The organism is Paracoccus isoporae, assembly GCF_900101865.1.
Taxonomy (GTDB): domain Bacteria; phylum Pseudomonadota; class Alphaproteobacteria; order Rhodobacterales; family Rhodobacteraceae; genus Paracoccus; species Paracoccus isoporae.
The window spans coordinates 111,022-166,783 of the sequence record NZ_FNAH01000001.1 but is presented as its reverse complement, the minus strand read 5'-3'; the positions used below and the strand labels follow the sequence as shown (position 1 = coordinate 166,783).

Annotated in this window: 60 protein-coding genes (2 of these 60 running past the window's edge); 50 read left to right on the top strand and 10 right to left on the bottom strand. The window is 65.7% G+C overall.

Features of this window, described 5'->3' with window-relative positions:
- The 4 genes in view from BLT73_RS00850 to BLT73_RS00835 are tightly spaced (at most 55 nt apart) and all read left to right on the top strand, a layout consistent with a single transcriptional unit that may run on beyond the window.
- Positions 1–166: the 3' portion of an ABC transporter permease gene (locus BLT73_RS00850; protein ID WP_090520015.1), read on the top strand. 776 nt of this gene lie to the left of the window's left edge; the window shows 166 of its 942 coding nt (coding positions 777–942); the start codon falls outside the window, past its left edge; the stop codon is at positions 164–166.
- The gene (locus BLT73_RS00845) at positions 163–978 is read left to right on the top strand and encodes an ABC transporter permease (RefSeq protein WP_090520014.1); all 816 of its coding nucleotides are present in this window, start codon (positions 163–165) and stop codon (positions 976–978) included. Before BLT73_RS00850 ends, BLT73_RS00845 begins: the two co-directional genes overlap by 4 nt.
- A complete protein-coding gene (locus tag BLT73_RS00840) occupies positions 975–2,558 on the top strand; it encodes an ABC transporter ATP-binding protein (protein ID WP_090520012.1) in 1,584 nt (527 codons plus the stop codon). Before BLT73_RS00845 ends, BLT73_RS00840 begins: the two co-directional genes overlap by 4 nt.
- Before the next feature lie 55 nt (positions 2,559–2,613).
- The gene (locus BLT73_RS00835) at positions 2,614–4,143 is read left to right on the top strand and encodes an ATP-dependent DNA helicase (protein WP_090520011.1); all 1,530 of its coding nucleotides are present in this window, start codon (positions 2,614–2,616) and stop codon (positions 4,141–4,143) included.
- A 4-nt stretch (positions 4,144–4,147) separates the two neighbouring features.
- On the opposite strand, the gene BLT73_RS00830 is transcribed toward BLT73_RS00835, so the two are convergent.
- Both BLT73_RS00830 and BLT73_RS00825 read right to left on the bottom strand, forming a co-directional pair.
- Complete coding sequence (locus tag BLT73_RS00830) at positions 4,148–4,945, bottom strand: EcsC family protein (RefSeq protein ID WP_090520010.1); 798 nt, start codon at positions 4,943–4,945, stop codon at positions 4,148–4,150.
- Positions 4,946–4,999: 54 nt separating this feature from the next.
- Positions 5,000–5,497: a GNAT family N-acetyltransferase gene (locus BLT73_RS00825; RefSeq protein ID WP_281246286.1), complete on the bottom strand. Its 498-nt coding sequence runs from the start codon at positions 5,495–5,497 to the stop codon at positions 5,000–5,002.
- 125 nt (positions 5,498–5,622) lie between these two features.
- Between BLT73_RS00825 and BLT73_RS00820 the strand changes: the two genes are divergently transcribed.
- Positions 5,623–6,222, top strand: coding sequence for a flavin reductase family protein (locus tag BLT73_RS00820; RefSeq protein ID WP_090520887.1), 600 nt, complete (start codon positions 5,623–5,625; stop codon positions 6,220–6,222).
- Positions 6,219–6,755, top strand: a complete 537-nt coding sequence (locus BLT73_RS00815) for an adenine phosphoribosyltransferase (RefSeq protein WP_090520008.1) — start codon at positions 6,219–6,221, stop codon at positions 6,753–6,755. Before BLT73_RS00820 ends, BLT73_RS00815 begins: the two co-directional genes overlap by 4 nt.
- Before the next feature lie 5 nt (positions 6,756–6,760).
- Here BLT73_RS00815 and BLT73_RS00810 read toward each other — a convergent pair whose 3' ends face one another.
- The 3 genes from BLT73_RS00810 to BLT73_RS00800 form a co-directional block, all read right to left on the bottom strand.
- Positions 6,761–7,078: an HNH endonuclease gene (locus BLT73_RS00810; protein ID WP_090520006.1), complete on the bottom strand. Its 318-nt coding sequence runs from the start codon at positions 7,076–7,078 to the stop codon at positions 6,761–6,763.
- A 1-nt stretch (position 7,079) separates the two neighbouring features.
- Positions 7,080–8,708, bottom strand: a complete 1,629-nt coding sequence (locus BLT73_RS00805; RefSeq protein WP_090520005.1) for an MFS transporter — start codon at positions 8,706–8,708, stop codon at positions 7,080–7,082.
- Positions 8,709–8,821: 113 nt separating this feature from the next.
- The gene (locus BLT73_RS00800; protein WP_090520003.1) at positions 8,822–9,073 is read right to left on the bottom strand and encodes a GlsB/YeaQ/YmgE family stress response membrane protein; all 252 of its coding nucleotides are present in this window, start codon (positions 9,071–9,073) and stop codon (positions 8,822–8,824) included.
- Positions 9,074–9,470: 397 nt separating this feature from the next.
- On the opposite strand from BLT73_RS00800, the gene BLT73_RS00795 reads away from it, so the two are divergent.
- From BLT73_RS00795 to BLT73_RS00650, 31 genes are all read left to right on the top strand, one after another.
- Positions 9,471–9,836, top strand: a complete 366-nt coding sequence (locus tag BLT73_RS00795) for an NADH-quinone oxidoreductase subunit A (RefSeq protein ID WP_090520002.1) — start codon at positions 9,471–9,473, stop codon at positions 9,834–9,836.
- Positions 9,827–10,360: a NuoB/complex I 20 kDa subunit family protein gene (locus tag BLT73_RS00790; protein WP_090520000.1), complete on the top strand. Its 534-nt coding sequence runs from the start codon at positions 9,827–9,829 to the stop codon at positions 10,358–10,360. The genes BLT73_RS00795 and BLT73_RS00790 overlap by 10 nt, the downstream gene beginning before the upstream one ends.
- A gap of 3 nt (positions 10,361–10,363) precedes the next feature.
- Positions 10,364–10,990 carry an NADH-quinone oxidoreductase subunit C gene (locus tag BLT73_RS00785; protein WP_090519998.1) on the top strand — a complete coding sequence of 209 codons (627 nt, stop codon included), beginning with the start codon at positions 10,364–10,366 and terminating at the stop codon, positions 10,988–10,990.
- A gap of 59 nt (positions 10,991–11,049) precedes the next feature.
- On the top strand, positions 11,050–12,285 hold the full coding sequence (locus tag BLT73_RS00780) for an NADH-quinone oxidoreductase subunit D (protein ID WP_090519996.1): 1,236 nt from the start codon (positions 11,050–11,052) through the stop codon (positions 12,283–12,285).
- Positions 12,282–12,548: a hypothetical protein gene (locus BLT73_RS00775; protein WP_143025601.1), complete on the top strand. Its 267-nt coding sequence runs from the start codon at positions 12,282–12,284 to the stop codon at positions 12,546–12,548. Before BLT73_RS00780 ends, BLT73_RS00775 begins: the two co-directional genes overlap by 4 nt.
- Positions 12,549–12,590: 42 nt before the next feature.
- Positions 12,591–13,730, top strand: coding sequence for an NADH-quinone oxidoreductase subunit E (locus tag BLT73_RS00770; protein ID WP_090519994.1), 1,140 nt, complete (start codon positions 12,591–12,593; stop codon positions 13,728–13,730).
- A 26-nt stretch (positions 13,731–13,756) separates the two neighbouring features.
- Positions 13,757–14,992, top strand: a complete 1,236-nt coding sequence (locus BLT73_RS00765; protein ID WP_090519992.1) for a hypothetical protein — start codon at positions 13,757–13,759, stop codon at positions 14,990–14,992.
- Positions 14,992–15,219 carry a DUF5337 family protein gene (locus tag BLT73_RS00760; protein ID WP_090519990.1) on the top strand — a complete coding sequence of 76 codons (228 nt, stop codon included), beginning with the start codon at positions 14,992–14,994 and terminating at the stop codon, positions 15,217–15,219. The genes BLT73_RS00765 and BLT73_RS00760 overlap by 1 nt, the downstream gene beginning before the upstream one ends.
- Positions 15,220–15,226: 7 nt before the next feature.
- Positions 15,227–16,522, top strand: coding sequence for an NADH-quinone oxidoreductase subunit NuoF (gene nuoF, locus BLT73_RS00755; protein ID WP_090519989.1), 1,296 nt, complete (start codon positions 15,227–15,229; stop codon positions 16,520–16,522).
- Positions 16,523–16,524: 2 nt separating this feature from the next.
- Positions 16,525–17,334 (top strand): class I SAM-dependent methyltransferase, encoded by an 810-nt coding sequence (locus BLT73_RS00750; RefSeq protein ID WP_090519988.1) that lies wholly within the window; start codon positions 16,525–16,527, stop codon positions 17,332–17,334.
- Positions 17,335–17,589: 255 nt separating this feature from the next.
- Positions 17,590–17,997, top strand: coding sequence for a DUF5333 domain-containing protein (locus tag BLT73_RS00745; protein ID WP_090519986.1), 408 nt, complete (start codon positions 17,590–17,592; stop codon positions 17,995–17,997).
- 10 nt (positions 17,998–18,007) lie between these two features.
- Positions 18,008–20,032, top strand: coding sequence for an NADH-quinone oxidoreductase subunit NuoG (gene nuoG, locus BLT73_RS00740; RefSeq protein ID WP_090519985.1), 2,025 nt, complete (start codon positions 18,008–18,010; stop codon positions 20,030–20,032).
- Between the two features lie 6 nt (positions 20,033–20,038).
- Positions 20,039–20,833 (top strand): hypothetical protein, encoded by a 795-nt coding sequence (locus BLT73_RS00735; RefSeq protein WP_090519984.1) that lies wholly within the window; start codon positions 20,039–20,041, stop codon positions 20,831–20,833.
- Positions 20,826–21,887 (top strand): NADH-quinone oxidoreductase subunit NuoH, encoded by a 1,062-nt coding sequence (gene nuoH, locus BLT73_RS00730; RefSeq protein WP_090519982.1) that lies wholly within the window; start codon positions 20,826–20,828, stop codon positions 21,885–21,887. The genes BLT73_RS00735 and nuoH overlap by 8 nt, the downstream gene beginning before the upstream one ends.
- A gap of 5 nt (positions 21,888–21,892) precedes the next feature.
- Positions 21,893–22,063, top strand: a complete 171-nt coding sequence (locus tag BLT73_RS17195) for a hypothetical protein (protein ID WP_176804830.1) — start codon at positions 21,893–21,895, stop codon at positions 22,061–22,063.
- Positions 22,064–22,066: 3 nt separating this feature from the next.
- Positions 22,067–22,558, top strand: a complete 492-nt coding sequence (gene nuoI, locus BLT73_RS00725) for an NADH-quinone oxidoreductase subunit NuoI (RefSeq protein ID WP_090519981.1) — start codon at positions 22,067–22,069, stop codon at positions 22,556–22,558.
- Positions 22,555–22,959 carry a carboxymuconolactone decarboxylase family protein gene (locus BLT73_RS00720; protein WP_090519980.1) on the top strand — a complete coding sequence of 135 codons (405 nt, stop codon included), beginning with the start codon at positions 22,555–22,557 and terminating at the stop codon, positions 22,957–22,959. The genes nuoI and BLT73_RS00720 overlap by 4 nt, the downstream gene beginning before the upstream one ends.
- On the top strand, positions 22,956–23,558 hold the full coding sequence (locus tag BLT73_RS00715) for an NADH-quinone oxidoreductase subunit J (RefSeq protein WP_090519979.1): 603 nt from the start codon (positions 22,956–22,958) through the stop codon (positions 23,556–23,558). Before BLT73_RS00720 ends, BLT73_RS00715 begins: the two co-directional genes overlap by 4 nt.
- 99 nt (positions 23,559–23,657) lie before the next feature.
- A complete protein-coding gene (gene nuoK, locus BLT73_RS00710) occupies positions 23,658–23,963 on the top strand; it encodes an NADH-quinone oxidoreductase subunit NuoK (protein ID WP_090519977.1) in 306 nt (101 codons plus the stop codon).
- A 3-nt stretch (positions 23,964–23,966) separates the two neighbouring features.
- Positions 23,967–26,096 carry an NADH-quinone oxidoreductase subunit L gene (gene nuoL, locus BLT73_RS00705; RefSeq protein WP_090519976.1) on the top strand — a complete coding sequence of 710 codons (2,130 nt, stop codon included), beginning with the start codon at positions 23,967–23,969 and terminating at the stop codon, positions 26,094–26,096.
- Between the two features lies 1 nt (position 26,097).
- Complete coding sequence (locus BLT73_RS00700) at positions 26,098–27,681, top strand: NADH-quinone oxidoreductase subunit M (RefSeq protein WP_090519974.1); 1,584 nt, start codon at positions 26,098–26,100, stop codon at positions 27,679–27,681.
- An 11-nt stretch (positions 27,682–27,692) separates the two neighbouring features.
- Positions 27,693–29,186, top strand: coding sequence for an NADH-quinone oxidoreductase subunit NuoN (gene nuoN / locus BLT73_RS00695; RefSeq protein ID WP_090519971.1), 1,494 nt, complete (start codon positions 27,693–27,695; stop codon positions 29,184–29,186).
- Positions 29,140–29,931 carry a biotin--[acetyl-CoA-carboxylase] ligase gene (locus BLT73_RS00690; protein WP_090520886.1) on the top strand — a complete coding sequence of 264 codons (792 nt, stop codon included), beginning with the start codon at positions 29,140–29,142 and terminating at the stop codon, positions 29,929–29,931. Before nuoN ends, BLT73_RS00690 begins: the two co-directional genes overlap by 47 nt.
- Positions 29,931–30,728, top strand: a complete 798-nt coding sequence (locus tag BLT73_RS00685; RefSeq protein ID WP_090519969.1) for a type III pantothenate kinase — start codon at positions 29,931–29,933, stop codon at positions 30,726–30,728. The genes BLT73_RS00690 and BLT73_RS00685 overlap by 1 nt, the downstream gene beginning before the upstream one ends.
- Positions 30,721–32,394, top strand: coding sequence for a ribonuclease J (locus BLT73_RS00680; RefSeq protein WP_090519968.1), 1,674 nt, complete (start codon positions 30,721–30,723; stop codon positions 32,392–32,394). The genes BLT73_RS00685 and BLT73_RS00680 overlap by 8 nt, the downstream gene beginning before the upstream one ends.
- A gap of 60 nt (positions 32,395–32,454) precedes the next feature.
- Complete coding sequence (locus BLT73_RS00675) at positions 32,455–33,228, top strand: bile acid:sodium symporter family protein (RefSeq protein WP_090519967.1); 774 nt, start codon at positions 32,455–32,457, stop codon at positions 33,226–33,228.
- 42 nt (positions 33,229–33,270) lie between these two features.
- The gene (trmB, locus tag BLT73_RS00670; protein WP_090520884.1) at positions 33,271–33,975 is read left to right on the top strand and encodes a tRNA (guanine(46)-N(7))-methyltransferase TrmB; all 705 of its coding nucleotides are present in this window, start codon (positions 33,271–33,273) and stop codon (positions 33,973–33,975) included.
- Between the two features lie 152 nt (positions 33,976–34,127).
- Positions 34,128–35,705 carry an alkaline phosphatase gene (locus BLT73_RS00665; RefSeq protein WP_245726886.1) on the top strand — a complete coding sequence of 526 codons (1,578 nt, stop codon included), beginning with the start codon at positions 34,128–34,130 and terminating at the stop codon, positions 35,703–35,705.
- A 79-nt stretch (positions 35,706–35,784) separates the two neighbouring features.
- Positions 35,785–36,225 carry a hypothetical protein gene (locus BLT73_RS00660; protein WP_090519964.1) on the top strand — a complete coding sequence of 147 codons (441 nt, stop codon included), beginning with the start codon at positions 35,785–35,787 and terminating at the stop codon, positions 36,223–36,225.
- Complete coding sequence (locus BLT73_RS00655; RefSeq protein ID WP_090519963.1) at positions 36,222–36,881, top strand: ABC transporter ATP-binding protein; 660 nt, start codon at positions 36,222–36,224, stop codon at positions 36,879–36,881. Before BLT73_RS00660 ends, BLT73_RS00655 begins: the two co-directional genes overlap by 4 nt.
- On the top strand, positions 36,881–38,194 hold the full coding sequence (locus BLT73_RS00650; protein ID WP_090519962.1) for an ABC transporter permease: 1,314 nt from the start codon (positions 36,881–36,883) through the stop codon (positions 38,192–38,194). Before BLT73_RS00655 ends, BLT73_RS00650 begins: the two co-directional genes overlap by 1 nt.
- Before the next feature lie 639 nt (positions 38,195–38,833).
- Here the strand turns inward: BLT73_RS00650 and BLT73_RS00645 are convergent.
- Complete coding sequence (locus BLT73_RS00645) at positions 38,834–40,267, bottom strand: helix-turn-helix domain-containing protein (protein WP_090519960.1); 1,434 nt, start codon at positions 40,265–40,267, stop codon at positions 38,834–38,836.
- A gap of 155 nt (positions 40,268–40,422) precedes the next feature.
- Between BLT73_RS00645 and BLT73_RS00640 the strand changes: the two genes are divergently transcribed.
- Together BLT73_RS00640 and BLT73_RS00635 are read left to right on the top strand one after the other, a co-directional pair.
- Positions 40,423–42,033 carry an isocitrate lyase gene (locus BLT73_RS00640; protein ID WP_090519959.1) on the top strand — a complete coding sequence of 537 codons (1,611 nt, stop codon included), beginning with the start codon at positions 40,423–40,425 and terminating at the stop codon, positions 42,031–42,033.
- 112 nt (positions 42,034–42,145) lie between these two features.
- Positions 42,146–42,394, top strand: a complete 249-nt coding sequence (locus tag BLT73_RS00635; RefSeq protein WP_090519958.1) for a hypothetical protein — start codon at positions 42,146–42,148, stop codon at positions 42,392–42,394.
- A 64-nt stretch (positions 42,395–42,458) separates the two neighbouring features.
- Here the strand turns inward: BLT73_RS00635 and arsH are convergent, their stop codons facing one another.
- Complete coding sequence (gene arsH / locus BLT73_RS00630; protein WP_090519957.1) at positions 42,459–43,178, bottom strand: arsenical resistance protein ArsH; 720 nt, start codon at positions 43,176–43,178, stop codon at positions 42,459–42,461.
- 172 nt (positions 43,179–43,350) lie between these two features.
- On the opposite strand from arsH, the gene BLT73_RS00625 reads away from it, so the two are divergent.
- On the top strand, positions 43,351–44,022 hold the full coding sequence (locus BLT73_RS00625; RefSeq protein ID WP_090519955.1) for an epoxyqueuosine reductase QueH: 672 nt from the start codon (positions 43,351–43,353) through the stop codon (positions 44,020–44,022).
- Here the strand turns inward: BLT73_RS00625 and BLT73_RS00620 are convergent.
- Positions 43,989–45,395: a short-chain fatty acyl-CoA regulator family protein gene (locus tag BLT73_RS00620; protein WP_090519954.1), complete on the bottom strand. Its 1,407-nt coding sequence runs from the start codon at positions 45,393–45,395 to the stop codon at positions 43,989–43,991. The genes BLT73_RS00625 and BLT73_RS00620 overlap by 34 nt on opposite strands.
- Before the next feature lie 122 nt (positions 45,396–45,517).
- Between BLT73_RS00620 and BLT73_RS00615 the strand changes: the two genes are divergently transcribed.
- From BLT73_RS00615 to prpB, 4 genes are all read left to right on the top strand, one after another.
- Positions 45,518–45,910, top strand: a complete 393-nt coding sequence (locus tag BLT73_RS00615; protein ID WP_218132489.1) for an acyl-CoA thioesterase — start codon at positions 45,518–45,520, stop codon at positions 45,908–45,910.
- Positions 45,907–47,421: an MmgE/PrpD family protein gene (locus BLT73_RS00610; protein ID WP_090519952.1), complete on the top strand. Its 1,515-nt coding sequence runs from the start codon at positions 45,907–45,909 to the stop codon at positions 47,419–47,421. The genes BLT73_RS00615 and BLT73_RS00610 overlap by 4 nt, the downstream gene beginning before the upstream one ends.
- Positions 47,422–47,432: 11 nt before the next feature.
- Positions 47,433–48,569, top strand: coding sequence for a bifunctional 2-methylcitrate synthase/citrate synthase (prpC, locus tag BLT73_RS00605; RefSeq protein WP_090519951.1), 1,137 nt, complete (start codon positions 47,433–47,435; stop codon positions 48,567–48,569).
- 155 nt (positions 48,570–48,724) lie between these two features.
- Positions 48,725–49,639, top strand: coding sequence for a methylisocitrate lyase (prpB, locus tag BLT73_RS00600; RefSeq protein ID WP_090519949.1), 915 nt, complete (start codon positions 48,725–48,727; stop codon positions 49,637–49,639).
- Positions 49,640–49,788: 149 nt separating this feature from the next.
- On the opposite strand, the gene BLT73_RS00595 is transcribed toward prpB, so the two are convergent.
- The gene (locus tag BLT73_RS00595; RefSeq protein ID WP_090519948.1) at positions 49,789–50,613 is read right to left on the bottom strand and encodes a lysozyme family protein; all 825 of its coding nucleotides are present in this window, start codon (positions 50,611–50,613) and stop codon (positions 49,789–49,791) included.
- A 145-nt stretch (positions 50,614–50,758) separates the two neighbouring features.
- Here BLT73_RS00595 and BLT73_RS00590 point away from each other — a divergent pair, with 145 nt between their 5' ends.
- From BLT73_RS00590 to aroA, 4 genes are all read left to right on the top strand, one after another.
- The gene (locus tag BLT73_RS00590) at positions 50,759–51,484 is read left to right on the top strand and encodes a sulfotransferase (RefSeq protein WP_090519947.1); all 726 of its coding nucleotides are present in this window, start codon (positions 50,759–50,761) and stop codon (positions 51,482–51,484) included.
- 71 nt (positions 51,485–51,555) lie between these two features.
- Positions 51,556–52,587 (top strand): tRNA dihydrouridine(20/20a) synthase DusA, encoded by a 1,032-nt coding sequence (dusA, locus tag BLT73_RS00585; protein ID WP_090519945.1) that lies wholly within the window; start codon positions 51,556–51,558, stop codon positions 52,585–52,587.
- Complete coding sequence (locus BLT73_RS00580) at positions 52,584–53,390, top strand: sulfite exporter TauE/SafE family protein (protein ID WP_090519944.1); 807 nt, start codon at positions 52,584–52,586, stop codon at positions 53,388–53,390. The genes dusA and BLT73_RS00580 overlap by 4 nt, the downstream gene beginning before the upstream one ends.
- 10 nt (positions 53,391–53,400) lie before the next feature.
- On the top strand, positions 53,401–54,732 hold the full coding sequence (gene aroA / locus BLT73_RS00575; RefSeq protein ID WP_090519942.1) for a 3-phosphoshikimate 1-carboxyvinyltransferase: 1,332 nt from the start codon (positions 53,401–53,403) through the stop codon (positions 54,730–54,732).
- On the opposite strand, the gene BLT73_RS00570 is transcribed toward aroA, so the two are convergent.
- Positions 54,729–55,145, bottom strand: coding sequence for a VOC family protein (locus tag BLT73_RS00570; protein ID WP_090519941.1), 417 nt, complete (start codon positions 55,143–55,145; stop codon positions 54,729–54,731). The two genes, aroA and BLT73_RS00570, sit on opposite strands and share 4 nt — an antisense overlap.
- A 117-nt stretch (positions 55,146–55,262) precedes the next feature.
- Here BLT73_RS00570 and BLT73_RS00565 point away from each other — a divergent pair, with 117 nt between their 5' ends.
- Complete coding sequence (locus tag BLT73_RS00565; RefSeq protein ID WP_090519939.1) at positions 55,263–55,640, top strand: NADH:ubiquinone oxidoreductase subunit NDUFA12; 378 nt, start codon at positions 55,263–55,265, stop codon at positions 55,638–55,640.
- A 115-nt stretch (positions 55,641–55,755) separates the two neighbouring features.
- Positions 55,756–55,762: the beginning of a DUF2155 domain-containing protein gene (locus tag BLT73_RS00560; protein ID WP_090519938.1), read on the top strand. 380 nt of this gene lie beyond the right edge of the window; 7 of the gene's 387 nt are visible here — the first part of the coding sequence; its start codon is at positions 55,756–55,758; its stop codon lies beyond the right edge, outside the window.

Sequence of the window (55,762 nt, the reverse complement as noted above, 5' to 3'; positions counted from 1 at the left end):
GTTCTATCTGCCCGGTCTGGGGCGGATGATCTTTCAGGCAATCAACCAGCGTGACCTGATCGTCGTGCAATCGGCGGTGCTGGTGCTGGTGGCGGCGGTGATCGCCGTGACCTTCCTGGTCGATCTGGCCTATGCCGCGGTCGATCCGAGGCTGCGCACGCGATGAGGTGGACCCTGATCCTTGGCGGCATCCTGGCCGGTCTGGCGATGCTGGCGGCGGCGCTGTCCTTCCTGTGGACCCCGCATGACGTGGGTCAGATGGCGGTGGCCAGCAAGCTGCAGCCGCTATCCGGCACGTATTGGCTGGGCACGGATCATTTCGGCCGCGACATCCTGTCGATGGTGATGGTCGGGGCCCGGACCTCCATCGCGGTGGCGGTGGTGGCGGTGGGCATCGGCATGGGGTTCGGCGTGCCGCTGGGCCTGCTGGCCGCGGCGGGGCGCGGCGGCTGGGTGGACGAGGTCATCATGCGCGGCAATGACCTGATCTTCGCCTTCCCGTCGCTGGTCATCGCGATCCTCATCACTGCCGCCTTCGGGCCGAGTGCTGTCAACGCCATCATCGCCATCGGCATCTTCAACATCCCCGTCTTCGCCCGCGTCACCCGCGGGGCGGCGATGCCGATCTGGACGCTGGATTACATCCGCGCCGCTCAGGTGGCGGGCAAGGGTCGGCTGCGGATCAGCCTGGAGCATATCCTGCCCAACACGCTGAACCTGCTGATCGTGCAGGGTACCATCCAGTTCAGCCTGGGCATTCTGGCCGAGGCCGGGCTGTCCTATGTGGGACTCGGCGCGCAGCCGCCCACGCCAAGCTGGGGCCGGATGCTGGCCGAGGCGCAGACCTTCGTCACCATCGCCCCGCATGTCGCCATCATCCCGGGTCTGTGCATCTTCGCCACCGTGCTGGGGCTGAACCTGCTGGGCGACGGGCTGCGCGACGCGCTCGACCCGCGGCTGAAGGTGATGCAGGCGTGATCGCGCTGGAGAATCTCTCGGTCGCGATCCGCGGCACGCCGATCCTGCGCAATGTGGATCTGACGCTCGCGCCGGGACAGATCACCGGGCTGGTGGGCGAGTCCGGTTCGGGCAAGTCGATGACGGCGCTGGCGATCATGGGGCTGTTGCCACGCGGCGCAGTGGCCGGGGGCGCGGTTCGTCTGGACGGGCAGAACCTGCTGACCACGCCGGAATCCGCGCTGTGCCGGATCCGCGGCAACCGGATCGGCATGATCTTCCAGGAGCCGATGACCGCGCTGAACCCGCTTATGACCATCGGCGACCAGGTGGCGGAGGTGCTGCGCATCCATCACCGCATGTCGCGCGAGGCGGCGCGCGCGCGGGCCCGCGACCGGCTGGACCGGGTCGGGCTGCCGGGGCCGCGCTTTCCGCTGACGCTCTATCCGCATGAGCTGTCGGGCGGGCAGCGGCAGCGCGTGGCAATCGCGCTCGCCATTGCCGAGGCACCGGATCTGCTGATCGCGGATGAGCCGACCACCGCGCTCGACGTCACGACGCAGGCGCAGATCCTCGATCTCTTGCGCGATCTGGTGCGAGAGGCGGGGATGTCGCTGCTGCTCATCACCCATGATCTGGCGGTCGTGGCCGGCATAGCCGATCAGGTGGCGGTGATGCGCGAGGGCGAACTGGTCGAGAATGGCGAGACCGAGGCGCTGTTCCGCAACCAGCAGCATCCCTATACCCGCGCTCTGTTTGCCGCCTCGCGACATGTCCCCGCCCGCGTGACGGCGCAGGCCGATGACACGCCGATCCTGTCGGTGCGCGACGCGGTGCGGGAATATGTCCTGGCGCGCCGGACGACATTCGGGCCGCATGAGGTGCTGAGGGCGGTCGATGGGGTCAGTTTCGACATTCAGGACGGCGAATCGGTCGGGCTGGTGGGCGAATCCGGCTGCGGGAAATCGACCCTGACCCGCGCCATCCTCGGGCTGGACCCGTTGCAGGGCGGCGAGATCCGGCTGGACGGAGAGGCGGTCGGGCCGGGTGGGGCGATGCCGGCCGCGCTGCGCGCGAAAGTCCAGGTCGTGTTCCAGGATCCGTTCGGCAGTTTCGATCCCCGCTGGCGCGTGGACAGGTTGCTGGCCGAGCCGTTTCACCTGACCGGAAGGCCCCGAAACTGGCGAGAACGGGTCGCAGAGGCGCTGTCGGAGGTCGGGATCGATCCCTCCGCCGCGCGCCGGCATATCCATGAATTCTCGGGCGGCCAGCGGCAGCGTCTGGCGATTGCCCGCGCGCTGATCATCCGGCCGCGGCTGATCGTGCTGGACGAGGCGGTGAGCGCGCTCGATGTGCAGGTGCGCGCGCAGGTGCTCGACCTGCTGGCCGATCTGCGCCGCAGCCACGGCATGGCCTATCTGTTCATCAGCCATGATCTGGGCGTGGTGCGCGGTGTCACCGACCGGGTGCTGGTGATGGATCGCGGCGGGATCGTCGAGCAGGGGCCGACCGAACGGGTGATGGGCCAGCCCGCCCATGCCACGACACGGCGGCTGATGGCGGCGATGCCGGAAATCCCCGCCGATTGGAGTGTCGTCTGAGCCGCGCCGGGTGTGCGGGCTTCCCTTCGCGTGCGGCGCGCGCTACCCCCGGCACATGACCCTTCCCGTCTTCTCTCCCGATCAGGCCGAGGCCTGGGACACGCTGTCCGAGGTGCTGGCCACGGCCGGGGTCGATCTGGTGGCCGAAGAAATCCTGCCGCCCCAGCCCGGCAAGGCGCGGGTGCTGGCGGTGATCGGCAAGGCGGGGTCGGGCAAGACCATGATCCTGGCCGCGCTGACCAAGGCGTTGCGCGCGGCCGGGGTGGATCTCATCAGCGGCGATTACGAGGGCCGAAAGCGCAAGGACCGTCGCACCGTGGCGGTGCTGGCCCCGACCAACAAGGCGGCCTTCGTGCTGCGGATGCGCGGGGTTCCGGCCACGACCATTCACCGCATTCTCTATACCCCGGTCTATGACCCCGAATACGAAAAGATCGCCGATTGGCTGACCGGCACGGGCGAGCGCCCGGTGATCGAGGGGTTGACGGATCAGGCGCTCGACCGGGCGCGGGCGTTCTACGATCAGCATGCCTCCATCCCCGGCGCATTGGCGGCGGCCGGGCTGCGCGGATCGGACTTCATCAAGGGCTGGAAGCGGCGCGAGGACGGGCTGGATATCGGGCTGATCGACGAATCCTCGATGCTGGACGAACGGCAATTCGAGGATCTGCGCGAGATTTTCCCGGTGCTGGTGCTGTTCGGCGATCCGGCCCAGCTTGCGCCGGTCGGACAGTCGGGCGAGATGGTGTTCGACCGTCTGGCCGCGCGGCAGAAGCTGGTGCTGAACCGCATCCACCGGCAGGCCGGCGACAGCCCGATCCTCGACCTCGCCCATGCGCTCGGCGATCCGGAGGTCGATTTCGCCGGGTTCGAGCGGCTGGTGCGCGACGCCGCCGCCAGCGATCCGCGCGTGATCTGGGCCGAGCGGGTGGAATCCGATCTGATGGCGCGCAGCCCGGTGCTGGTCTGGCGCAACGCCACGCGCATCCGGCTGATTACCGCGTTCCGGGCCGCCTACGGTGCACCGGGCGACGCGCTGCTGCCAGGAGAGCCGCTGATCTGCGACGGGCTGGAGCTGCCGCTGAAACATCGCAAGAAACGGATCGACCTGGAGGCGCGGGGGCTGATCAAGGGCGCGCAGGTGGTCTATCTCGGTCCCGGCAAGAAGCCCGGCTTCTCACGGCTGCATGTGATCGGGGCGGAAGAGCCACGCCTGTCGGCGGCCTCGATCGTGAAGATCGAGATGCCGGAGGAGGACGAGCCGTTCATTCCCTTCGCGGCGCGGATGGGGGCCAGCTTCTTGCACGGCGCGGCGGTGACGATCCACAAGGCGCAGGGCAGCCAGTGGCCCGATGTGCAGGTGTTCGGGCCGGATATTTCGGCCGCCGCATGGTCGGGCCGCAGCGAGGCCGGGATCCCGCTGTGGAAGCGGCTGACCTATGTCGCGATCACTCGGGCGCAGCAACGCCTGTTCTGGGTGACGCGGGCACGGCTGGCGCGGCCGACCGCAGGGCTGGGGACCGAGGATCTGGCGGCGCCGGTCTCGACGCTGGAACTGGAGCGGATCGACCGCGAGGCGGGCTGACGGATCAGGCGCGGCGCGCGGGCGGCGGACCCGATTCCAGCGCCTCGATCCGGGTTTGCAGCCGTTCGATCAGCGCCTCGCGCGGCAGGCCGGTCTCATGCGACAGGCGCAGCAGGCCGAAATGCACACGCGCCATCTCCTGATAGTAGCGGGCGAAGGCATAGTTTATCGAGGCGCCGGCGACGGCACCCAGCACCGGCACGGCCTGCGCACCCACCTTGGCCAGCAGCCGGGTGGCGATCTGCGGGGCGAGGCTGGTGATCAGCGTCTGCAAGGTGCGCCCGCTGACGGTCAGCCGCGCGGCCAGAAGCCCGGTATCGGTGCCGTCATCCTCGGACAGCGGCCCGCCGGAGGCGAAGACGCGCAGCGCCTCGGCCTGGACGGCGTCGCTGCGCGTGTCCAGACCGTGCTCATCGGCGATTTCCAGGATCGCGCGCAGCAGGATCGTCACCGTGACCGGCAGCTCGACCACCGCGCCGGTCAGACCGGCGGCCCCGCCGACCGCGCCCGCCGCTGTCGTGCCCATCCGGTTGAACCAGTCGCCGCGGTCGCGCAGCACACCGCGCGAGGCGGAAGCGACCCGAAACGTACGGCGCAGCGCGGCCTCGACGCCGCGGTCGAGGCGCTTGCGCATGAAACCCGGCATGCGCTTCATCAGCGCCTCGCCTCCCCCGCCGACGCGGTCAATCAGGTCCATCGCCAGGCCGCGCGCTTCGAGATAGCGGCGGGCCAGCCGGTCGATCTCGGCCAGAACGCTGGGATCGCTGATCGGGGGCAGGACGAGCGGTGGACGTTCTGGCATGGGCTGTATCCCTTCAGTCTGGACCGGATCCGCCGGCCGGTTGCACCCGCCCGCTCAACCGGCCGGGGCGGGGCCGATGGCGCGCGAGACCGGACCCGTGATGTCAACCCATGCCCCGTCGCGGAGTTCCAGCCCCAGCACCCGATCGGGATTGGTGGGGGGCGGCATCTCGACCCCGTCCAGCCGGGCGAAACCGAAGCGGGAATAATAGGGTGCATCGCCCACCAGCATGACCCGCTCCCAGCCTGCGTCGCGTGCACGCGACAGGCTTTCCTGCATCAGCCAGCCGCCCAGCCCCTCGCCCTGGGCAGTGGGGTGAACGGCGATGGGGCCAAGCAGCAGCACAAGGTGATCCGCCACGCGGACCGGCCAATAGCGGATCGCGGCGCGCAGCACGCCGCTCTCGCGCAGCACCAGGCACAGATCGCGCACCGGCGCCACGTCCTCGCGCAGCCGATAGGAGGAGAGCGCCGTCCGGCCCGGGGCGAAGCACAGATCCATCAGCAGCTCGACCTCGTGCCAGTCCTCCGGTTGTTCAGTGCTGACGTCCACCTGGCCTCCCCCGCCGCGCTGCGCGCGATGTGCGGGGATGCCTAAGCATGACCGGCGGAATTTGCAAGAATCGGGTGGACGGCCGGGCGGGGCGCGGGCAGGATGCGGCCTCCGAAGGAGGCGCCATGTTCTACCAACCTGAAAACGGTCACGGCCTGCCGCATAACCCGTTCAACGCCATCGTCGCGCCGCGTCCCATCGGCTGGATCTCGACCCGCGGGACGGATGGCGACAACCTGGCGCCCTACAGCTTTTTCAACGCCGTGGCCTATACGCCGCCGCAGGTGATGTTCGCCTCGACCAACACCAAGCCCGACCGTCAGACCACCAAGGACAGCGTGGCCCAGATCGCGGAAAGCGGGGTGTTCTGCGTCAATATCGCCTCGGCCGCGATGAAGGATCAGATGAATGCATCGAGCGCGCCCCTGCCCGCCGGGCAGAGCGAGTTCGAGGCGGCGGGGATCGAGGCCGCGCCCTGCCGGACCATCGACTGCGCGCGCGTGGCCTCGGCCCCGGCCAGCCTGGAATGCCGCATGACCCGGATCGTCCGGCTGGCGGGAGAGGCGAACTGGCTGGTGCTGGGTGTCGTCACGGGCGTGCATCTGCGCGACGACTGCGTCCGGGACGGAAGGTTCGATCTGCGCGGCGACGGCTGGCTGACCCGGATGGGCTACAAGGATTACGCCGCCATCCATGAGCTGTTCGAGATGGAGCGTCCGCAATGAACCCGAAAACCGTGAAGGACTATATCCGCAGCATCCATGATTTCCCGCATGAGGGGATCATCTTCCGCGATGTGACCACGCTGTTTGCCGACGCGCGCGGGTTCCGCATGGCGGTCGATCAGTTGCTGCACGGCTTTGCCGGCGCCCGCATCGACAAGGTGGCGGGGCTGGAGGCGCGGGGATTCATCCTGGGCGGGGCGGTGGCGCATCAGCTCTCCACCGGTTTCGTGCCGATCCGCAAGAAGGGCAAGCTGCCCGGCGCGGTGATCTCCGAGGCCTATGAGCTGGAATATGGCGAGGCGGTGATGGAAATCCATGACGACGCGCTGCAACCGGGCGAGCGGGTGCTGATCGTCGATGACCTGCTGGCCACGGGCGGCACGGCCGAGGCCGGGATCAAGCTGTGCACCCGGCTGGGCGCCGAGGTGATCGGCTGTGCCTTCGTGATCGACCTGCCGGAGCTTGGCGGGCGCAAGCGGCTGGAAGAGATGGGCATGCCGATCCACACGCTGACCCAGTTCGAGGGGCTATAGCGGCCTCACCGCGTGCGACCGTTCCAGCCGGGCGGCCGCTTCGCCACCCAGCCATAGAAGCGCGCCAGTTCGGGATGGGCGCGCAGCGCCGCCACGCTGTTGAAATGGCGGGCCAGCTCGGTTTCGCTCAGCGTCTTGTGGATGACCTTGTGACAGACATGATGCAGCAGCACCGTGGGGCCGCCCTTGCCGCCGCGCAGTTTCGGGACCAGGTGATGCCGGCTTTGCGGCACATCCGGCGGGATCGGCCGGTCGCAGAGCGGGCAGACCGGCGTGTCGTCCGGTGACTGCCGGGCGCCATCGGCCGGATCGTGCCGCGCCATGTCACGGCACCTCGATCTTGCCGCGCAGCGGCACATCGGCGTGGGATGCCACGTCGTGCCGTTCGATCAGGCGGTGGATCTGCGGGCCGCCCTCGTCGCGGTGCAGCGCGCGCAGCGCCGTCGCCACCTCGGCATCGGCCACGGTACGGCGGGTGTTGTGGCGGATGTAATCGTCCCAGGTGGCGATGTGATAGCTCTCCGACCAGTGATCGGGCTTTTCCAGATCGCGCAGCAGCACCCAGGACCGTGCGCCGTCGCGGCGGCGGATGTCGCGGCGCCGGATCATCAGATCCAGGAAGGTCTCGGTATCCTCAGGCGCGATGTGGTAATCGACCATCACCATGATCGGACCCGACCGGCCGCGCAGGTCGAGCCCCAGCACCGGCTCGCGGAAGCGGTTGGCGGGGGACAGGTCAGACTGGCTGAATTCCGGCATCGGCATGGCGATGCCCAGCAACGCGGGCAGGATCAGCGCGATCCCCGCGGCGGTCAGCGCATCCTGGTGACCCGACGCCTCGGCCACGCTGCCCCAGATCCAGGCCCCCGCGGCCATGCCCCCGAATGTGGCAGTCTGATAGAGCGCAAGGGCGCGGGCCACCACCCAGCGGGGTGTGGAAAGCTGGACGGTCACATTGAACAGCGACAGCGTCAGCACCCAGGCCATGCCGGCGGGAAACATGGCGAAGGCGTGGCTCCACACGCTGCCGGTCAGCCCCAGCGTCAGCAGGCAGGCGGCGAATACCAGCATCCCGCTGCGCACGATCCATTCATTGTTCAGCCGCTTGCGGAGGGCGGTGTTGGTCAGCGCCCCGATGATGGCGCCCGCGCCGAAGCAGCCCAGCAACACGCCAAACAGCAGCGAGCCGCCCTCGGGGTGGGATTTCGCCACCAGCGGCAGCAGCGCCAGCAGCGCCGCGGCGGTCAGCCCGAACCCGGCCGAGCGGGTCAGGACACGGACCAGATTGGGCGACAGCGCGACATAGCGCAGCCCGGCGCCGACGGCCGAGACAAAGGGCTCCCGCGCGACCTGGCGGGGCGGGTAATCCGGCTTCCAGCGCAGCAACGAGATCAGCAGCGGGATATAGCTCAAGGCGTTGACGGCAAATCCGACCGCCGCCCCCCAGGCCGCGACGATCAGCCCGCCCGCCGCCGGGCCGACCGAGCGCATCAGGTTGAAGCCCACGGAATTCAGCGTCACCGCCTGCGGCAGATCCTCGCGCGGGACCAGGTCGCCGACCGAGGCCTGCCAGGGCGGGTTGTGCAGCGCCTGGCCCAGGCCGATCAGGAAGGTGAACCCCAGCAGCAGCCATGGGGTGATGCCACCCTGCCAGGTCACGATGGCAAGAACCGCCGACATCACCGCCATGAAGGAGATGGCGGCGAGCATGATCTGGCGGCGGTCGAACATATCCGACAACGCCCCGGAGACGAGCGCGAACAGCATGATCGGCAAGGTGTTCGATGCCTGGACCAGGGCAATCAGCGTGGCATTGCTGGTGATCTGCGTCATCAGCCAGGCGGCGCTGACCGCCTGCACCAGACCCCCGAAATTGGAGACCAGCGTCGCCGACCATAATCTGCGATAGGCGCTATGCCGGAATGGCGCGAAGGTGGGGGACTGGCTTGGCATTGCCCGAAACTCTGCCCTCAAAAACAACCCCCCGCAAGAAGCTTGCGGGGGGCAAAACCACATGAAACACATGTCCGGGCGAAACCCCGCCCGGCAGTCAACTCGCTAAGAACTCAGGTGGCGCGGTTGATGAGGCGCAGGATCACGAGCAGGATCACCGCACCGATGGTCGCCCAGATGATCTGCATGATGATGTTGCTGGATTCGCCGGCCAGACCGATCGCCGGGAACAGGAACGAGGCGATAAGCGCGCCGACGATGCCGACGACGATGTTGACCAGAATGCCGTGGCCGTGGCCCTTGACGATCTGACCCGCCAGCCAGCCCGCAATCGCACCCACGATGATCGCAACGATGATACCCATGGAACCTTCCCTTTTGTCTTGGGACCGCCGGACATGTTCCGGCGGTTTCTGTCCCAGCAACGCGCGTCTTGGCGCAAGGTTCCGATCACAAACAGCAATATCTGAACCGGACCGTTTTCCGACGCATGTTTCGGATCAGTCCCGGCGGCCGCGCGCCGGGTGGCGCGTGCGTCTCGGGCAGCCTCGCCGACGGGGACCTCGGATTGCCGCTGTGGCAGCGCATGGGACCAGCGGATTTTGCCGCGCATCGCCGGTCGGGATAGAGTGACGAAAATGGCCTGCAGCCCGGCCCGAATCGGCCCCGGTCGAGTTGACCCTGTCCTATGGCAGGTCTAAACGGGCATTAGCCCAACCCAAACGCAGTCGGGACCGATTGCGGCACAAGGGAGCCCGAAAAGTGGACTATCTTCTGTCCGAATATCTGCCGATCCTGGTCTTCGTCGCCATGGCTTCGGCCCTTGCCCTGATCCTGCTGGCCGCGGCGGCGGTGCTTGCGGTCCGCAACCCGGACCCCGAGAAGGTGTCGGCCTATGAATGCGGCTTCGAGGCGTTCGACGATGCGCGCATGAAATTCGATGTGCGATTCTACCTCGTGGCGATCCTGTTCATCATCTTCGATCTCGAGGTGGCGTTCCTGTTTCCCTGGGCGGTCAGCTTCCACGGCCTGTCCGACGTGGCCTTCTGGGGCATGATGCTGTTTCTCGGCGTGCTGACCGTGGGCTTTGCCTATGAGTGGAAGAAGGGGGCATTGGAATGGGCGTGATGGTCGGACAGAACACCGCCGCCGCCGACCGCGACGTGCAGGTGCGCGAACTGTCGAATGAATTGCAGGACAAGGGCTTCCTGCTGACCACGACCGAGGACATCATCAACTGGGCGCGCAACGGCTCGCTGCACTGGATGACGTTCGGGCTGGCGTGCTGTGCGATCGAGATGATGCAGGTCTCGATGCCGCGCTATGACGTGGAACGCTTCGGCACGGCGCCGCGCGCCTCTCCGCGCCAGTCGGACCTGATGATCGTCGCTGGCACGCTGACCAACAAGATGGCCCCGGCGCTGCGCAAGGTCTATGACCAGATGCCAGAGCCGCGCTATGTCATCTCCATGGGATCCTGCGCCAATGGCGGCGGGTATTACCATTACAGCTATTCCGTCGTGCGCGGATGTGACCGGATCGTGCCGGTGGATATCTATGTGCCGGGCTGCCCGCCCACGGCCGAGGCGCTGCTTTACGGCATCCTGCAATTGCAGCGGCGCATCCGCCGCACCGGCACGCTGGTGAGGTGAGCCATGGCCCTTTATCCTGACACCGATGCGCTGAACGACCTGGCGGAACTGCTGCAGGTCCGCTTTGCCGATGACGTGCTCTCGGCCGATATCGCGATCGAGGAGCTGACCGTCGTCGTTGCGCCGCCGGGTCTGCTGCGGGTGATCGAGTTCCTGCAATCCGATGCCAATTGCCGCTTCTCGACGCTGATCGACATCACCGCGGTGGACCATCCCGAACGTCCGGCGCGGTTCGACGTGGTCTATCAGTTCCTGTCGATGTATCGCAATCAGCGCATCCGGGTGAAGATCGCCATCCGCGATGATGAGCTTGTCCCGTCTCTGACCGGGCTGTTCCCCGGCGCGGACTGGTATGAGCGCGAGGTGTTCGACCTGTTCGGCATCATGTTCTCGGGCCACCCGGATCTGCGCCGGATCCTGACCGATTACGGCTTCCGAGGTCACCCGCTGCGCAAGGACTTCCCGACCACCGGCTATGTCGAGGTCCGCTATGACGAGGCGCTCAAGCGCGTGGTCTACGAGCCGGTCAAGCTGACCCAGGAATACCGGCAGTTCGATTTCCTGTCGCCCTGGGAGGGCGCGAAATACGTGCTGCCAGGCGATGAGAAATCCGATGAGGCGCCGAAATGAGCGGAGGCGGCGAAGCAGCGATGCGGTTGCGCCCGGTGCCGGGCAAAAAGGGGTAGGTCATGGACGGCGATATTCGCGTGAACAGCTATGACGACGGATCGAGCGATGTCCGCACGGACGAACAGGCGATCCGGAACTTCAATATCAATTTCGGCCCCCAGCACCCGGCGGCGCATGGCGTGCTGCGCATGGTGGTGGAGCTTGACGGTGAGATCGTGGAACGCGCCGATCCGCATATCGGGCTGCTGCATCGCGGCACCGAGAAGCTCATGGAGAGCCGGACCTATCTCCAGAACCTGCCCTATTTCGACCGGTTGGATTACGCGGCACCTCAGAATCAGGAACATGCCTGGTGTCTGGCGATCGAGAAGCTGACGGGGATCGAGATTCCGCCCCGCGCAAAGATCATCCGGGTTCTGTTCGACGAGATCGGACGCATTCTGAACCATATGCTGGGGGTGACGACTGGGGCGATGGATATCGGCGCGCTGACCCCGCCGCTTTGGGGGTTCAAGGCGCGCGAAGAGCTGATGGTGTTCTGCGAACGGGCCTCGGGCGCGCGGCTGCATATGGCCTATTACCGGCCGGGTGGTGTGCATGAAGACCTGCCGCCGGATCTGATCGACGATATCGAGGAATGGTGCGAGAGCTTCCCCGATCTTCTGGACGATCTGGACGGGCTGCTGACGGAAAACCGGATCTTCAAGCAGCGTCTCGTCGATATCGGTGTCGTGACCGAGCAGGACGCGCTGAACTGGGGATATTCCGGCGTGATGGTGCGCGGCTCGGGCCTGGCCTGGGATCTGCGCAAATCGCAGCCCTATGACGGCTATGACGAATATGACTTCCAGATTCCGGTCGGCAAGAACGGCGATTGCTATGACCGCTATCTGGTCCGCATGGCCGAGTGTCGGGAATCGGTGAAGATCATCAAGCAGGCCTGCGAAAAACTGCGCGCGACGCCCGGCGATGTGCTGGCGCGCGGCAAGCTGACGCCGCCCCGCCGCAGCGAGATGAAGCAGGACATGGAAAGCCTGATCCACCACTTCAAGCTGTATACCGAGGGCTTCAAGGTTCCCGCCGGCGAAGTCTACGCGGCGGTCGAGGCACCGAAGGGCGAGTTCGGTGTCTATCTGGTCAGTGACGGGACCAACAAACCGTATCGCGCCAAGCTGCGCGCGCCGGGATTTGCGCATCTCCAATCGATGGACTGGATGGCCACGGGGCATATGCTGTCCGACATCCCGGCCTTCATCGCGACGCTCGACATCGTGTTCGGCGAGGTGGACCGGTGATCCGCCTTGCCTGCATGGCGGGGCTGGCGGCGCTTGCCGTCGCCGGATGCGGGCGCGATCCGGTGGGCCTGTCACCGGAACGCAACGAAGACTATGTACTGGGCATGTTCGCCGCCCAGAATTGCGCGGCACGGTCGCAGGCGCGGGCAGGGGCCGTTCTGGCCGAGCTGGCCCGGACGGGTGCGGCCGTGACGATCAGCTCCCACGCTCCGGCCGCCAGCGACCGGGCGATCTCATGCAGCGGGGCCATGCCGGCGCGGTGACGCGCGGCGGGTCAGTGAAAGACAAAGAACGGATAGAAGACGATGCTTCGCCGCCTCAGCCCAATCCAGCCGGACTCCTTCGAGTTCACGCCAGCAAACCTTGAATGGGCGCGGGCGCAGATGACCAAATATCCCGAAGGCCGCCAGCAGTCGGCGATCATCCCGGTGCTGTGGCGCGCCCAGGAACAGGAGGGCTGGCTCAGCCGTCCGGCGATCGAATACTGCGCCGATCTGCTCGGCATGGCTTATATCCGGGCCTTGGAGGTGGCGACCTTCTATTTCATGTTCCAGTTGCACCCGGTCGGCTCGGTCGCGCATATCCAGATCTGCGGCACCACCACCTGCATGATCTGCGGATCGGGCGAGCTGATCGCGATCTGCAAGGAAAAGATCGCCGCGCAGCCGCATACGCTTTCGGATGACGGGCGGTTCTCCTGGGAGGAGGTCGAATGTCTGGGCGCGTGCTCCAACGCCCCGATGGCGCAGATCGGCAAGGATTTCTACGAGGATCTGACATCGGAGAAGCTGGCGCAACTCATCGATGCGTTGGCGGGGGGCCAGGTGCCACTGCCCGGCCCGCAGGAGGGGCGCTATTCCAGCGAACCGAAAAAGGGCCAGAACGCGCTGACCGATCTGCTTCCGCCGGCCAATGAATACAACGCCTCGGTCGCCCTGGCCGCGCGGCTCGGCGACACGATCAAGCGCATCGACGGAACCGAAGTGCCGATCCTGACGCCCTGGGTCAGCCAGCCCGATGCGGCGAGCGACGACCAGGCCGGCGAAAACGCCCAGGTCGAGGACGAGCCGCGCCCGGCGGCGGGCCAGCCCGTCGATGAGACCGGCGTGACCGAACAGGAGGCCGAGGCGGAATCGGCCGCCGATGTCGAGAGCGATCAGGATGCGGCTGCGGCTCAGACGCAAGGACGGCGTCCGCAGGGTCTCGGTGCGCCGCGCGCGGGACAGCCAGACGATCTGAAACAGATCAGCGGTGTCGGCCCGAAACTGGAGGAGTTGCTGCACAGCCTCGGCTTCTATCATTTTGACCAGGTAGCGGCCTGGGCAGATGAGGAGGTTGCCTGGGTCGACCAGAATCTGGAAGGCTTCAAGGGCAGGGTGTCACGCGATGCGTGGGTCAGGCAGGCCCGCGAGATCGTCAATAAACGAAAAGGCACGGGCAGCTAGGATCAACCGCAACAACGGGGTGACGTATGCTGAAGAATGAATGCTCTCGAAACTGCTGGCTGGCCGCTGCGGTGGTCGGTCTGCTGGTGTGGATATTCAGTGGCATGTTTTTCGGCGGGTTCTTCCTGGGGTTGATAACCCTGTTTTTGCTGGGCGGAATGCTGCGCTGGCTGATCTGCGACGGGCGCGGCGGGGTGGCCGAGGATGCGGAGGTGCTGACCGGACGGCCCGAACATGTGGCGCATGAGGACGAGGGCGGCCTGCTGGAGCGTGCCGAGCGCGCGGTGGTCGATGCCAGTTCGGCCATCGCGACCGGGGCCGTGTCCGCGGTCTCCAAGGGGCGTGAGGCGCTGCGCGATGCGCGCGATGGCGAGGACAACCGCGAGGATGCCGCGCAGGCGCGGACAGGCGATGACCGGCCTGATGCGCCGCGGCGGCAAGATACGCTGGACGGGTCGCGTCACGGAGATGACGATGACGGCGATGGTCTGCTGGAGCGGGCCGAGGACCGTCTGGAGCGCGCCGGAGACGCGGTGAAGGACGCGATGGGAGCGGTTGCCGCGCGCGGCAAGAAGGCGCTCTCCTCCCTGTCAGGCGACGGCGATGCGGATCGGCCTGCGGGGCAGAGCCGTGCGCCGGAGGCAGGCAAACCGGACCGGGCGCGCGCGGCTGCGTTCTATGATCCCCAGGCGGGCGAGGCCGCAAGCTCTGACACGGCGGCTGATGCGCAGGTCTCGCCCTCGGGCCAGGCCGCGATTCCGGCGGAGCAGGCAGCGGAGTCCACAGTGAATGCGCCGAATCCGGCGAAGACCAAGGCGCCGAAAGCAGAGAAACCGGCGAAATCGGGAAAAAAGAAGAAAGCCGACAAGGCGGAGAAGCCCGCGAAGCCTGCGAAGTCCAAAAAGGCTGACAAGGCGGGCAAGGCCGACAAGCCGGCGAAATCCGCGAAATCCGGCAAGAAGAAAGCCGATGCATCGGCCGCGGCGCCTGGCTCGGCCACGCCGTCGTCGTCCGGGCCCGATGATCTCAAGGAGATCAAGGGCGTCGGGCCGCAGCTCGAAAAGCTTCTGCATGAAAATGGCGTGACCAGCTTTGCGCAGATTGCCGGGTGGGCGGAGAGCGATATCGACCGGTTTGCCGAGCTGATCGGGCGCATGGGCGGGCGGATCCGCTCGGATGACTGGGTCGCACAGGCGAAAGTCCTCGCGGCAGGCGGCGAGACGGAGTTCTCGCGCCGCGTTGACAAGGGCGAGGTGTATTGATGGCCGACCGGCCCCGTCAGGACGCGAACCAGCTTCGCCTTGCCGCCGTGGTCATGGCGGCGACGGCGCTGCTGTGGCTGGCCGCGAACTGGGCGGGGCGGCGCTATGGCTGGCCTGTGCAATACGCTTTCCTCGCGGATCTCGCCGCGATTGGTGGTTTTGTCTGGTCGCTGCTCGTGACCTGGCGTATCTGGCGGCGCGGGGCGCAGCCGGGCAAGGAAGGATGACGACGCAATGCTGAAGGATCAGGACCGCATATTCCGAAACATCTACGGGATGGGCGAGCGCACGCTGAAGGGCGCGCGGTCACGCGGATGCTGGGATGGCACGGCCGACATCATCGCACGCGGCCGCGACAAGATCGTCGAGGAGATGAAGGCCTCGGGCCTGCGCGGGCGCGGCGGTGCGGGGTTCCCGACCGGGCTGAAATGGTCCTTCATGCCCAAGGAATCCGATGGCCGCCCGGCCTATCTGGTCATCAATGGTGACGAATCGGAACCCGCGACCTGCAAGGATCGCGAGATCATGCGGCATGACCCGCATACGCTGATCGAAGGCGCGCTGATCGCCAGCTTCGCGATGGGGGCACATGCCTGCTATCTCTATATCCGTGGCGAGTTCATTCGCGAGCGCGAGGCGCTGCAGACCGCAATCGATGAATGCTACGATGCGGGTTTGCTGGGCCGGAATGCGGCAGGCTCTGGCTGGGATTTCGACTTCTATGTCAATCATGGCGCCGGTGCTTACATCTGCGGCGAGGAAACCGCGCTGCTGGAGAGCCTCGAGGGCAAGAAGGGCATGCCGCGGATGAAGCCGCCGTTTCCTGCTGGGGCGGGACTCTATGGCTGCCCGACCACGGTGAACAATGTCGAATCCATTGCCGTGGTGCCGGAAATCCTGCGCCGCGGCCCGGAATGGTTTGCGGGGTTTGGCCGCCCGAACAATGCCGGCACCAAGCTGTTCGGCCTGACCGGCCATGTGAACACGCCCTGCGTCGTCGAAGAAGCCATGTCGATCCCGATGAAGGAGCTGATCGACAAGCATGGCGGCGGCATTCGGGGCGGCTGGAAGAACCTCAAGGCGATCATTCCGGGCGGTGCGTCCTGCCCGATCCTGACCGCCGAGATGTGCGAGAGCGCGATCATGGATTATGACGGCATGAAGGAGCTGAAATCCAGCTTCGGCACCGCCTGCATGATCGTGATGGATCAGGACACGGATGTCATCAAGGCGGTCTGGCGCCTGTCGAAATTCTTCAAGCATGAAAGCTGCGGGCAGTGCACGCCCTGCCGCGAGGGCACCGGCTGGATGATGCGGGTGATGGAGCGCCTGGTTTCGGGCGAGGCCGAGGTCGAGGAGATCGACATGCTGCTGGATGTCACCAAGCAGGTCGAGGGCCACACGATCTGCGCCCTGGGCGACGCGGCCGCCTGGCCGATCCAGGGGCTGATCCGCAATTTCCGGGGCGAGATCGAGGACCGGCTGAAGGCCAGGAAAACCGGGCGCATGGGCGCGATGGCGGCAGAATAAGGATGGATACGACGGTGAAGGACATGCTCGAGAGCGAGGAAGGGACCGAAGCGGCAGACGGTCCGGCCTGGAAGAAGGCCAGCGGGATGCACTACATCAAGTTCTTGAGATCCGTGCATGAGAAGTTGCTGTTCGATCTCTATTTCGAAATCGGAACCTGCAACGGTCACAGTCTATATCCATCCCGGTCTCGGACGGTTGCGGTCGATCCCTACTTTCGCGTCAAAGACAACGCGATCGGCGTCAAACCGGAACTGCATGTCTTCCAATGCGGCTCCGACGAATTTTTCGAGCGCGATTTCCTGAAGCGGAATGACATGAAGATCTCGTTCGGCTTTCTGGACGGGATGCATCTCTTCGAATACCTGCTGCGCGATTTCATCAATGCAGAACGGAACTGCCGCGAGGGTGCCGTGCTGGCACTGCATGATTGCTGCCCGTACAACTTCACGATTCAGACGCGCGATCTCAACCACCTGCCAAGGGATGCGTGGACCGGCGATGTGTGGAAGCTGCTTCCGGTGCTGCGCAAATACCGCCCTGATCTGACGCTGACCGTGCTGGCCTGCGCGCCGACCGGGCTGGTGCTGGTCACCGGTCTCGATCCGGAGAACGATAAGCTGTCGCGTCACTATGACGAGATTCTGTCCGATTGGGTTGATGTCGAGATGCGCGACTATGGCGTCGATCGTTTCAACGAAAGCTTCGAGTTCCATCTTCCGCGCAAGGTGATTGGCGACGGCTTTTCCCTGTTCGCCGGAGCGGCGATGGAAAACGCCGTGCCACTGGCACCGGTGAAAGTTTCGACGTGAAGCGTGAGCTCGAGACCTGTGGCGGCGCGCGCGTGTCCCAGGCCGTCTGGCCGGCGAACGTGCGCGTTCCGGCCAATTGCTCGTGCTTGGAGCGCGACCCGACGGTGTCCGATGCTCGTTGCGCAGGGAGGGACGTGTGATGGCAGGGCCTCATGCTGGTCAGGCGCTCCTCACGCGGCGCTCACCCCTCCGTGTCGGGCCGCTGGCGGCCAGCCGTGATATGGCGGCTTGCATCGACATATGGAGGCACGAGCCATGAAAAACCTGATTGCAACCGCCCTGACCGCAAGCGTTTTCGCCGCCGCCGCGCCGGTTCTGGCGCAGGCGCCGCTGAGCCAGGAGAAATATATCAACGACCGGCTGATCTCGGCCCGGATCGCGGATCGGATCCGCCGGGAATGCCCGTCCATCGACGCCCGCATCGTCTATGCCTGGAGCCAGGCGCGGGCGCTGAAACGCTATGCGCGGGATAGGGGCTATTCCGAGGCCCAGATCGACGCCTTTCTCGACAGCAAGCCCGACAAGGCCCGCATCTATGGCGTGGCCGAGGATTATCTGACCCGCAACGGCGCGGCCGAGGGGGATGCGGACTCCTTCTGCCGCATCGGGCGGGCCGAAATTGCAAGCAAGTCGGTCGCCGGATCGCTTCTGGTGGCCAAGTAAGGACAGTGACATGGCAGATCTGCGCACAATCAAGATCGACGGCAAGGAAATCGAGGTCGATCCGAACCTGACCCTGATCCAGGCCTGCGAACTGGCCGGGATCGAGGTGCCGCGCTTCTGCTATCACGAGCGGCTGTCGATTGCCGGCAATTGCCGCATGTGCCTGGTCGAGGTGGTCGGCGGCCCGCCCAAGCCAGCCGCATCCTGTGCGATGCAGGTCAAGGATCTGCGCCCCGGCAAGGATGGCGCGCCTTCCGAGATCCGCACCAACTCGCCCATGGTCAAGAAGGCGCGCGAGGGGGTGATGGAGTTCCTGCTCATCAACCACCCGCTGGACTGCCCGATCTGCGACCAGGGCGGCGAATGCGACCTGCAGGATCAGGCGGTGGCTTACGGCGTCGATTTCAGCCGCTATCGCGAACCCAAGCGGGCGTCGGAGGATCTGGATCTCGGCCCGCTGGTCGAAACCCACATGACGCGCTGTATCTCGTGCACACGCTGTGTCCGCTTTACGACCGAAGTTGCGGGCATCACCCAGATGGGCCAGACCGGCCGCGGCGAGGACAGCGAGATCACGTCTTATCTGAACGAGACGCTGAACTCGAACATGCAGGGCAATATCATTGATCTCTGCCCGGTCGGCGCACTCGTGTCGAAGCCCTATGCCTTCACGGCGCGCCCGTGGGAGCTGTCCAAGACCGAATCCATCGACGTGATGGACGCGATGGGCAGCAATATCCGCATCGACACCAAGGGGCGCGAGGTGATGCGCATCCTGCCGCGGAACAATGATGCGGTGAACGAGGAATGGATCAACGACAAGACCCGCTTCATCTGGGACGGGCTGCGCCGTCAACGGCTGGACCGTCCCTATATCCGCGAGAACGGCAAGTTGCGTCCGGCAAGCTGGCCGGAGGCGCTGTCGGCCGCCGCCAATGCGATGAAGGGCAAGGTCGTCGCCGGGCTGGTCGGTGATCTGGTCCCGGCTGAAGCGGCCTTCAGCCTCAAGACATTGATCGAGGGCTTGGGCGGCAAGGTCGAATGCCGGGTCGATGGCGCGCGCCTGCCGATCGGCAACCGGTCTGCCTATGTCGGCACCGCGACCATTGCGGATATCGACGATGCCTCGATGATCCAGTTGATCGGCACCAATCCGCGGACCGAGGCGCCGGTGCTGAACGCGCGCATCCGCCGGGCCTGGTCGCGCGGGGCGCAGATCGGGCTGATCGGAGAGGCGGTCGATCTGACCTATGATTATGCGCATCTTGGCGCGGATCGCGCGGCGCTGGAAAAGCTCTCCTCGCGAGAGATCAGCGACGAGACCCGCGACAAGCCGACCCTGGTGATTGTCGGTCAGGGCGCGATCCGCGAGGCGGATGGCGCGGCTGTTCTGGCCCATGCGATGAAGCTGGCCGAAAACTCCAACTCGAAGTTGCTGGTGCTGCACACGGCTGCCGGTCGCGTTGGGGCGATGGATGTTGGCGCAGTGACGGAGGGTGGTCTGGATGCCGCCATCGACGGGGCCGAGGTGATCTATAATCTTGGCGCGGACGAGGTCGATATAGATCAGGGCGCCTTCGTGATCTATCAGGGCAGCCATGGTGATCGCGGCGCGCATCGCGCCGACCTGATCCTGCCCGGTGCCTGCTATACCGAGGAGAACGGCCTGTTCGTCAACACCGAAGGCCGCCCGCAGCTTGCCATGCGCGCCAATTTCGCGCCGGGCGAGGCCAAGGAGAACTGGGCGATCCTGCGGGCACTGTCGGCCGAACTGGGCGCGACACTGCCCTGGGACAGCCTGGCGGCGCTCCGTCGCGCGATGATCGCGGAGGTGCCGCATCTGGGGAAGGTCGGCGAGGTGCCGGTGAACGAGGTGGTGGCGCTCGACAAGGCGGATCTCAGGACGGCCGATTTCCGCTATGCCATTCGGGATTTCTACCTGACCAATCCGATCGCGAGGGCGTCCGCCTTGATGGGCGAATTGTCGGCAATGGCGGCCGCGCGGGGCGAGTTGCCCGGAATGGCGGCGGAGTAGGGCGCAGTGACGGGCCGGGGCCAGATCAGCGGAGCCGCGATCGTCGCGGCGATGGCCGTTCTGGCCGGCTGTGCCGGCCCGTCCAATGGCGGGCTGGCACAGCCGCCGCGCGCGAAACCGCCCACCATCCCGGTCCGGCTGGAGGGGCCGACGGCGGATACCTCCATCCTCGCCGGGGTCTCGACCCGCAGCGGCGAGATGCTGATTCTGGAAAATGACGGCTCGGTCACGAAAACCGAGATCGATTCAGATCGCGGGCGGGCCACGCTGCGCCAGTCCGACGCGGCGATGTACAGCCTGACCGATATTCTGGTCACGGACGACACCATCCCGCTGGAGGATCTGCCGCGCCCGCCCACGGCGCAGGAGATCGCGCTGAAAACATTCGCCGAACGGCGCCGGTCGGCGCTTCCCGCCCGGATCGTCCGGGCAGAGCCGGAGATGTTCCGGGGCAATCAGGTGCGCGTCATCGGAAAGGGCGGTTCCGGCGCGGCGGAGCTTGTCTCGGTCGTTGTCCAGTTGCGTGAAGGGGTGGACGAAAGCACCGCCTTCGCCTATGCCACCTGCACGCTCGCCGCCTGGTCGAGGACAACAAAAACGCCCTATGGACGCCATATACGAACGCTCTCCAGCGAACGGAACGGCGTGCTGACGGTGGAATCGGTCTTTACGATGTCGACGGACCTGCCGCTCGGGCTGCGGGTCATGGAAAGAGACAAGACCTTGCAGGAGTGCAGGGCGAACGGTGTTCCCGCCCGTGTCGCGGTCGGGCCTGTGGAAGGGACGGAAACGAATGGCTGAGTTCTGGGCATCCTCGCTGGGTTACGCGATCATCATGCTGGGCCAGGGACTGGCCATCATCGCCTTCGTCATGGGCTCGCTGATCTTCATGGTCTATGGCGACCGCAAGATCTGGGCCGCCGTCCAGATGCGGCGCGGCCCGAACGTGGTCGGTCCCTGGGGGCTGCTCCAGACTTTCGCCGATGCGCTGAAATACGTGGTCAAGGAAATCGTGATCCCGGCGGGGGCCGACAAGTTCGTCTTCTTCCTGGCCCCGTTCCTGTCGATGACGCTGGCACTGATCGCCTTTGTCGCGGTGCCGTTCAGCCCCGGCTGGGTGATGGCCAATATCAATGTCGGCGTCCTGTTCATCTTCGCCATGTCCTCGCTGGAGGTGTACGGCACGATCATGGGCGGATGGGCGTCGAACTCGAAATACCCGTTCCTCGCCTCGCTGCGCTCCGCCTCGCAGATGATTTCCTACGAGGTCAGCATGGGGCTGATCATCATTGGGATCATCATCTCGGCGGGCTCCATGAACCTGTCGGTGATCGTCGAATCGCAGCGCGGGGCCGGGCTGCTGAGCTGGTACTGGCTGCCGCATCTGCCGATGCTGGTGCTGTTCTTTGTCAGCGCGCTTGCCGAGACCAACCGCCCGCCTTTTGATCTGGCCGAGGCCGAATCCGAACTCGTCGCCGGCCACATGGTCGAATATTCCTCGACCCCGTATCTTCTGTTCATGGCCGGGGAATATATCGCCATCTTCCTGATGTGCGCGCTGATCTCGCTCCTGTTCTTTGGCGGCTGGCTGTCGCCGGTGCCGTTCCTGCCGGATGGGGCGCTGTGGATGGTCATCAAGATGTGGTTCTGGTTCTTCATGTTCGGGATGATGAAGGCCATCGTGCCGCGCTATCGCTATGACCAGCTCATGCGGATCGGCTGGAAGGTGTTCCTGCCCCTGTCGCTCGGCTGGGTGGTGCTGGTGGCGATCTTCGCGCGCTATGAGATCCTCGGCGGGTTCTGGACCCGCTGGGACGTGATTGCACCCGTTGGTGCGGCTGTAACCGGAGGCTGAACGACATGTCGGAGCAAACCATCGCAACCGCGCTTGCAAATGCCAGCGAGACCGACAAGGCCGAATTCGCCCATTACCTGGCGGACCACGCCTTGCAGGACAGCGACGCGGCGCGAATCCGCGCCCTCGTCGCGGCATTCGACCGTTTTGTCGCAGAACGTCTAAGGGGGCGCTGAACCATGGCATTCGATCTTGCCCGTGCGACGAAATATTTCCTGCTCTGGGATTTCATCAAGGGCTTCGGCCTCGGGATGAAGTATTTCTTCGCTCCGAAGGAAACCATCAACTACCCGCATGAGAAGGGCCCGCTTTCCCCGCGTTTCCGGGGCGAACACGCGCTGCGCCGCTACCCGTCCGGCGAGGAACGCTGCATCGCCTGCAAGCTGTGCGAGGCAATCTGCCCGGCGCAGGCGATCACTATCGACGCCGAGCCGCGCGAGGACGGGTCGCGCCGGACCACCCGCTACGACATCGACATGACGAAATGCATCTATTGCGGCTTCTGCCAGGAAGCCTGCCCGGTCGATGCCATCGTCGAAGGCCCGAATTTCGAGTTCGCCACCGAAACCCGCGAGGAGCTGTTCTTCGACAAGCAGAAACTGCTTGAGAACGGCGATCGCTGGGAAGCCGAAATCGCCCGCAACCTTGCACTGGATGCGCCCTACAGATGACCGACGCCTTCAACCGCCTGTTCCAGCAGATGCTCCAGCAGGGGCATGAGATGGCGCGCGCCTTCAACCCGGCGATGGAGCAGGTCGACACCAAGGCGTTCGAGAAGCTGATCCCGACCATGCCCGCCGACGTGATGGAAATGTGGTTCGGCAAGACCTTCAACCGCGAGGGGCTGGATGCGAAGACAAGGTTGTTGCTGACCATTGGCGCGATCACGGTGCAGGGCGCCATGGCCGAGCCGCAACTGCGCATGTCGATCCGTCAGGCGCTCGAGGCCGGGGCGACGAAGCGCGAGATCGCGGAGACGATCTATCAGATGAGCATGTTCGCGGGACTGCCCGCCATGCAGAAGGCCCTGGAGATCGCCTCCAGCGTCTATGACGAGGAGAACGAGGCATGATGGTCTTTGCATTCTACCTGTTTGGGATCCTCGCCTGCCTGGCCGGCTTCATGGTGGTGATCTCGAAGAACCCGGTGCATTCGGTGCTGTGGCTGATCCTGACCTTCCTCTGCGCGGCGGGGCTGTTCGTGTTGCAGGGGGCGGAGTTCGTGGCGATGCTGCTGATCATCGTCTATGTCGGCGCGGTCGCGGTTCTGTTCCTGTTCGTGGTGATGATGCTGGACGTGGATTTCGCCGAGTTGCGGGGCGAACTGGCGCGGTTCCTGCCGCTCGGGCTGGTCATCGCGCTCGTGCTGATGACGGTGCTGGGCATGAGCTTTGCCGGCTGGGAAAGCGCGGAGACCGCGGGCGACATGCTGGTCGCGCCGATCCCGACCAGCACCTATAACACCAATTCCATCGGGCTGGTGCTGTACGATCGCTACTTCATCGCCTTCCAGCTGGCCGGACTGATCCTGCTGGTGGCGATGATCGGGGCGATCCTGCTGACGCTGCGCCACCGCCGCGACGTGAAGCGGCAGAACGTGCTGAAACAGATGTGGACCGACCCGGAAAAACAGCTTGAGCTGCGGGATGTGAAGCCCGGACAGGGGTTGTGACGGCAGGCGGCTGGACCGCCATCGCCATTGGCATCGCCGTCGCGGTGCTGGTGGCAAACGGATACTTCAGCGGGTGAAACACCCGAAGGGACAGAGACGATGATCGGATTGACACATTACCTTGTCGTGGGGGCGATATTGTTCGTCACCGGTATTTTCGGCATCTTCGTGAACCGCAAGAACGTCATCGTCATCCTGATGTCGATCGAACTGATGCTGCTGGCCGTCAACATCAACTTCGTCGCCTTCTCGGCCCATCTGGACGATCTGGGCGGGCAGGTCTTTACGCTGTTCGTGCTGACCGTCGCCGCCGCCGAGGCCGCGATCGGGCTTGCGATCCTGGTCGTGTTCTTCCGCAACCGCGGCACCATCGCGGTCGAAGACGTCAACGTGATGAAGGGCTGATTCATGGAAAAGATCATCCTCTTTGCCCCGCTGATCGGATCGCTGATCGCCGGTTTCGGATGGCGCGTCACCGGCGAGAAGGCGGCGCAGATGCTGACCACCGGCATCCTGTTCCTGTGCTGCCTGCTGTCCTGGATCGTGTTCCTGTCCTTCGACGGCGAGCCGCGCCACATCCCGGTGCTGGACTGGATCGTGTCGGGCGATTTCGTGTCGCAATGGGCGATCAGGCTGGACCGGTTGACGGCGATCATGCTGATCGTGGTGACGACCGTCTCGGCGCTCGTCCATCTTTATTCGATGGGCTACATGGCGCATGACGAGAATTTCACCGAGACCGAGAACTACAAGGCGCGGTTCTTCGCCTATCTGTCCTTCTTCACCTTTGCCATGCTGATGCTGGTGACGGCGGATAACCTTCTCCAGATGTTCTTCGGCTGGGAAGGCGTGGGCGTCGCCTCCTATCTGCTGATCGGCTTCTACTACAAAAAGCCCTCCGCCGGGGCCGCGGCGATGAAAGCGTTCATCGTCAACCGGGTCGGGGATTTCGGCTTCTTGCTTGGGATTTTCGGGCTGTGGTGGCTGACCGGCTCGGTGGTGTTCGACGAGATCTTCGCGCAGGTGCCCGAGATCGCCGAGACCTCGGTGCGGTTCCTGTGGACCGACTGGAACGCGGCGAACCTGCTGGGCGTGCTCTTGTTCATCGGTGCGATGGGCAAGTCGGCGCAGCTGTTCCTGCACACCTGGCTGCCCGACGCGATGGAAGGCCCGACGCCCGTGTCGGCGCTGATCCACGCCGCGACCATGGTGACGGCCGGGGTGTTCCTGGTCTGCCGGATGTCGCCGCTCTATGAGTTCGCGCCGACCGCGACTGCCTTCATCACCATCATTGGCGCCTGCACGGCGTTCTTCGCAGCGACGGTCGGGCTGGTGCAGAACGACATCAAGCGCGTCATCGCCTATTCGACCTGTTCGCAGCTCGGCTATATGTTCGTGGCCGCCGGGGTCGGGGTGTATTCGGTGGCCATGTTCCACCTGCTGACCCATGCCTTCTTCAAGGCCATGCTGTTCCTTGGCGCTGGCTCGGTCATCCACGGCATGCATCACGAGCAGGACATGCGGAACTATGGCGGGCTGCGCAAGAAACTGCCTTACACGTTCTGGGCGATGCTGATCGGGACGCTGGCCATCACCGGGGTCGGCATTCCGCTGACCCATATCGGCTTCGCGGGCTTCCTGTCGAAAGATGCCGTGATCGAAAGCGCCTTCGTGGGCAGCCAGTTCGCCTTCTGGGCCCTGGTGATCGCGGCGGGCTTCACCAGCTTCTATAGCTGGCGGCTGATGTTCATGACCTTCTGGGGCAAGCCGCGCGGCGATCACCACACCCATGACCACGCCCTTGAATCGCCGCCCGTGATGACCGTTCCGCTGGGGGTGCTGGCCATCGGCGCCATCTTCTCGGGCATGGTCTGGTATGGCGATTTCTTCGGCGACCGGGTCAACCAGTTCTTCCATCTGGGCGGGGCGGAGGAACACGCCTCGGCCGAGACGACCGAGGAGGCGGCCGGGGCCGAAACCCATGAGACCGTAGCCGTTGCTGAGGACGCGGCACCGGCAGAGGCCGCCGGCGAGGCAGAGGCCGGACATGCCGAGGACGGGGTGCTGAACACCGATGTTCCGGCGCCGGTGGGCGGGGCGATCTACATGCACCCGGACAATCATGTCCTGCATGACGCCCATTACGTGCCGAAATGGGTGAAGATCTCGCCCTTCATCGCCATGCTGATCGGCTTGTTCACCGCCTGGATGATGTATATCCGCTATCCCGACGCGCCGGCACGGTTGGCCGCGACGCAGCGCCCTCTTTACGAATTCCTGCTGAACAAATGGTATTTCGACGAGATCTACGACCATGCCTTTGTGCGCCCGGCGCGCTGGCTGGGCCGGTCGCTGTGGCAGGGCGGCGACGGGCGGGTCATCGACGGTGCCATCAACGGCGTCGCCATGGGGCTGATCCCGCGGCTGACGCGCTTCGCGGGCCGGATGCAGTCGGGCTATCTCTTCCACTACGCATTGGCGATGGTGGTCGGCATCCTGGCGCTGCTGATCTGGGTGATGATGCGCGGGAGCATGTAAGATGACCAATATCCTATCCATCATCACCTTCCTGCCGCTGGTGGCCGCGTTGATCCTGGCCGTGTTCCTGCGCGGCGACGACGCGGCTGCGCGTCGCAATGCGAAATGGCTGGCGCTGATCGCCACCACCGCGACCTTTGTGATCTCGCTGACCACCCTGTTCGGCTTCGATCCGGCCAATACCGGCTTCCAGTTCGTCGAGGATCGCAACTGGATCATGGGGCTGCGCTACAAGATGGGCGTGGACGGGATCTCCATCCTGTTCGTGCTGCTGACCACCTTCCTGATGCCGCTGACCATCCTGTCCACCTGGGAGATGGAGACGCGGGTCAAGGAATACATGATCGCCTTCCTGGTGCTGGAAGGGCTGATGATCGGCGTGTTCACCGCGCTCGACCTGATCCTGTTTTACCTGTTCTTCGAGGCCGGGCTGATCCCGATGTTCCTGATCATCGGCATCTGGGGCGGGCAGAACCGGATCTACGCGGCCTTCAAGTTCTTCCTCTACACCTTCCTCGGTTCGGTTCTGATGCTGCTGGCGATGATCGCCATGTACCGCGCGGCGGGCACGACAGATATCGAGTTGCTTCTGGCGTTCGATTTCTCCTCCGAGCCGATGCAGTTCCTCGGCTGGACAATTTTCGGCGGGTTGCAGACGCTGCTGTTCCTGGCCTTCTTCGCCAGCTTCGCGGTCAAGATGCCGATGTGGCCGGTCCATACCTGGTTGCCCGACGCGCACGTTCAGGCCCCCACGGCTGGGTCGGTCGTGCTGGCAGCGGTGCTGCTGAAGATGGGCGGCTACGGCTTTCTGCGGTTCTCACTGCCGATGTTCCCGGTGGCCTCCGATATTTTCCAGCCGGTGGTGTTCTGGCTGTCGGCCATCGCGATCGTCTACACCTCGCTTGTGGCCCTGGCGCAGTCGGACATGAAGAAGCTGATCGCCTATTCCTCGGTGGCCCATATGGGCTACGTGACTATGGGAATTTTCGCAGCGAACCAGGTCGGCGTGGACGGGGCGATCTTCCAGATGCTCAGCCACGGCTTCATCTCCGGCGCGCTGTTTCTGCTGGTCGGCGTGATCTATGACCGCATGCACACGCGCGAAATCGACGCCTATGGCGGGCTGGTGAACCGGATGCCGAAATACGCGCTAGTCTTCATGTTCTTCACCATGGCCAATGTCGGGCTGCCCGGCACCTCGGGATTCGTGGGCGAGTTCCTGACGCTGCTCGGCGTGTTCCGCGAGAACACCTGGGTCGGTCTGGTCGCGGCGACCGGGGTGATCCTGTCGGCGGCCTATGCGCTGTGGCTGTATCGCCGGGTCACGCTTGGGGCGCTGCTGAAGGAGAGCCTGAAATCCATCACCGACATGACGCCGCGCGAACGCTGGATTTTCGTGCCGCTGATCGCCATGACGCTGTGGCTGGGCATCTATCCCCGCGTTGTCACCGACATCACCGGGCCCAGCGTCGCGGCCCTGCTGAACGATGTCGAGACCGCCAATGCCGAGCGGCATGACGACCCGGCCGCGTACCGCGTCGCCGAGGCCACGGCCGGGGCGGACGACGCCGCGGCAGAGCACTGAGAGGACCGGACATGAATTCGCTCGACTTCACGATCATCATGCCGGAAATCCTGCTGGCCGGCTATGCGCTCGCAGCCCTGATGGCCGGGGCGTATTTCGGCAAGGACCGCATCGCGCGGGGCCTGCTCTGGGCCACGGTCTCGGCGTTCCTGATCCTGGCCTTCTATGTCGGCGCCGGACGCCCGACCGAGGGCGCCGCCTTCTTCGACATGTTCATCTCGGACGGCTTCGCGCGGTTCTGCAAGATCGTGATCCTGGTCTCGGCCGCTGCCGTCATGGCGATGAGCGCGGATTACCTGGCCCGGCGCGGCATGCTGCGCTTCGAGTTTCCGATCCTGATCGCGCTTGCCGCGACCGGGATGATGTTCATGGTCTCCGCCGGTGATCTGCTGACGCTGTATCTCGGGCTGGAGCTGCAATCGCTGGCGCTTTACGTCGTCGCGGCGATGCGGCGCGATTCCGTCAAGTCCTCGGAGGCCGGGCTGAAATATTTCGTGCTGGGCTCGCTGAGCTCGGGCCTGCTGCTTTACGGTGCCTCGCTGATCTACGGCTTCGCCGGCACAACGAATTTCTCGGGCATCATCCAGGTGGTGCAGGGCGATACGCTGCCGGTCGGGCTGCTGTTCGGCATGGTCTTCGTGATCGTCGGACTGGCGTTCAAGGTCAGCGCGGTTCCGTTCCATATGTGGACACCCGATGTCTATGAGGGCTCGCCCACGCCGGTCACCGCGTTCTTCGCCACTGCGCCGAAGGTCGCCGCGATGGCGCTGCTGGCGCGGGTGCTGACCGATGCGTTCGGGCGGGTGCCGGATGACTGGGGCCAGATCCTGGCAGTGCTGGCGCTGCTCTCGATGTTCCTCGGCTCCATCGCCGGGCTGGGGCAGACCAACATCAAGCGGCTGATGGCCTATTCCTCGATCGCGCATATGGGGTTTGCCCTGGTCGGGCTGTCGGCCGGCACCGCGCTTGGCGTGGAGTCGATGCTGCTCTACATGGCGATCTACACCGTGATGAATGTCGGCGTATTCGCCTGGATCCTGTCGCTGGAACGCGACGGCGAGCCGGTGTCGGACCTGGCCAGCCTGCACCAGTTCGCGAAGGCGCAGCCAGTGAAGGCCATGGCGGTGCTGGTGCTGTTCTTCAGCCTCGCCGGGGTGCCGCCGATGCTGGGCTTCTTCGCCAAGTTCGCGGTGCTGAACGCGGCGGTGGATGGCGGTATGGCCTGGCTGGCCGGCGGCGGGCTGATCGCGTCGGTGATTGGCGCGTTCTATTATCTGCGCGTCGTCTACTACATGTATTTCGGCCGCGACATCGAGCCGGTCGGCAGCCGGATGAGCACGGCCTCCTACGCGCTTCTGGTGGCGTCGGCGGTGGTCACGCTGTTCGGCGCGGTCACCATGTTCGGCGTGGACCGCGCGGCGGGGCGGGCGGCGGAATCCCTGATGATCGTCGATGCGCATGCGCCCGGCGACATCGAGACCGCGGCGATCCAGCAAGTTGACTGATCCCGGCGCATGGCCAGAGGGCGTGGCGCGGCATGTGCTGCCGCGCTGCGGCTCCACCAACACCGAGGCGCTGAACATGGCCGCCCATCTCTCGGGGCCGGCCTGGGTGATGGCGCTGGAACAGACCGGCGCGCGCGGGCGCAGGGGCCGGGCCTGGTCGATGCCGGCGGGCAATTTCGCCGCGACGCTGGTTCAGCAGCCCACTGCGCCGGCAGGCGAGATGGCGCTGTACAGCTTCGTGGCGGCGCTGGCGCTGCACGACGCGCTCGGCGCGGCGGGCGGGCCGTCGGCGCGGCTGGCGTTGAAATGGCCGAATGACGTGCTGCTCAATGGCGGCAAGGTGGCGGGGATCCTGCTGGAAAGCAGCGGGCGCGGGCAGGAGGTGTCGGCGCTCGCCATCGGGATCGGCGTCAATCTGGCGGCGGCCCCGCCGCCGGAGCCGGATGCCAGCTTCGCCCCGGTCTCCCTGCGCGGCGAGACCGGCATGTCTGTCACCCCGGAGGAGTTCCTAGATTTGCTGGCCCCGGCCTTCGCCGCATGGGAGATCCGGTTCCAGGCAGAGGGGTTTGCGCCCATCCGCGACGCCTTCCTGGCCCGCGCCGCGCGGCTGGGTGAGACCATCGTCGCGCGGACCGGCACGGCCGAACTCACCGGCCGGTTCGACGGGATCGACGCAAGCGGGGCCTTGATCCTGACAACCGCCTCCGGCAGACAGGCAGTCCCTGCTGCGGAAGTGTTTTTCTGATGCTGCTTTGCATTGATACCGGCAACACCAACACCGTCTTCTCGGTCTGGGATGGCGAGCGGTTCCTGTCGCATTGGCGGATCGCCACGGATCACACCCGCACGGCGGATGAATATTACGTCTGGCTGGAGACGCTGATCTCGCTCACCCATTTCGAACTGGATATCGACCGCTGCATCATCTCTTCCACCGTGCCGCGGGTGGTGTTCAACCTGCGCGTCCTGTGCAACCGCTATTTCAACACCCGCCCGCTTGTCGTCGGCAAGCCCGACTGCCTGCTGCCGGCGCCGCCCAAGGTCGATGCCGGGGTGACGGTCGGGCCCGACCGCATCGTCAATACCTGGGCTGCGCATGAGCGCCACGGGGATGATCTGATCGTCGTGGATTTCGGCACCGCCACCACGTTCGATGTCGCTGATCCGACAGGTGCCTATATCGGCGGGGTGATCGCCCCCGGCGTCAACCTGTCGCTCGAGGCGCTGCATATGGGTGCGGCGTCGTTGCCTCATGTCGATGTGACCAAGCCGACAAGCACCAACGGCACCGAAACGGTCATCGGCACGAATACGGTCGCCTGCATCCAGTCCGGGATCTTCTGGGGCTATATCGGGCTTGTCGAAGGCATCATCAGCCGGATCCGCGCAGAGCGCGGCCGGGACATGAAAGTCATCGCCACCGGCGGCCTGGCCCCGCTTTTCGAGCAGGGCACGGATGTTTTCGACAGCATTGACGACGATCTGACGGTTCACGGGCTCCGGCTCATTTACGATTATAACAAGGAGGCGGGGAATGTCTGACCGTCTGATCTATCTGCCGCTCGGCGGCGCGGGCGAAATCGGCATGAACGCCTATGTCTACGGCTACGGGCCGAAGGGCAAGGAACGGCTGATCCTGGTCGATCTGGGGGTGACGTTCGGCGACATGGACTCGACGCCGGGCATCGACCTCATCATGGCCGATATCGGCTGGCTGCAGGCCAACCGCAAGCGGATCGAAGCGATCTTCATCACCCACGCGCATGAGGATCATGTCGGCGCGCTCGGGCTGCTGTGGGACCGGCTGGAGGTGCCCGTCCATTGCCGGAAATTCACCGGCACGCTGGCCCGGATGAAGATGGAGGAGCGCGGCCTGCCCACCGACGCGATCGAAATCCACGACCCGCGCCCCGATGTCGTCGAGGCCGGGCCGTTTACGGTGCAGTTCGTGCCGATCAGTCACTCCATCCCGGAAAGCTCGGCGCTCATCATCGACAGCCCGGCGGGCCGGATCGTGCATACCGGCGATTTCAAACTGGATGGCACCCCCGGCGTGGGCGAGCCCTTCGAGCCGAAGCTGTGGCACGACATCGCCAAGGAAAGCGGCGGCGTGAAGGTGCTGACCTGCGATTCGACCAATGTGTTCAGCCCGCAGCCCGGCCGGTCCGAGGCGCTTCTGGCCAATCCGATGCTGGATTTCGTCATGGCCCAGCCGAATATGGTGGTGGCGACGACCTTCGCGTCGAACGTGGCGCGAGTAAAAACGCTGGCCGAGGCCGGCGTGGCGGCGGATCGCAAGATCTGCCTGCTCGGCCGGTCGATGCGGCGCATGGTGCAGGTGGCGCAGGAAACCGGCGTGCTGTCGGATTTCCCCAACACGATCAGCCCCGAGGAGGCGGCCGATCTGCCGCGCGACAAGGTGATGCTGCTGGTGACCGGCAGCCAGGGCGAGCGGCGCGCGGCCACCGCACAGCTCGCGCGCGGCTCCTATCTCGGCATCCGGCTGAAGGAGGGCGACAGCTTCCTGTTCAGTTCGCGCATCATTCCGGGCAATGAGCGCGGCGTGATCCGCAACATGAACCAGTTCTCGGAGATGGGCGTGGATGTCTATGACGCCGATGACGGGATCTATCACGTCTCGGGCCATGCCAACCGCCCGGATCTGGAGGCGGTGCATGATCTGCTGAAACCGCAGATGCTGATCCCGATGCATGGCGAGCATATGCATCTGCGCGAACATGCCGAACTTGGCCGCTCCAAGGGAATCGCCTCGGTCATCGCGACGAACGGGACCATGCTGGATCTGACCGGCGAAGCGCCGCAGATCGTCGATGAGGTCGAGACCGGGCGGATCTATCTGGACGGCGGCGTGCTGATCGGGGCCATGGATGGCGTCGTGCGCGACCGGATCCGCATGGCGCTGAACGGCCACGCAATGGTCAGCGTGATCGTCGATGAGAACGACAATCCTTTCCCCGACGCCTGGGTCGAGACGATGGGCCTGCCGGAACAAGGGCGCTCCAACGCGCCGGTGGCGCAGCAGATCGAATCGGAGCTGGCCGAGTATCTGGAGCGGGTCGATGCCAAGACCGCGGTGGACGATCAGAAGCTGGAAGAGGGCGTGCGCAAGATCACCCGCCAGGTCGCCATGGACGAGATCGGCAAGAAGCCCGAGGTCACCGTCATTATCAGCCGGCTTGCGCCCTGACCGGCGGAACCCTGGGCCAATCCCAATGGGGTATGGCCTGATGCCATGGGGGCGGGGTGAATGACGATTCTTCTGTCGCTGTCGCTGGCCGTGGTGATGTTTTCCGCCGGGCTGGGACTGCGCGGCGGGGTCTATCTGCGGCTGCTGCGGATGCCGCGGGCGATCCTGACCGGGCTGGCCTTGCAGATGATCGTCCTGCCAGTCTGGGCGCTGCTGCTGACGCGCCTCATGGATCTGAGCGTCGCGCCGGCGGTTGGGCTGATGCTGACGGCGATGGCGCCGGCGACCACGGCCAGCCATGTCCTGGTTGGCCTCGCCGGCGGGCATGTCGGTCTGGCCCGCAGTCTGACCGCGATCTCGACGCCGCTGTTTCTTCTCTGGGTGTTGCCGACCGGCCCGGACCCGACCTGGCTCATGATCCTGTCGGGGCTGATCCTGCTGCCGTTCTTTGCGGGCATGACCATGGCACGCATCGCCCGCGGCGTCGCGGCAAAGCTGGCTCGCCCGGTCTCGCTGGCGGCGTCGCTGCTGACCGGGCTGCTGTTGCTTCAGGCGCTGATTCGTTACGGCACGGTGTTTGACCTGCGGATGCTCGTGGCTTCCGTTGCCCTGGCGGGCGGCGCGGTGCTGGCCGCATGGCTCGCGGCGCGTCTGCTTGCGCCGGGGCAGGGGCCGGCGGTCGGCATCTCGACCGCGATGCAGAACTGCGCGATTGCGGTGGTGATCGCGGAATTCGCCAATATCGGCTTCGCGGCACTGGTTCCGGCGCTCTACGGCGTGGTGATGTATGCCGTGCCCTTCGCCCTCATCGCCTGGCGGGCGCGGCGGCGGTAACGGCTTGACGGGCGTGCCTTGCCTTGCCACATGCTGCCGCCCATGTCCGACAAGCCCTTCGATCCGCACCCGACCCATCGCAACTTCTATGGCCGCCGCCACGGCAAGACGCTTCGGCCCAGCCAGAAAGACTATCTGGCCGAAGATCTGGGCCCGCTGCGGCCGCGCGGCATCACCCCGGCGGACAATCCCGACCGCACCCCGATCGACCCGGCCGAGATGTTCGGGCGCGCCTGCCCGGTCTGGCTGGAAATCGGTTTCGGCGGCGGCGAGCACATGGTCCACATGGCCGCCACCTATCCCGAGATCGGCATTGTCGGATGCGAGCCCTTCATCAACGGCGTGGCGATGCTGGTCGGCAAGATCAAGGCCGCGGGCGTCAGCAATGTCAGCGTCCATCCCGGTGATGCGCGCGACATGATGGACGTGCTGCCCGATGGCGCGATCGCGCGCGCATTTCTGAATTATCCCGATCCCTGGCCCAAGACGCGCCACCATCGCCGCCGCTTCGTCACCCCCGAACATCTGCTGCCGCTGCACCGTGTCATGGCCGCGGGCGCGGAGTTCCGGGTGGCGACCGACATCCCCTCCTATGTGCGCCAGACGCTTGAGGAGGTGCCGAAGGCGGGCTTCGTGCTGGACAGCCTGCGGGCGGAGGCCTGGCCCGACTGGCCCTCGACCCGTTATGAGCAGAAGGCGCTGCGCGAAGGGCGCTGCCCCACATATCTCAGCTTCCGCCGGGTCTGAGCCGCCCGCAACCAGAACGTCATGCCCTCCTGTCGCGCCCCGAATCAGCCAGCAATCGCGGGCCGGATGCGCTGTCATGCGAATGGCACTGTATTGTCAGATCGGTGTTACACGGCCCTGCCAAGACCGCTGGGAACAACGCGGAGTCTGTCATGACAATTCGAAGCTTCCCCCTCACCCTCGCCGGCATGTTCCTAGCCACCGGCGCATTCGCCCAGGTCGAACTGACCCAGCAGGACAGCCAGTGGTTCACCGATGGCGAGAGCCGGATCGACGAGCTGGCCGCGATCCAGCCCAACACCGGCAAGGCCAAGAATGTCATCCTGTTCATCGCAGACGGCAACGGGGTCGGCACCAACTATGCCACCCGCCTCTGGGTCGGGCAGCAGGAAGGCGGCATGGGCGAGGATTACGTCCTGCCGCAGGAGGCGTTTCCGAACCTCGCCCTGGTCAAGACCTACACCACCAACGGCCAGACCCCGGACTCGGCTCCGACGGCGAGCGCCATGAACACCGGCGTCAAGTCGCGCAACGGCACCATCAACGTCGATGATGCCGGCGCCTATGACAGCTGCGATGCGGCGGCGAATGCCGGGCTGACCACCTTCTCCGAGATCGTGTCGGACATGGGCAAGTCGGTCGGCGTCGTCACCACCGCGCGCGTCACCCACGCCACCCCGGCGGCGGTCTACGCCAAGACCGCGAATCGCGATTGGGAAGACAATACCGGCCTGCCGGAAAACTGCGCGCAGAAGGACATCGCCGCGCAGCTCGTCGATGCGGTTGACGCTGGAACCGTCGATTTCGTCATGGGCGGCGGCCGCCGCCACTTCCTGCCCAACGGCATCACCGATGACGAAGGCGCCGAGGGCCGCCGGACCGATGACCGCAACCTGATCGAGGAGATCGAGGGCAAGGGCTGGCAATATGTCTGGAACAGCGACACCGCGTCCCAGATCGACAACTCCAAGCCGGTGCTGGGTCTCTTCGAAGCCAGCCACATGCAGTATGAAGAAGACCGCGACGGCGAGCCGACCCTGGCCGAGATGACCGAGATGGCGATCAACAACCTCTCGGACAATGATGACGGCTTCTACCTGCAGGTCGAGGCCGGCCGCGTCGATCACGCCAACCATGCCGGCAACCTGCATCGCGCGGTCACCGACGGCGCGGCCTTCGCCGACGCGATCGAGCAGGCCGTGTCGATGGTCGACCCGGAAGAGACCCTCATCATCGTCACCGCCGACCACGAACATGCGATCGCCTTCAACGGCTATTGCGGCCGCGGCACGCCGATCACCGGCCTGTGCTACCAGGTCGACGATAACGGCACGCAGCACACCGGAGAGCCGAATGTCGGTCTCGACGGCAAGCCCTACACCGCGGCCGGCTATCTGAACGGTGTCGGCTCGGTGATGCGCGAGGTGGTGCCCGAGGAAGCCGAGGCGACGCATGAAAACGTCGACGGCCAGGCCGAAACCAGTGCCGAGGCCGAGGCTGCCGACGCGCCGGCCCAGCCGGAATATACCGGTTCGCGGCCCGACCTGACGCAGGAAGAGGCGACCGATGTGGATTATCTGCAGCAGGCGCTGATCCCGATGACCTCGGAAACCCATTCCGGTGAGGACGTGGCGCTGATGGCCAACGGCCCCTGGTCGCATCTGTTCCGCGGCGTGATGGAGCAGAACATGATCTTCCACGTCATGAACTACGCGGTGAACGCGGAATAATCCGCGCGGCCAAAGAACTGCCGGGCGGGCTGCGCTGCGGCCCGCCCGATTCGTTTTATTGATTTGATCGAGGCTGAAGATGTTGACCCTGTCGCGCCGCCGCCTTCTTCTGTCGCTGGCCGCGTCCCCGCTCGCAGCGGCCCCTACTGTGGCGCGGGCGGGGGACGGGCCGATCCTGCTGCGCGACCTCTATGAGAAGGACCGCAGCTTTTCCGCGCTGGCAACCGGGCTGGAAGGAAGGCGAATCAGCGTCGAGGGCTTCATGGCCCCGCCGCTGCGCGCGGAAAGCAGCTTCTTCGTGCTGACGCGGCGGCCGATGGCCGTCTGCCCGTTCTGCAACGATGCCGCCGACTGGCCGGCCGACATCGTCGCGATCTACACCAAGCGGCAGGTCAGGGTGATAGCCTTCAATATCCCCATCGCCGTGGATGGCCGGCTGGAACTTGGCACCTACAAGGACCCTGATCTGGGCTTCGTCAGCCGCGTTCGCCTGGTCGATGCGGTCTACGACCGGATATGAGCCTGCCGCTGTCCATCTCCGGCCTCACCGTGCGGGCTGGCGCACGGGCGCTGCTGACGATCGAGGAACTGGCGCTGCCCGCTTGCAGCCTGACCTGCATCCGCGGCCCCTCGGGGGCGGGAAAGACGACGGCGCTGCACGCGCTCGCCGGGCTGCTTTCCGGGACCGGGCGGCTGGCCTGGGGCGATGCCGATCTCTGCCGCATGTCGCGCATGGCGCGGACCCGGTTTCGCGGCGCGCAGATGGGCATGGTGTTCCAGGATTTCCTGCTGTTCGAGGAATTGACCGCGCGCGAGAACGCGCTGATCTCGGCCGTGTTCCGACCCGACCGCGCGGCGCTGTCGCGGCGCGCCGATGCGTTGATGGAGCGGCTGGGACTGTCCGGCCTGGCGCAGCGCCGGGCGGATCGCCTGTCGGGGGGCGAGCGGCAGCGCGTCGCGGTGGTGCGCGCGCTCGCCCATGATCCTGCGATCCTGTTGGCCGACGAACCGACCGCCAGTCTCGATCGGGCGACGGCCGATGCGCTGATCGCCGATCTCGCCGCCCTGGCGCGCGCCGAGGGGCGCAGCGTGGTGATCGCGAGCCATGATCCGCAAGTCTGGGACGCGATGGACCGGGTGCTGACCATCCGCGACGGTGTGCTGGAGGCCGGGTGATGCCTGCGGTTTGGCATGATCTGTCGGCGGATGCGCAGGATCTCGCGATCCTCGCGGCACTGCTGTCGCCGCTCCTGCTGCTCGGCTGGGGGATCTGCCGGGGATATGCGCTCATGCCCCTGCTACGCAGCCTGTTCCTGCGCCATCTCTGGACGAATCTGGCCTTCATCGCCCTGGTCGCGATCTCAGTCGGGCTTGGTGTCGGACTGATCGCGCAGGAGCGGGGCCTGCGCACGGCGACCGCCCGCGTGGCAGAGAAATTCGATCTGGTCATTGCCGCGCCGGGCGACGAGATCGGCATGCTGATGGCGACGGTATTCCTGCAACCCAGTGATGCCCCCCTGCTGGACGGGCAGATGTGGCAGCGCGTGGCAGAGGCGGCCAAAGGCTCCGCCCGGATCGCGCCGCTGGCCTATGGCGACAGTTGGCAGGGGCATACGCTGATCGGGTCCACTGCGGAGTTCGTGACCCATCTGTCTGGAGACTTGGCCGAAGGCACGGCCTTTACCGCGCCGTCCCAGGCCGTGGTGGGGGCAGGCGTGCCGCTGCGGGTCGGTCAGGGCTTCGCGCCCGCCCACGGGAGCAGCCCTGCCGCCGAGGCGGACGCACATGACGACATGACCGTCCGGGTGGTCGGGCGGATGCGGGCGACGGGCAGCCCGTGGGACAGTGCCATCATCCTGCCGGTCGAGGGCGTTTGGCTGGCCCACGGGCTCGGCAATGGTCATGCCGATGCAGAGGATCCGCAGGTCGGCCCCCCTTTCGCGCCGCAATATTTCCCCGGCACGCCCGCCATCCTTGTCACCACCCGCGACCTGCCGACCGCTTACGCGCTGCAATCCCGTTTTGACGGCGATGACAGCATGGCGTTCTTCCCGGGGGCGGTGCTGTCGCGGCTGCACGGGCTGATGGGCAATCTGCGCGAGATCATGTCGGTCATGTCCGTGGTGACGCAGGTGATCGTGCTCGCCGCAGTGACGACCGGGCTGATCGTGCTGTCGCGATTATTCTCGCGCCGGCTTGCGCTGCTGCAGGCATTGGGCGCGCCGGCACGGATGATCTTCGCGCTGATCTGGTCCTATGCGGCGCTGCTGCTCGGGATCGGCGCCGTGCTGGGGCTGGCGGTCGCGTTCGGTGCGGTGCATCTGCTCTCCGCCATGCTGTCGGCGCGAACGGGGTTGCTGATCGCGGCCGATCTGGGCTGGGCGGAGCTTCATCTGGTGGCCGCGTGCCTTGCGCTTGGCCTGCTGGTCGCGCTGATTCCCGCCCTCGTTGCACTCAGGCGCGACGTGACCGAGGCGTTGCGTCGCTGACAGGAAGCGGCTTGCCTTGGCTGCCATCCGCCGACTTGCCCACGGAATGCGCGCAGGAAATGCATTTCATTACAAACAGTTGATTTGATCGCGCAACCATCGGTGGTTAGCTGCCACATGGGGTGAACGAAGTGGGGTTATTCTGGCGGACCGGCCATGTCCTGTGCTATGATCCTGACAATGTACAGGTTCAGCGCCTGAAATTGGGGCCTCTCGATCCTGCAGTCTGTCAGGCGACAAAATGCCGCGGGGCTGCGCGAGACAGTATTTTCGGCATTTTTCGCATGAAACCGGGTCTGCCTTTTTGCATCTCATACGCGCCGGTTGAACCGGCCGGTCTTTCCTCCGCGGGGCGCATGGCCCGGATGCGAGGCGAATGGGCGCGTCCAACGGCGCCCGGACAGGTTGACGGGGCCGTGCGGCATGTGCGGCCGCGATTGGTGTAGGTGGTGAATACGGTATCCAGAGCTGGCAACGGGACATATGCGCTGCCGCGCGGTGCATCTGTCATGGCAGCCGAGCCGGCGATGGATCTTGTCGGGGTTCGACCGACGCACGGCGGGGATTTGCGTGGTGCGTCTGCAAGTGAGGGTTTGCGGTGGTCGAACCTCGACAAGCCTGGAACCGGCCGGGGCCGGATCAGTCGGTTTCAAAACTGAACAGCGCCACACTTCGTTCCAACTCGTTGACGGCGAGATTGCGGTTGATCGGGGCCTGCGCACGCGAGGCGCAGTTCTGCCGTTCGCACAGAAAGCAGTTCAGCCCGATATCGGTCGGCTCCACCCGGTCCTGGTCGATGCTGTCCGAATAGATCAGCCGCGGCGCGAAAGCCACGTCACAGCCCAGCCCGACGGCCAGGCGCGGCGCAGGGGCGGCGGCGCTGCCCCCGGCGCGGGTCACGGTGCGGGCGATGGAGAAATAGCGCGTCCCCTCCGGCATGCGGATCAGTTGGGTCTGGATCCGGCCCGGCGTCTCGAAGGCCGCGTGGATGTTCCAGAGCGGGCAGGTGCCGCCGAATCGCGAGAACGGGAACCGCCCGGCGCTGAACCGCTTGGAGACATTGCCCGCGCGATCCACCCGCACGAAGAAAAAGGGAATGCCCCGCGCCTCGGGCCGTTGCAGCGTGGTCATGCGATGCGCGGTCTGCTCGAAGCTGGTGCCGAAGCGATGGCCGATCACCTCAAGGTCATAGCGTTCCGATTCGCAGGCCGCGAGGAAGGGCTGATAGGGCATCAGCAGGGCTGCGGCGAAGTAATTCGCCAGGCTGACGCGGGCGAGGCTGCGCGTCGCATCGCCTTCAAGCTCGGCCGCCGCCATCACCTCGTCCAGCAGATCCTGGTATTCCAGCCGCGCCAGCAGCACCGCGATCTGGAACCGGCGGCTCGCCGCATCCAGCCGTTCCGACAGCATCAGCTCCTTGCGATGCGGGTCATAGCGGCGCAGCGTCCCGCCCATGACCGAGGCAGGCAGGCGGCGGACCCGGATCTGATGCGCCGACAGCAGCCGGTGCAGGTTCTGCCCCGATTCGTCGCGGTGGATGCGGTTCTTCTCGGCCACCCGCTCGGCCTCGCGGTCGAGCGCATCCATGTAGTTGCGGTTTTCATAGAACAGGTCATGGACATGCTCGACGGGCTTGGCGATCTGGGCCAGCACCTCGACCTTGTTGCGGTCGGTCAGCGGATTCTCCTCTGCCTGATCACGCATCACCGCGTCGCGCAGCCGGCCCTGAAGCCGCACCAACGCCCCTGCAATGCGCGGCGAGGCCTGCAGCACCGCCTCCATCTCGGCGCGGCTGACCCCGTCCGTATCCAGTGCGGGATCCTTCAGCGCGGCCTCGAAATCGACCGCAAGCTGGGTGTCCGTGCCCGGCGCGAGTTCCGCCACATTCAGATCGTAAACCTGCGCCAGACGCATCAGCAGCTTGGCCGAGGCCGGCCGCTGATCGGACTCGATCAGCGTGATATAGCTGGGTGAGACATCGAGCTGCTCGGCCATCTGCGCCTGGGTCAGCCCCAGCGTCGTGCGCAGCACTTTCAGCCGCTTGCCGATGATGAGCTTCTCTCCGCGCGCCATGTGACATTCCTTACATTACAAACGTAACGATAATGACAAATGTGACAAACTGACCCTATTGCCTGAACAAGTTAATGCATAACAGGAATGACATTACTAGGGTGACAAATATGAACAGGCGGAATTCTCCGCGAATCTGCAGGAAGGAGCCCATCATGGCCAACCGCAAAACCTACGCCGAACTGCGCGCCGAGCTCGAGAAGCGTTACCCGAACGGGCAGACCGCCGGCGGCGTCACCATCGACGATATCGTGCAGCTCAAGCTGCAGAACACTTATGACACCCATCTGGACGTGGCCCGCGCCATGGCCGGGGTCATGCGCGAGGATATGGCCGCCTATGACGCCGATCCGACGCTGTCCACCCAGTCGCTGGGGTGCTGGTCGGGCTTTCACGCCCAGCAGATGATCAAGTCGGTCAAGCGGCTGCGCGGCACCACCAAGCGCGCCTATGTCTACCTGTCCGGCTGGATGGTGGCCGGTCTGCGCAACACCTGGGGCCATCTGCCCGACCAGTCGATGCATGAAAAGACCGCCGTCGCCGATCTGATCCGCGAGATCTATGTCTCGCTGCGCCAGGCCGACGAGGTGGCGATCAACGATCTGTTCAAGGAACTGAAAGCGGCCGGCAATGACGAGGCGCGCAATGCGGTCATCGAGAAGATCGACAATTTCGAATCGCATGTCGTGCCGATCATCGCGGATATCGACGCCGGTTTCGGCAATGAGCACGCCACCTATCTGCTGGCGAAAGAACTGATCCAGGCCGGGGCCTGCTGCCTGCAGATCGAAAACCAGGTCTCCGACGCCAAGCAGTGCGGCCACCAGGATGGCAAGGTCACCGTGCCGCGCGAGGACTTCATCGAGAAGCTGCGCGCCTGCCGCCTGGCCTTCGAGGAACTCGGTGTCGACGATGGTGTCATCGTGGCGCGCACCGACAGCCTCGGCGCCGGTCTGACCCAGAAGGTTCCGGTCAGCCAGCAGCCGGGCGATATGGCGGCCGAATACATCAAATGGCTGAAGACCGAGAAGATCACCGATGACAACCCGATGAAGGACGGCGAACTGGCGCTGTTCCGCGACGGCGAATTCGTGCGCCCGCTGCGTCTAGCCAACGGGCTGTTCCCGTTCAAGGAAGGCTCGGGCCGGGATCGGGTGATCGAGGATTGCATCGTCAACCTGACCGAAGGCGGCGCCGACATGGTCTGGATCGAGACCGACACGCCGAATGTCGATGAAATCGCCGGGATGGTGAACGCGGTGCGCGAGGTCGTGCCGAACGCCAAGCTGACCTATAACAACTCGCCCAGCTTCAACTGGACGCTGAACCTGCGCAAACAGGTCCGCGATCAGTGGATCGAGGAAGGCAAGATCCAGGCCGGCGACTATCCCGAGGGCAACGAGCTGATGAAGCCGGAATTCGACGACACCGAGCTGGGGCAGGAGGCGGATGCGCGGCTGCAGAACTTCCAGCACGATATCTCGACCCGTGCGGGCGTGTTCCACAACCTCATCACCCTGCCGACCTTCCACCTGACCGCGAAGTCGATGGATGAGCTGTCGCGTGGCTATTTCGGCGAGGACAAGATGCTTGCCTACGTCAAGACCGTGCAGCGCGAGGAGATCCGTCGCGGCATCTCGGCGGTCAAGCACCAGCACGAGGTCGGCTCGGATCTGGGCGACACGTTCAAGGAAATGGTCGCAGGCGACCGCGCGCTGAAAGCGGGTGGCCACGCGAACACCATGAACCAGTTCGCGGCAGAGTGACCGCCGCGGGCATGCAGGGCATGACGACCCAGTCCGCGGCCGCATAATGGCCCTGTAAACTCTTGGTCGCCGCCGCTAATGTGGCGGCGACCCCTAACCGGAGGACCAAGACATGACTGCAGACGCCGATTTCCAGCGCATCGACCTGCCCGAGGGCGACCGCGAGACCCGCTCCATCCATCGCGTGGCAGAGGCGGTCCACCGCCTCAACGACGCGGTGCAGCGGGCCGTGAACGAAGGCGTCTCGGTCGAGGTGATCCGTGTCTCGCGTTACCACAATGGCGCAGGTGCCTGGGGCGACCAGATCGTGCCGACCATTCGCGGCACCGGCGACAAGGCCGACGGCGACGCCAAGGGCTGATCGCCCGTCAAGACGATCTGCGGGGGGGCGGGCCGTGTGAGCCCGCCCTTTTGCATTCGGCATCTCAGTCGCCGGTGGCCCTGGCCTGGTTCACCCGCTTCGACAGCTCCTCGCGGGTTTCGACCCGCTCGGAATAGCGGTCCACGAGATGATCGCGAATGTCGCGGGTCAGCAGGGTGAATTTCACCAGCTCCTCCATCACATCCACAATCCGGTTGTAGTAGGGCGATGGCTTCATCCGGCCCGCCGCGTCGAACTCATCCCAGGCTTTCGGGACGGAGGACTGGTTGGGAATGGTCAGCAGCCGCATCCAGCGGCCCAGGATGCGAAGCTGGTTGACGGTATTGAAGCTCTGGCTGCCGCCGCAGACCTGCATCACCGCCAGCGTCTTGCCCTGTGTCGGGCGCACCCCGCCAAGCGACAGCGGGATCCAGTCGATCTGCGATTTCATCAGCCCGGTCATCGCCCCGTGCCGCTCGGGCGAGGACCACACCATCCCCTCGCACCACTGCACCAGATCGCGCAGTTCCGCGACCTTGGGATGGTCGGGGTCGGCCGTATCCACCTGCGGCAGACCGGCCGGGTCGAAAATCCGCGCCTCGGCGCCGTATCGGTGAAGGATCCGCGCGCATTCCTCGGCAGCGAAGCGCGAGAAGCTGCGGCTGCGCAGCGAGCCATACAGGATCAGGATGCGCGGCGCGTGGGTGCTCGGCGCTGCGGGAAAAAGCGCGGCGGCGGAGACAGGGGCGAAGCTGTCAGTCTGGATCTGCGGTGTGTCGGTCAAATCGGTGAGGCTTTCATCGGATGCGTTAATATTCGATATATCATGTAATGTCGAAATGTAAGGCCTGGCGAAGCCCCGCGTCGGGACCGCGCCGAATTGCCGCGCCCCTTTTCCCGGCGCGGCTTTCGCGCTACATACCCGGATTGACCCCGCGACCCCGCAAGGTGACGCCATGACGACCGACATCGAACGCCCCGTGCTGACCCCGCCCAATGGCGAAAAGAAGGTGCTGCTGCACAGCTGCTGCGCCCCCTGTTCGGGTGAGGTGATGGAGGCGATGACCGCGTCGGGCATCGACTACACGATCTTTTTCTACAACCCGAACATCCATCCGCATAAGGAATATCTGCTGCGCAAGGATGAGAATATCCGCTTTGCCGAGCAGCATGACGTGCCGTTCGTCGACGCGGATTACGACAGCGACAACTGGTTCGCCCGCGCCAAGGGGATGGAGTGGGAGCCGGAGCGGGGGATCCGCTGCACCATGTGTTTCGACATGCGGTTCGAGCGCACGGCGCTTTACGCGCACGAACACGGGTTTCCGGTGATGACCTCCAGCCTCGGGATTTCGCGCTGGAAGGACATGAAGCAGATCAACGGCTGCGGCGAACGCGCGGTAAAGCCCTATGACGGGCTCGACTATTGGGATTTCAACTGGCGCAAGGGCGGCGGGGCGAACCGCATGATCGAAATCTCCAAGCGCGAGGAATTCTACATGCAAGAATATTGCGGCTGCGTCTATTCCCTGCGCGACACAAACCGCCACCGCCGCGAGATGGGGCGCGACCCGATCGAGATCGGCACGATGTATTACCGCAACGAGGAATCGCCCAAGGGCGAATAGGGCGCAAAGCTGCTGCGCTGCGGGTCGGCCTCGGTCGGACGGCCGATCATGGGAAAGGCGCGTTGCGGGCAGGATTCGCGTTCGCACAGCTTGCAGCCCGGCCCGATCGGGGTCGCCGCCTCCGGCCGGTTTGGCTCAAGCCCGTCTGCATAGACCAGCCGTTCGGCATGAGCGATGTCGCAGCCAAGCGCCACGGCGAAATTCTTGACCGCCGCGCCGTAGCGCCCGCCGCCATGGGTGACGGTGCGCGCCACCCACAGATAGCGCCGCCCGTCGGGCATCTGCGCCAACTGGGTCAGGATCTCCCCCGGCCGGGAGAACGCTTCGTAGATGGACCAAAGCGGGCAGGAGCCGCCGAATCGCGAGAAATGGAAATCCGTCGCGGATTGCCGCTTGGAGATATTTCCGGCGCGGTCCACGCGGATGAAGAAGAAGGGCACCCCCTCCGCGCCGGGGCGTTGCAGGGTCGACAGACGGTGGCACGTCGTCTCGAACCCGATATCGAAGCGGCGCGACAGCACCTCGATATCGTATCTCTCCGCCTCGGCGGCGGTCAGGAACTGCCGATAGGGCAGGATCAGCGCGCCGGCATAGTAGTTGGCCAGGCCGATCCGCAACAGGGGCAGGGCGTCATCGGACAGGCGCGACTCCGCACAGATCCGCTCGATGCTCTGCGCCTCTTCCAGCAGGGCAAGCTGGGTGCCCATCTGAAAGAAGCGCTGCGATTCCGACAGATGGGCAGCGACATGCAGCACCCGGCGCCCGGCGTCGAAGCGCCGCAGCGTCCCCGGCCCGGTCTGCGCCTCGATGCGGATGCCGTGCCGGTCTTGCAGGTAAGTGGCAAGCGCCTCGGCACGTCCCGTCACCGGCATCAGATCGCCCAGCCGTTCGGCATGGTGATCCAGCTCCGCGATATGATTGCGGCGGGTATAGAAGTAATCGCGCACCGCCTCGAACCCGGTCGGTGCCGCGGGCGGGTCGGGCTGGCCGGAGATCTGCTCGGCGAGCAGATCGGCGCGCTCCGTGGCATTGCGCAGCCGCCGCCGCATATCCAGGATCAGCTTCGCCAGACCGGGGGAATTGTCGGCCAGCTCGTGCAGCTCGGCGGTGCTGATCTGGGCCCCCTGATCGGCCAGGGCGGCGCGCAGCCGCGAGGCCAGGCGGCTGTCGCCCGCATCGTGGAAGGGCTGCGCTTCGGCCCCGAATTGCTGATCCAGCTTCTGCAGCACGGCCAGGGTCAGCGGCCGCTGGTTCCGCTCGATCTGGTTGAGATAGCTGGGCGACAATTCCAGCGCCCGTGCCAGCGCCGCCTGGGTCAGCCCGTGGCTTTCCCGCAGCCGCTTCATCTGGCCGCCCATATAGGCATGTCGCATCGCGCACCTTCGCAATCTTTGCAGCGGGGCAGGGCCGCCTTCGCAACTCTCTGCTAATTCCTTCTTTACGGTAAACGTCGCGCTGTGGGAAGTTAACGGGGCACAATCTGCGAAGGACCGCCATGCCGGACATCGCGCCCGAGATCACCGAATCGACCCGGATGGTGCTGCCCGCGCAGACCAACCATCACGGCACGCTGTTTGCCGGGTCAGCCCTGTCGATGCTGGCCGATGCGGCCTTCACCGCCGCCAGCCGCCACGCCCGCGAGAAGGTGGTTCTGGCTGGGGTCAGGGATATGCGCTTCACCGCGCCCATCCCGGTCGGCAGCCTGTTCGGCATTTCGGCCCAAGTGATCTCATCCGGGCGCAGCTCGATGATCGTTCGGGTCACCGGCACGCGCGAACATCCCGAAACCGGCGAGACCGCGCAGGTCGTGGAAGGCCGGTTCCAGATGGTTGCCGTCACCGCCGATGGCCGGCCCAAGAAAATTCACCCACAGGAGACACGCCCATGAACACCCATGAAGTCCGCACCTATAAATCCGCCGAGAATCTGGCCCGCGAGGATCAGCTCGGCTGGAAGATCGCGGAGGTCGCGGCGGACCCGGTCGCCGTGGATGACGACGTGACCGAGATGATCATCAACCGGATCATCGACAACGCCTCCGTCGCGGCGGCGTCCGTCGCGAGGCGTCCCGTGGCGTCCGCCCGCGCCCAGGCGATGGCCCATCCCTACACCCCTGGTGCCACCGTGTTCGGCGTCGACAGCGGCACCACCATCTCGCCGGAATGGGCCGCCTATGCCAACGGCGTCGCGGTGCGGGAACTGGATTTCCACGACACCTATCTGGCCGCGGATTATTCGCATCCCGGCGACAATATCCCGCCGATCCTGGCCGTGGCGCAGCATACCGGCAAATCCGGTGCGGATCTGATCCGGGGTCTGGCCACGGGTTACGAAATTCAGGTCGATCTGGTGACCGGCATCTGCCTGCATGAACACAAGATCGACCATATCGCCCATCTCGGCCCGTCAGCGGCGGCGGGGATCGGCACGCTTCTGGGGCTCGACACCGAAACCATCTATCAGGCAGTGCAGCAGGCGTTGCACGTGACCACCACCACCCGCCAGTCGCGCAAGGGCGAGATCTCGTCCTGGAAAGCCTATGCCCCCGCTTTCGCGGGCAAGATGGCGATCGAGGCCGTGGACCGGGTGATGCGCGGCGAAGGTGCGCCGTCGCCCGCTTGGGAAGGCGAGGACGGCTTCATCGCCTATCTGCTGTCCGGTCCGGGCACGGTGTATAACGTGCCGCTGCCCGGCAAGGGCGAGGCGAAGCGCGCCATTCTCGACACCTACACCAAGGAACATTCGGCGGAATATCAGTCGCAGGCACTGATCGACCTCGCCCGCCGCATGGGGCCGAAGATCGGCGACCTGTCGCAGATCGACAATATCGTCATCCACACCAGCCACCACACCCATTACGTGATCGGCACCGGCGCAGGCGACCCGCAGAAGATGGACCCCAAGGCCAGCCGCGAGACGCTGGACCACTCGATCATGTATATCTTCGCCGTGGCGCTTGAGGATGGCGGCTGGCATCACGAGAAATCCTATGCGCCGGAACGCGCGAACCGGCCCGAGACGGTCGAGCTGTGGCACAAGATCTCGACCACCGAGGACAAGGAATGGACCCGGCGCTATCACTCCAAGGATCCGAAGGAAAAGGCATTCGGCGGCCGAGTCGTGGTGACGATGAACGACGGCTCCGTCATCGAGGATGAGTTGGCGCTCGCCGATGCCCATCCCGACGGTGCCCGCCCCTTCGTGCGCGAGAATTACAAAAACAAGTTCCTGACCCTGTCGGAAGGCATCCTGTCCGCAGCCGAACAGACCCGCTTCCTTCAAGCGGCAGAGGCGCTGCGCGATCTGAAGGCGGGCGATCTTGCGGCGCTGAATTTTGTGGTCGAGGCCGGCAGGCTCGGGGATCCGCGCCCGACGGGGATCTTCGACTTCGGAAAATAAGGGAGGACGACATGGCCAAAAAAGCCAAGAAATCCGTGGCGCTTTCGGGGGTGGAGGCGGGCAATACCGCGCTCTGCACCGTGGGCGAGACCGGCAACGATCTGCATTATCGCGGCTACGACATTCTCGACATTGCCGAGGCCGCCACCTTCGAGGAAATCGCCCATCTGCTGGTGCATGGCGAATTGCCGAACAAGGCGCAGCTTGCCGCCTATGAGGCCAAGCTGATGCGGCTGCGCGGGCTGCCCGCGTCGGTGAAAACCGTGCTGGAACAGCTTCCGGCGGGTGCGCATCCGATGGATGTGATGCGCACCGGCGTCTCGGCGCTTGGCTGTGCGCTGCCCGAGGCGCATGACCATAATGTCGCAGGCGCGCGGGACATCATCGACCGGCTGATGGCCTCGCTGGGCTCGATGCTGCTCTACTGGTATCACTACAGCCATAACGGCCGCCGCATCGAGGTGGACGGGGACGAGACCTCCATCGCGGAACATTTCCTGCGGCTGCTGCACGGCAAGACGCCGTCCGACAGCCATATCCGGGCGATGCAGACCTCGCTGATCCTCTATGCGGAGCATGAATTCAACGCCTCGACCTTCACCGGGCGCATGGTGGCGGGGACGGGCGCCGATATGTATTCCGCCATCACCGCCGCGATCGGCGCGCTGCGCGGGCCGAAACACGGCGGCGCCAATGAAGTCGCGTTCGACATCCAGTCGCGCTATTCGACGCCGGACGAGGCGGGCGAGGATATCCGCCGCCGCGTCGCCGCTAAGGAAATCGTCATCGGCTTCGGCCATCCGGTCTATACCGTGGCCGATCCGCGCAACGAGGTCATCAAGCGGGTGGCGAAACAGCTTTCGGACGAGGCGGGCGACACCCGCATGTTCGACATTGCCGCGCGGATCGAGACGGTGATGGCCGAGGAGCGCAAGATGTTTCCCAATCTCGACTGGTTCAGCGCCGTGTCCTATGACCAGATGGGGGTGCCCACGGCGATGTTCACGCCGCTCTTCGTGATCTCGCGCACCTCCGGCTGGGGCGCGCATGTGATCGAGCAGCGCGAGGATGGCAAGATCATCCGGCCCTCGGCGCATTATACCGGGCCGGAAAACCGGGAATTCGTGCCGCTGCTGAAGCGGGGATGATTTCCAGCCCGCGCTGCGCGTGGGGCGAAGCACAAAGCGTCCGCCCGGGTGGGCGCAACGCGCCCGCCATGGGGCGGGCGGACGCGTGGCTGTCGCAGGCGCGACAGCCGGGCTAAGCAGAAAACTCGCTCACGCGATCAGAGAAGGATCAAAACATGCCATATCTCATCGGGTCCGATTATCCCGACCGCCCGGCGGGCACGCGCTTTCAGGAACTGCTCGACGCGCCCGGCATATTGCGCCTGCCCGGCGCGCATAACGGCCAGTCGGCGCTGCAGGCCAAGGCGGCGGGCTTCGAGGCGCTTTACCTGTCGGGCGCGGCAATGACCGCCTCCATGGGGCTGCCGGATCTGGGCATCATCACCGTGGACGAGGTCGCCTTCTTCATCCGCCAGATCGCGCGCGCCAGCCAGTTGCCGCTGCTGGTCGATGGCGATACCGGCTATGGCGAGGCGCTGAACGTCATGCACATGGTCCGCAGCTTCGAGGATGCGGGCGCGGGCGCGGTGCATCTGGAGGACCAGTTGCTGCCCAAGAAATGCGGCCATCTGAACGACAAGAAACTGGCCCGCGCCGAGGACATGGCCGCCAAGGTAGCGGCGGCGGCGAAGGCCCGCCGCCATCTGCGCATCATCGCGCGGACCGATGCTGCGGCGAGCGAAGGGATCGAGGGCGCGGTGGCGCGCGCGAAGATGTATGTCGAGGCCGGGGCCGACGCGATCTTCCCCGAGGCGCTCACCTCGGTCGAGATGTTCCGCGAGGTCCGCGCCGCGCTGCCCGGTGTCAAGCTGCTGGCCAATATGACCGAATTCGGCCGCACCCCCGCGCTGACCGCGCAGGAGTTCGAGGATCTGGGCTATGACATGGTGATCTGGCCGGTATCCTCGCTGCGCGTGGCGAACAAGGCGCAGGAGAAGCTTTATGCGACGCTTGCCCGCGACGGCGCGACGACGGCGATGCTGGGCGAGATGCAGACGCGGCAGGAGCTTTACGACACGATCAGCCTGAACGCGTTCGAGGCGCTTGACGCCAGCATCGCCGCTTCGGTCACGCCGGACTGGAAGGCCTGATCCGGCGCGGGCTAGGGTCCGGGCATCCCCCGCCCCGCCACCGCGGCGGGCGCTGACATCCCGGCGCAGACAGCCCAAGCCCTCGCGCGCTGTCTCTATCGGCTGCGCATCTTGTCAAACGCCGGGCCCGGTGACGGCCTGCAGGCGGATCACAGCGGCAACTCGACCCCGTGCCCCGTCGGATCGGGTCCTGTCCCAGGCCCGAAAAGCGGCGCGGGGCGGTGCGTCATCGGCGCGCCGCCGGAAATCAGCGCCATGCGGCGACCGCCAATCGCGGCCAGCGAGCCGGGTTGCCCGGTCCGCGCGGTCCCTTGGGCGGCACCGAGCAGCATCCGGTCATCCGGGGGGCGCTCGCGTCGGGGTTGCCGGTCTGCGGCAGCGGTCTGGCTTGGGTCCGGCTGACCGCTGTCATCGCTGCCGGACATCTCTGCGCGCGCGGAAATCCGAACAGGATCGAGCCCCGCGCGCAGCACGTCGAAGCGCGCCAGATAGCGCGCGGCATAGGCGGGGGTTCGGGAATGGAACGCGCCCGCCGCGCGCCGCCAGTCCCCGAATTCGCGATGGAGTTCGCTGAGAAACCGCGCCGCGTAGCGGGCATTGCCCAGCGGATCGAACATCTCGCGGACCGAACGGAACTGCATTCCGTGCCAGCGATAATTCAACTGGAAACATCCGATATCGACATTGGTTCTGCCCGCGGCCACCCGTGCCTCGGCAAAGGCGATCGCGCTGTCCGGGTCGTCGAACCAGCGGCCCGCACCTTCGGCATTCACGCTCCACGCCCAGGGGCGAGTGACGCCCGCGACGCGCCGGCCTGTCTCGGTCAGGGTCAGGGCCATCAGCATATCCGCCGGCACACCGCTTTCGGTCGCGGCGGTGGCGGCCGCCCATTCGCACAGATCGGCCGCCCGCTCCGCCCGTGCGGGCGGGCAGAGGATCAGGGCGGCTATCATCATCAGGATCACATGGCGCATGACCCGGTTCTGCCCCGGCCGGGGTTAACACCGCATTGACGCGGCCCGCAGCCATTCGGGGCATGGTTAAGACGAACGCATTGTGCAGCCAGAGACCTTGCGATAGGAGAGGTCGGCAACCCGGACAGAGCATGAGGCAGCCGCCTTGGACATCGCGATTTTCGCCGTCACGCAGAGAACAGGATCGACGCTGGTGCAGCGCCTGTTCAACGCCAATAAATCCACCCTGGTGTGGGGAGAGAACGGCCAGTCGCTGGTGCGGTTCATGGGCGTCCACTCGCAGGCCGCGCGGTTCTCGCGCGCAGCCCGCAACTATCGCGACGACTATCTTCAGACCCGCGATGAATCGATCGACATTTCCTGCATGGCGCCGGCAGAAAACGTGGTGCGCCGCGCGGTGATCGCCTCGCTGCGCGAATATCTCGACACGCTCTACGCGCCGCAGCCGGGCATGAAGATCGGCTTCAAGGAGGTCACTCACCCGCCGATGGTGGTCGATTACTTCAAGGAGGCCTTCCCCGAGGCGAAGACCGTGTTCGTGTCGCGCCATCCGGTCAGCACCTGGCGCAGCGTCCCCGATAGCTGGGGCCAGTCCATCGACAATTTCGCCAATGCCTGGGCGCGCAACACCCGCGGCTATGCCGAACGCGGCAAGGTCTACTGGATGGAGGATGTGCTGCGCGACCGCCAGACCCAGGACGAGATCTGCGATCTGGCAGAGATCACCCGCGAGGATTTCGACCGGGTGATGAAGGTGAACGTGAACTCCACCAAGCGCAAGGACAGAAAGCCGCAATCCGATATCGACCTCATCATGGATCTCTGCGGCGATCTGATCCCGGCGCATATCGCGGAGGCGGTCAAGCTCTGATCCATCTGCGCTGCCGGGCCAGTGGGCAGGCGGCGCAGATGGCGAGAGACGGCAAGAGGATCACGCGGAAAATGCCCGAGGCGGATCTGTCCATCCCGACCCGGAACGACGCGGTGCGACGCGCGGCGCGGCTGTCGGTTGCCCCCATGATGGACTGGACGGACCGGTATTGCCGCGGCTTTCACCGGGTGCTGTCGCGCCGGGCGCTGCTATACACCGAGATGGTCACCGCGCCCGCGATCATCCACGGCCCGCGCGACCGGCTGCTGAGGAAGGACGCGGCCGAAGCGCCCGTCGCGCTTCAGATCGGGGGGTCGGACCCCGCCGAGCTGGCGCGTGCGACCGCGCTTGCCGCGCCGTTCGGCTACGGTGAGATCAACCTGAATGTCGGCTGCCCTTCGGATCGGGTGCAGTCGGGCTGTTTCGGGGCGGTGCTGATGAAAACCCCCGCCCTGGTCGCGGATTGCGTCCGCGCGATGATCGCCGAAAGCCCGGTCGAGGTGACGGTGAAATGCCGCATCGGCGTGGATGATCAGGATCCCGCGACGGTGCTGCCCGATTTCCTGTCGCGGATGCGCGATGCCGGGGTCAGCCGCATCACCATCCATGCCCGCATGGCCTGGCTCGACGGGCTCAGCCCCAAGGACAATCGCGAGATCCCGCCGCTCGACTACCCGCTGGTGCATCGGATGAAGGCGCAGTTTCCCGATCTGCACCTGTCGATCAATGGCGGGTTGCAACCGGGCATGGCGGCCGGGCAGCTCGTGCAAATGGACGGTGTGATGTTCGGGCGCGCGGCCTATCATCAGCCCTGGGACGTGCTGGGCGCGGCCGACCGGCTCTGGGGCGAGACACCGCCCTGCGCGACCCCAATTGACGCGGCGAGTGCCACCCGTCCGCTGATCGCCCGCTGGCTGGACGAGGGCGCCCGTATCCATCAGATCACCCGCCACATGCTGGGCCTGTTCCATGGCCGACCCGGTGCGCGGCTGTGGCGCCGGACGCTCAGCGAGGGCGCGCACAAGGCGCATAGCCCGGCGGAGGGGCTTGCGCTTTACGACGCGGCGTTGGATCAGGTGCGCGACGCGATGGAGAGCGCATGACCGAACTGATCCTTTCCGCTCTGACACTGGCCGTGGTCGGTGCCGTGGCCGGTGTGCTGGCCGGGATGCTGGGGATCGGCGGGGGGATCGTGCTGGTGCCGGCCTTCTTCTACCTGTTCACCGCCGCGGGCTATGGCTCGGCCGATCTGATGCAGATCTGCCTTGCGACGTCGCTCGCCACGATCATCGTCACCTCGGCCCGCTCGGTCATGGCCCATCACCGCAAGGGCGCGGTGGACTGGCCGATCCTGCGGGACTGGGCGCCGGGCATCGCCATCGGTGCGGGCGTGGGCGTGCTGACCGTCGCCGGGCTGCGCAGCGAGAGCTTGCAGGTGATCTTCGCCTGCCTGGTCATCGTCATCGCGCTTTACATGACCTTCGGGCGCAGCACCTGGCGGCTGGCGGAGACGATGCCGCAGGGTCCGGTGAAATACGGCTTCGCCGCGATGACGGGGTTCTTCTCGGTGCTGCTGGGTATTGGCGGCGGCTCCATCGGGGTGCCGCTGATGACGCTGCATGGCCGCCCGATCCACCGCGCCGTGGCGACGGCGGCGGGGTTCGGCGGGCTGATTGCCGTGCCCTCGGCGCTGCTGTTCCTGCTGACGCCGACCGAGAACGCGCCGCCCGGCACGATCGGGGCGATCAACATCCCCGCCTTCCTCATCGTCATCGCCGTGACCCTGATGACCGCGCCGGTCGGGGCCGCACTCGCCCATCGGCTGGACCCGACGCGGCTGAAACGCATCTTCGCTCTGTTCCTCATGGTCGTGGCGCTCAACATGCTGCAGAAATCCCTGTTCTGAAAGGACCGCCATGTCACACGGACCCGCCACCCCGATCGCCTCGCGCCCCGGCCGGCCCCTGACCGGAGAGGCACGCATTCCCGGCGACAAGTCGATCAGCCACCGCGCGCTGATCCTGGGCGCGATGGCAGTGGGCCGGACCCGGATCACCGGCCTTCTGGAAGGGCAGGACGTGCTGGACACGGCCAGGGCCATGCAGGCCTTCGGCGCCACGGTCGAGCAGGTCGCGCCGGGCGAATGGACGGTGGACGGCGTCGGCGTCGGCGGGTTCGCGGAACCTGCGGGGGTCATCGATTGCGGCAATTCCGGCACCGGGGTGCGGCTCATCATGGGAGCTATGGCCACCACCCCGATCACCGCCACCTTCACCGGCGATGCCAGCCTGTCCCGCCGCCCCATGCGGCGCATCACCGACCCGATTTCGCTCTTCGGGGCCGAGATCACCGCGCGAGAGGGCGGGCTTCTGCCCGTCACCATCCGCGGCGCGGAGGACGCCGTGCCGGTCACCTACCGCACCCCCGTGGCCTCGGCGCAGATCAAGTCCGCCGTGCTGCTGGCGGGGCTGAACGCGCCCGGCCAGACCGTCGTAATCGAGGCCGAGCCGACTCGCGACCATTCCGAACGGATGCTGGCGGGCTTCGGCGCGACCATCACCACCGAAACGACGGCAGAGGGTCATGTCATCACCCTGACCGGCCAGCCGGAATTGCGCGCGCAGGACGTGGCCGTGCCGCGCGACCCCAGCTCGGCCGCGTTTCCGGTCGCGGCGGCGCTGATCGTGCCGGGCAGCGAGATCCGGGTGAACGGCATCAGCCGCAACCCGACGCGCGACGGGCTGTATGTCACCCTGGCCGAGATGGGCGCCGATCTGAGCTGGGAACATGACCGCGAGGAGGGCGGCGAGCCTGTGGCCGATCTGATCGTGCGCCACTCCGCCCTGCGGGGCGTCAGCGTGCCCGCAGACCGCGCCGCATCCATGATCGACGAGTTTCCGATCCTCTCCGTCATCGCCGCCATGGCCGAAGGCGAGACGGTGATGAACGGCGTGGCGGAACTGCGGGTCAAGGAATCCGACCGGATCGACGCCATGGCCAAGGGGTTGCGCGCGAACGGTGTCGAGGTCGAGGAGACGCGCGACAGCATGACCGTGCGCGGCACCGGCCGCATTCCCGGCGGCGGAGCGGCGGTGGAGACCCATCTCGATCACCGCATCGCCATGTCATTCCTGGTGGCGGGACTGGCCGCCGAGGCCGAGATCCGCGTCGATGACGGCAGCGCCATCGCGACGTCATTCCCCGATTTCGTGGACCTCATGCGCGGGCTGGGCGCGGATATCGGTTAATCCGTCTCGATCCGCACCGAATCGGTGGAGCGCGCGCGGGCGCGTTCGTCGAACTTCGCCTCGATGTTGTTGCCATCCGGGTCCAGCACATAGGCCGCGTAATAGCCCGGATGGTAATCGCGCAGATCCGGCGCGCCATTGTCGCGCCCGCCCGCGCGGATTGCGACCAGATGGAATTGCCGGACCATCTCGCGGCTGGCCGCCTGAAAACACAGATGGATCCGGCTCGCCTGCTCGCCGGGGCCGATCTCGTCGATCATCAGCTCGTCGCATTCCATCCAGTCGCGCCCGTGCGAGACGCAGTCCTTGCGGCCCAGAACGTCAAGCACCGCGTCATAGAACTCCTTCGAGCGCCCGAAATCGGAGACCCGCAGATGGATATGGTCGATCAGCCGACCCTGATGATAGCGCATTGGCTCGCCCCCTTCGGCCCAACTCTGGCAGGCCGGGCCGGTTCCTGACAAGCATTGACTGGACCCCGCGAACGCTTTGCGGCATAGACGATCCCAGCACCGCAAAGGAGTTCGCCCATGTGGATCGTCGATCGTATTCTGACCTGGTGGCGGGGCCAGACCCTCAACACGATGGTCTGGACGGCGCTGCACGGCGAGAAGGTCGGCGAAGACGATCAGGGCAATGTCTATTACCAGTCGAAGAACGGCAAGCGCCGCTGGGTGATCTATAACGGCGAATCCGAGGCGAGCCGGGTGCCGGTCGAATGGCATGGCTGGCTGCATCACACCTTCAAGGAGCCGCCGACCGAGGCACCGCTGCCGCGCCGCGACTGGGAACTGCCCCACCAGATGAACATGACCGGCACCCCGCAGGCCTACCGGCCGAAATCCTCGCTCTATCTGGCCGATCCCAAGGAGCGCAGCGATTACGACGCCTGGACGCCCGAGGGCTGAACGCGCCCCCGCGATCCGCGCATTTGTGACAACCGGACGCCGCGCCGCCCCTTGATCCGGCGGGCCGGTTCGGTGCATGGCTGGTCCCGACCCGCCACCAGACAAAGTTGCCGCCATGATCC

Coding starts and splice junctions, on each gene's coding strand:
- BLT73_RS00845 (WP_090520014.1), top strand. CDS start 163: ATGAGGTGGACCCTGATCCTTGGCGGCATCCTGGCCGGTCTGGCGATG.
- BLT73_RS00835 (WP_090520011.1), top strand. CDS start 2,614: ATGACCCTTCCCGTCTTCTCTCCCGATCAGGCCGAGGCCTGGGACACG.
- BLT73_RS00830 (WP_090520010.1), bottom strand. CDS start 4,945: ATGCCAGAACGTCCACCGCTCGTCCTGCCCCCGATCAGCGATCCCAGC.
- BLT73_RS00820 (WP_090520887.1), top strand. CDS start 5,623: ATGTTCTACCAACCTGAAAACGGTCACGGCCTGCCGCATAACCCGTTC.
- BLT73_RS00815 (WP_090520008.1), top strand. CDS start 6,219: ATGAACCCGAAAACCGTGAAGGACTATATCCGCAGCATCCATGATTTC.
- BLT73_RS00810 (WP_090520006.1), bottom strand. CDS start 7,078: ATGGCGCGGCACGATCCGGCCGATGGCGCCCGGCAGTCACCGGACGAC.
- BLT73_RS00805 (WP_090520005.1), bottom strand. CDS start 8,708: ATGCCAAGCCAGTCCCCCACCTTCGCGCCATTCCGGCATAGCGCCTAT.
- BLT73_RS00800 (WP_090520003.1), bottom strand. CDS start 9,073: ATGGGTATCATCGTTGCGATCATCGTGGGTGCGATTGCGGGCTGGCTG.
- BLT73_RS00790 (WP_090520000.1), top strand. CDS start 9,827: ATGGGCGTGATGGTCGGACAGAACACCGCCGCCGCCGACCGCGACGTG.
- BLT73_RS00785 (WP_090519998.1), top strand. CDS start 10,364: ATGGCCCTTTATCCTGACACCGATGCGCTGAACGACCTGGCGGAACTG.
- BLT73_RS00780 (WP_090519996.1), top strand. CDS start 11,050: ATGGACGGCGATATTCGCGTGAACAGCTATGACGACGGATCGAGCGAT.
- BLT73_RS00770 (WP_090519994.1), top strand. CDS start 12,591: ATGCTTCGCCGCCTCAGCCCAATCCAGCCGGACTCCTTCGAGTTCACG.
- BLT73_RS00765 (WP_090519992.1), top strand. CDS start 13,757: ATGCTGAAGAATGAATGCTCTCGAAACTGCTGGCTGGCCGCTGCGGTG.
- BLT73_RS00760 (WP_090519990.1), top strand. CDS start 14,992: ATGGCCGACCGGCCCCGTCAGGACGCGAACCAGCTTCGCCTTGCCGCC.
- nuoF (WP_090519989.1), top strand. CDS start 15,227: ATGCTGAAGGATCAGGACCGCATATTCCGAAACATCTACGGGATGGGC.
- BLT73_RS00750 (WP_090519988.1), top strand. CDS start 16,525: ATGGATACGACGGTGAAGGACATGCTCGAGAGCGAGGAAGGGACCGAA.
- BLT73_RS00745 (WP_090519986.1), top strand. CDS start 17,590: ATGAAAAACCTGATTGCAACCGCCCTGACCGCAAGCGTTTTCGCCGCC.
- nuoG (WP_090519985.1), top strand. CDS start 18,008: ATGGCAGATCTGCGCACAATCAAGATCGACGGCAAGGAAATCGAGGTC.
- nuoH (WP_090519982.1), top strand. CDS start 20,826: ATGGCTGAGTTCTGGGCATCCTCGCTGGGTTACGCGATCATCATGCTG.
- BLT73_RS17195 (WP_176804830.1), top strand. CDS start 21,893: ATGTCGGAGCAAACCATCGCAACCGCGCTTGCAAATGCCAGCGAGACC.
- nuoI (WP_090519981.1), top strand. CDS start 22,067: ATGGCATTCGATCTTGCCCGTGCGACGAAATATTTCCTGCTCTGGGAT.
- BLT73_RS00720 (WP_090519980.1), top strand. CDS start 22,555: ATGACCGACGCCTTCAACCGCCTGTTCCAGCAGATGCTCCAGCAGGGG.
- BLT73_RS00715 (WP_090519979.1), top strand. CDS start 22,956: ATGATGGTCTTTGCATTCTACCTGTTTGGGATCCTCGCCTGCCTGGCC.
- nuoK (WP_090519977.1), top strand. CDS start 23,658: ATGATCGGATTGACACATTACCTTGTCGTGGGGGCGATATTGTTCGTC.
- nuoL (WP_090519976.1), top strand. CDS start 23,967: ATGGAAAAGATCATCCTCTTTGCCCCGCTGATCGGATCGCTGATCGCC.
- BLT73_RS00700 (WP_090519974.1), top strand. CDS start 26,098: ATGACCAATATCCTATCCATCATCACCTTCCTGCCGCTGGTGGCCGCG.
- nuoN (WP_090519971.1), top strand. CDS start 27,693: ATGAATTCGCTCGACTTCACGATCATCATGCCGGAAATCCTGCTGGCC.
- BLT73_RS00690 (WP_090520886.1), top strand. CDS start 29,140: ATGCGCCCGGCGACATCGAGACCGCGGCGATCCAGCAAGTTGACTGAT.
- BLT73_RS00685 (WP_090519969.1), top strand. CDS start 29,931: ATGCTGCTTTGCATTGATACCGGCAACACCAACACCGTCTTCTCGGTC.
- BLT73_RS00680 (WP_090519968.1), top strand. CDS start 30,721: ATGTCTGACCGTCTGATCTATCTGCCGCTCGGCGGCGCGGGCGAAATC.
- BLT73_RS00675 (WP_090519967.1), top strand. CDS start 32,455: ATGACGATTCTTCTGTCGCTGTCGCTGGCCGTGGTGATGTTTTCCGCC.
- trmB (WP_090520884.1), top strand. CDS start 33,271: ATGTCCGACAAGCCCTTCGATCCGCACCCGACCCATCGCAACTTCTAT.
- BLT73_RS00665 (WP_245726886.1), top strand. CDS start 34,128: ATGACAATTCGAAGCTTCCCCCTCACCCTCGCCGGCATGTTCCTAGCC.
- BLT73_RS00660 (WP_090519964.1), top strand. CDS start 35,785: ATGTTGACCCTGTCGCGCCGCCGCCTTCTTCTGTCGCTGGCCGCGTCC.
- BLT73_RS00655 (WP_090519963.1), top strand. CDS start 36,222: ATGAGCCTGCCGCTGTCCATCTCCGGCCTCACCGTGCGGGCTGGCGCA.
- BLT73_RS00650 (WP_090519962.1), top strand. CDS start 36,881: ATGCCTGCGGTTTGGCATGATCTGTCGGCGGATGCGCAGGATCTCGCG.
- BLT73_RS00645 (WP_090519960.1), bottom strand. CDS start 40,267: ATGGCGCGCGGAGAGAAGCTCATCATCGGCAAGCGGCTGAAAGTGCTG.
- BLT73_RS00640 (WP_090519959.1), top strand. CDS start 40,423: ATGGCCAACCGCAAAACCTACGCCGAACTGCGCGCCGAGCTCGAGAAG.
- BLT73_RS00635 (WP_090519958.1), top strand. CDS start 42,146: ATGACTGCAGACGCCGATTTCCAGCGCATCGACCTGCCCGAGGGCGAC.
- BLT73_RS00625 (WP_090519955.1), top strand. CDS start 43,351: ATGACGACCGACATCGAACGCCCCGTGCTGACCCCGCCCAATGGCGAA.
- BLT73_RS00620 (WP_090519954.1), bottom strand. CDS start 45,395: ATGCGACATGCCTATATGGGCGGCCAGATGAAGCGGCTGCGGGAAAGC.
- BLT73_RS00615 (WP_218132489.1), top strand. CDS start 45,518: ATGCCGGACATCGCGCCCGAGATCACCGAATCGACCCGGATGGTGCTG.
- BLT73_RS00610 (WP_090519952.1), top strand. CDS start 45,907: ATGAACACCCATGAAGTCCGCACCTATAAATCCGCCGAGAATCTGGCC.
- prpC (WP_090519951.1), top strand. CDS start 47,433: ATGGCCAAAAAAGCCAAGAAATCCGTGGCGCTTTCGGGGGTGGAGGCG.
- prpB (WP_090519949.1), top strand. CDS start 48,725: ATGCCATATCTCATCGGGTCCGATTATCCCGACCGCCCGGCGGGCACG.
- BLT73_RS00595 (WP_090519948.1), bottom strand. CDS start 50,613: ATGCGCCATGTGATCCTGATGATGATAGCCGCCCTGATCCTCTGCCCG.
- dusA (WP_090519945.1), top strand. CDS start 51,556: ATGCCCGAGGCGGATCTGTCCATCCCGACCCGGAACGACGCGGTGCGA.
- BLT73_RS00580 (WP_090519944.1), top strand. CDS start 52,584: ATGACCGAACTGATCCTTTCCGCTCTGACACTGGCCGTGGTCGGTGCC.
- aroA (WP_090519942.1), top strand. CDS start 53,401: ATGTCACACGGACCCGCCACCCCGATCGCCTCGCGCCCCGGCCGGCCC.
- BLT73_RS00570 (WP_090519941.1), bottom strand. CDS start 55,145: ATGCGCTATCATCAGGGTCGGCTGATCGACCATATCCATCTGCGGGTC.
- BLT73_RS00565 (WP_090519939.1), top strand. CDS start 55,263: ATGTGGATCGTCGATCGTATTCTGACCTGGTGGCGGGGCCAGACCCTC.